We start from the raw sequence: 57,671 nt of genomic DNA, 5'->3' as shown, positions 1-57,671 counted from the left end.
CATCCGGGCCTGGTTGTAGAAGATCCGGCCGAAGTGCTCCCGGTCCGGGAAGACCTCGTCCTGCATCGGCAGGAAGGCGCCGCCCGAGTCGACCAGGTAGAGGCAGGGGAGACGATTCTCCAGTGCCACCTCCTGGGCGCGCAGGTGCTTCTTCACGGTCATCGGGTAGTACGTGCCGCCCTTGACCGTCGCGTCGTTGGCGACGATCACGCACTCGCGCCCGCTGACCCGGCCGATGCCCGCGATGACGCCGGCCGCCGGGGCCTGGTCGCCGTACATGCCGTTCGCCGCGAGCGGGGCCAGCTCCAGGAACGGCGAGCCCGGGTCGAGGAGCGTGTCCACCCGGTCCCGCGGCAGCAGCTTGCCGCGCGCGGTGTGCCGGGCCCTGGACTTCTCACCGCCGCCCAGGGCGGCCGCCGCGAGCTTGGCGCGCAGGGTCGCCGCCAGCTCGTGATGGGCCGCCTCGTTGGCCTGCCAGGCCGCGGACGCGGGATCCGCCGCGCTCGTCAGCACAGGTGCCTGCTGCATCCCTCGAGCTCCCTTGCTCGGTTAATGAGCGTTAACGTATGTCGCCCAGGTTAACGACCGCTAACCGGGTTGTCCATCGTCGAAGTCACGCCTGAGGCGGCATGGGCGCGGCTGTGTGAGCTGTGGCTGTGTCGCCCGAACGTGGGATCGCTCCGGTGTGCGTGTGACGCGTCTCGGTCGCGATGTCCGACGGTGTGAAGGGTGCTCTGGTTCGCGGTCGTCCATGCGTGGCCAATATGTACATACGTACGAGATTGTCACGAGTATTGGTGAATGTGTACGTAATTCGGCTGTGCGGGCGAGGTGCTGTCTAGGTTGATCTGAAGCCGGGGTGATGCGGAGGGGGAGGGTTGTGCGGGCACGTCGGGCGGGCGCGTTCCGGGGGAGGAACAAAGCCCCGAAGTGGACCAAGCCCGACGGCGGGGCGGTGTCCGTGATGGTCCTGCCGCTGGCCGTCACCGACCAGGGCGACCTGGCCCGGCTGGGCAAGCTGTTCGGCGCGATGGGGAGCATCAAGCGGGCCGTCCAGCGGGACGCCCGCGCCGGGGTGGATGCCTACTGGGCCGCGCGTCACGAGCGGAGCGAGCAGGGCGCGAAGGCCGTACGGCAGCGCCTGGGCCTGTCCCGCGAAGGGCTGGAGCGCTGCGCCTACCGGCATCTTGAGGCCTCGGGACACCTCAAGCACCACGCTTCGAAGGCCCTGGCCATGCACATGGCCGACGAGGTGTGGAACGGAGTGCGGCGACACCTGTTCCCCGATGTGACCGGCACGTGCTCCGGGCGACCGAAGACCGGCCGCCGGTATGACGTCACTCGTATCCCCGGCCGTGCCCGCTCCCACACCATCGCGAACAAGTGGGAGACCTTCCGTCTCGTCGGCACCCTTCACGGCCACGCCATGACCTACACCGCCGGCGGTCGGTACCCGTTGACACAGCCCAGACGGATGCCGAAGCCCGTCGTGCCCGAGGGGCGGGTACCGACGGGGACGGTGGCGCCCTCGGGCGCGGTCGGCATGCGCAAGGCGACATGGTGGGACCACACCGGCCCGCTCGCCGTGATGTTCCCCGGAGGCCCGGACAGCAAGCGCGGTGAGCTCGTCCTCCCCGTCCGTATCCCCCAAGGCGCGGGCCAGTGGGAACGCGTACGGCATTTCCTCGGCGACCCCTGCCGTTGGCACAAGGTGGACCTGGTGCGGCGCCGCAAGGTGTCCGCTCCGGGTGGCTGGGTGTACGAGGCCTATCTGATGGTCCTCGGTTCCGGATACACCGCACCTGCCGTACGGGTCATGCGCGACCAAGCAGCCGCCCTGAACCGGATCGGCGGTGTGGACGGCAACGTCTCCAACCTTTCCGTCGTCTCCTTCCCCGCCGATCTCACCACCGGCACGCCGGTCTCCACCGAGATCACGCTGACCGACGCCGAACGCTCCAGGCTGGAAACGGAGGCGAAGAAGTGGCGGGGCCGCGCGCGTGCTCTGGAGCGCTCCCGCAGGGCAACGAACGCCGCACAGTACGCGCTCTCGAAGAGTCAGTCCGAGCGAGCCGCCCGCCGGGCGGACAAGGGGCTCAGGTCCAAGAAGGTGACCGTTCCCGGTGGCGCCCGTGTTGCTCGCCCGGACGGGGTGCCGAAGCAGTCGTTCCGCCGCGACCGGCTCTCCGCCAAGCACCGGACCCAGCGCTCCCGCCAGGTCGAACACGCTGCCGGCATCGCCGAACACCGCCGCCACCGTGCACGCCGTGTGGCGCGCGAGATCGTCGCCGCGCACGGCCCGGTGCTGGTCGTGGAGGACTGCGACATCCGCACCTGGTACCGGCTGTGGGGGAAGCGCCTGTCCCAGACCACACCCGGCATGCTCATCTCGGCCCTCAAGGCCGAGTGCGAAGCCGTCGGGGGCAGGCTTCTGCGAGCCTCTGCCTGGTCAACGGCCCTGTCCCAGCACTGTCTGTGCGGCGGGCGTGTACGCAAGGCCCTACGCGATCGTGAGCACGAGTGCCCGGCGTGCGGCCTGACCGGCAAGCGCGACCTCGTCTCCGCCGCCCTGGCCGCCTTCGTCCGTTTCGCCGACGCGGACGATCCGAAGACCGCCTACCTGGATACCACCGCTTCCAGGCACGCCCGAACCACCTGTGCGCAAGCGCTGGAAGAAGCGCTGCGGGAGTCAACCGCACCGAGCCCGAAGCCGCCCCGGCGGCCGGGTCACGTGGCAGTCCCACGGCACCGCCGTGAGACCTCTGCTCCCCGAACCGCCGGACCGCGGAACCGAGCGACCCCGGATGAGCCGCGCTCTTGCGGCCACGTCGGAAAGCCCGGTCACTGCGCCGGCCGCAGCCCGCAGCTCGCCCTCCGGGCGGCAGATGGGTCGAGTCTTAGAATCGAATCCATGACCACGACCCCCACGACGCCGACGACCTCGACACGGATCGACGCGCCGACACGACGCGAGCAGATCCTCAAGGAGGCCGCCCGCCTCTTCGCCGAGCGCGGCTTCCACGGCGTCGGCGTGGACGAGATAGGGGCGGCCGTCGGCATCAGCGGCCCCGGTCTCTACCGCCACTTCCCGGGCAAGGACGCGATGCTCGCCGAGCTCCTGGTCGGCATCAGCGAGCGGCTGCTGTCCGGCGGGCGCCTGCGCGTGGCCGAGGCCGACGGGGACCCGGTCGTCCTCCTCGGCGCCCTCATCGACGGGCACATCGACTTCGCCCTCGACGACCGCCCGCTGATCACTCTCCACGACCGCGAGCTCGACCGGCTCAAGGACGAGGACCGCAAGCGGGTCCGGCAGCTCCAGCGGCAGTACGTCGAACTGTGGGTCGCCGTCGTGCGCGAGCTCTACCCGGACGCGGGGGAGTCGGAGTCCCGCACGGCCGTCCACGCCGTCTTCGGCCTCCTCAACTCGACCCCGCACCTGGCCGCGCTCGGCCGCCGCCCCATGGAGGACCTGCTGCGGAAGCTGGCGCACGGGGCGTTCGGGTCGCTGGGGGCATAGTCCAGAGCTCGGAATCAGTTGTCCTCCGACTCCACGGCTCGGACAGAATGAGCCCCATGCCGATACTCAGCCGCCCCGCCCTCGTCGAGCACCTCGTCCGCACCCGGATCGCGGGAGACGTCGCCACCCCGCGCGACAACAACCTCTCCCACTACCGCAAGCTCGCCAACGGCGACCGGCACTACTGGCTCGGCCTCGAGCTCGGCGACCGCTGGACCGACGAGCAGGACGTGCTCGCCGTCATGGCCGAGCGGTGCGGCGTGATCGACGACCCGGCGCACCGGGCCGGCCAGGACACCATCGACCCCGAGCTGACCGTCGACGGCCTCGACCGGATGGCCGCCCGCCTGCGCAAGGCCGCCGCCGGCAAGGAGCGGGTCCTCTTCGCGACCGGGCACCCCGGCGCGCTCATCGACGTCCACAGCCGGATCGCCGCCGCGCTGCGCGCCCAGGGCTGCGACATCGTGAAGATCCCCGGAGGTCTCGTCGCCGACGAGGGGTACGTCGTGCAGTTCGCCGACGTCGCCGTCTTCGAGCGCGGCGCGAGCCTGTGGCACACCCACTCCCCGGAGCCGATGAACGCGATCCTCGACGCGCTCGGTGAGGACGGCCGGCCGGACCTGGTGATCGCGGACCACGGCTGGGCCGGACGCGCGGGCCAGCGGGGCGTCGACTCCGTGGGCTACGCCGACTGCAACGACCCCGCGCTGTTCATCGGCGAGGCGGAGGGCACGATGCAGGTCACGATCCCCCTGGACGACCACGTCCTGGACCCGCGCTTCTACGAGCCGATGACGGCGTACACGCTGAACGCGGCGGGCCTGCCGGCCTGATCAGGACGGCCTCGGTGGCCCGGCCTGGCGCTGGGTCACCCCCGGTGTCGGGTCCAGGTAGACGCGGCGGATCGACGGGTAGCGTTCGCGGAGTTGGGACTCCGCGTCCTCGCACGCCCATTCCACCTGCTCCGCCGACGACACGTCCCGGAAGTCGACCTTCGCCGCGACCAGGACCTCCCCGGGGCCCTGGATCAGCGTGATCAGGTCGAGGACGCCGATGATGTGCGGGACCGAGAGGAGCTCCTCGCGGATGCCGTCCCGCATGCGGCGCGGCGCCGGGCGGCCGATGAGGAGTTCGGCGTTGGAGCGGCCCAGGACCCAGGCCACGTACACGAGCAGGAGGCCGATCAGGATCGAGGCGACGCCGTCCCAGACGTCGGAGCCGGTGATCTGGACGCCGAGCAGGCCGCCCGCCGCGAGGAGGAGGCCGGCGATGGCGGCCGAGTCCTCCATGACGACCGCCTTGACGGTGGTGTCGGCGGTGAGCCGCAGGTAGCGGGCGAAGGGGGTCCTCATCCGCTCGGCCTCGGCCCTGACCTGCCGGATGCCCGTGCGCAGCGAGTAGCCCTCCAGGACGAAGGCGACGCCGAGGACGATGTACGAGATCGTCGGGTCGCCGGGTTCCTCGCCGTGGGTGAGGGTGTGGATGCCGTCGTAGACGGAGAAGACCGCGCCGCCGACGAACGTGGCGACCGCGGCCAGCAGTGCCCAGACGTAGCGCTCGCCCGCGTAGCCGACGGGGTGGTCCTCGTCGGCCGGCTTCTCGCTCCGCTTGAGCGCGGTGAGCAGCATGACCTCGGTGACGGTGTCGGCGACCGAGTGGGCGGCCTCCGAGAGCATCGCGCTGGAGCCGCTGATGACGCCCGCGACGGCCTTGGCGACGGCGATCCCGAGGTTCGCCGCCGCCGCCACGATCACCGTGGAGGTGCTTTCGCCGTTCTGCTCCATGCGTCGGACGTTATGTCCGATTATCCGCGCGGGACGCGAACGACACCCTCCTGGATGACGGAGATCGCGAGCCGTCCGTCCTGCGTGAAGATCCGGGCCTGGCCGAGGCCACGCCCGCCGGACGCGGTCGGGGACTCCTGGTCGTACAGGAGCCACTCGTCGGCCCGGAAGGGGCGGTGGAACCACATGGCGTGGTCCAGGGACGCCCCGACGACATCGCCCACGGCCCAGCCGCCCCGGCCGTGGGCCAGGAGGATCGAGTCGAGGAGCGTCATGTCGGAGACGTACGTCGCCAGGGCGATGTGGAGGAGCGGGTCGTCCGCGAGCTTGCCGTTGGTGCGGAACCAGACCTGGGAGCGGGGCTCGCGGGGCTGTCCGACCGAGCCCCAGGGCGGGACGTCGGCGTAGCGGAGGTCGACCGCGGCGCGGGCCTCGACGAGCCGGTCCGCGACCTCGCGGGGGAGGTGGCGGGGGAGCATCTCGGCCGGTGGGGCGAGCGACTCCGGGTCCGGGGCGGCCGGCATGTCGACCTGGTGGTCGAGCCCCTCCTCGTACACCTGGAAGGAGGCGGAGAGGTGGAAGATCGGCTGCCCGTGCTGGACGGCGACGACCCGGCGGGTGGTGAAGGAGCGGCCGTCGCGGATGCGGTCGACCGTGTACACGATCGGCGCGCCCGGGTCGCCGGCGCGCAGGAAGTACGCGTGCAGGGAGTGCGCGAGACGGTCGCCCGGCACGGTCCGCCCCGCCGCCACCAGCGCCTGGGCGGCCACCTGGCCGCCGAAGACGCGGGGGACGATCGAGGGGCGGGACTCGCCCCGGAAGATGTCCTGCTCGATCCGCTCCAGGTCGAGGAGATCGAGCAGGTCATCCAGGGCCGTGTGTGCGTCGGGCACTTACAGGCCCATCGACTTGGCGATGATCGACTTCATGATCTCGCTGGTGCCGCCGTAGATGCGGTTGACGCGGTTGTCGGCGTACAGGCGGGCGATCGGGTACTCGTTCATGTAGCCGTAGCCGCCGTGCAGCTGGAGGCAGCGGTCGATGACGCGGTGCGCGACCTCGGTGCAGAACAGCTTGGCGCTCGCGGCCTCGGCCGGGGAGAGCTCGCCCGCGTCCAGGGCCTCCAGGGCGCGGTCGGCGACGGCCTCGGCGGCGTCGACCTCGGCCTGGCAGGCGGCCAGCTCGAACTTGGTGTTCTGGAAGGAGGCGACCGGCTTGCCGAAGACCGTGCGGTCCGTGACGTACTGCTGGGCGAAGCGGACGGCGGCCTTGGCCTGGGCGTAGGCGCCGAAGGCGATGCCCCAGCGCTCGGAGGCCAGGTTGTGGCCGAGGTAGTAGAAGCCCTTGCCCTCCTCGCCGAGCAGGTCCTCGACGGGCACCTTGACGTCGACGAAGGCCAGCTCGGCCGTGTCGGAGGTGCGCAGGCCGAGCTTGTCCAGCTTGCGGCCGATGGAGTAGCCCTCGGACTTGGTGTCGACGGCGAAGAGGGAGATGCCGAAGCGGCGGTCCTCGGCCGACGGGGCGGAGGTGCGGGCGCAGACGATCACGCGGTCGGCGTGGACGCCACCGGTGATGAAGGTCTTGGAGCCGTTGAGGACGTAGTGGGTGCCGTCCTCGGAGAGCTTGGCGGTGGTCTTCATGCCCGCGACGTCGGAGCCGGTGCCCGGCTCGGTCATGGCGAGCGCCCACATCTCCTCGCCGGTGACGAACTTCGGCAGGTAGCGCTTCTTCTGCTCGTCGGTGGAGAGCATCTTGATGTACGGCAGGGCGAGCAGCACGTGGACGCCGGAGCCGCCGAACTGGACGCCGGCGCGCGAGGTCTCCTCGTACAGGACGGCCTCGAACTTGTGGGTGTCCAGGCCCGCGCCGCCGAACTCCTCGGGGACGTTGATGCCGAAGATGCCCAGCTCGCCGAGCTTGTCGTAGAACTCGCGGGGCGCCTGGCCCGCGGCGAACCACTCGTCGTAGACGGGGACGACCTCGGCCTCGATGAAGGCCCGGATGGTCTCCCGGAACGCCTCGTGGTCCTCGTCGAATACGGTACGGCGCACGAGCCGCCTCCTTGTCGCTGCCGGTTGTCTAAGCGCTTGCTCAGGGTGTCTTGTCCGAAGTTACCCAGCGGTCACCCGCCCTGTCCAGACTCCGGGCCTGTGATCCAGAGCCCCTTCGCCGCGTCGTACGTGTGCACCGGGCTCCCCTTCGCCCGCCCGCTCGTACGGAAGGCTTCCCCGCCCGGGCCCCCGATCCTCACCACACCTCTGCGGCCCTGCGAGCTCCACTCCAGCTCCAGGTACCAGCGGCAGTCGCAGCCGGCCGTGCGGGCGGAGACCAGCAGCTCCTCGGGCTCGGCCGCGGTGACGGAGTAGGGGAACGAGACGGCCGGGATCGTCCGCCCCTCCTCCCCGGAGGCGTCGTACCCGTCGACCGGCCGGGCGAGCGGGCGCGGCGCGTCGAGGTCCACGGCGAACTGCCGGGGGGTGACGGCCCCGCCGCACCCCTCGTCCATGCGGTACGCCCCCCAGGGCAGCGGCTCCGCCCGTCCCACCACGCGCACGTGCAGCCCCTGGAGGACGACGGCGGAGGTCCCCTTCCCCTGCACCGAGAGCCGTACGACCGTCTGCCCGCCGTCCACGGCGCCGAGCGCCCCGGCCCACCGGGCGGCGTCGACGGGCAGAGGGGGTTCGCCGACCCGCGTCGGGGGCCGGTCGACGAGATAGGTGTGCCCGCAGCCGTTCTCCCAGAGGGAGGCGACGGTGTACGTGAACGGGGGCGGTGCCGTCTCCGCGTCCGGCGTCGACGGGGGTGCCGTCCGCGCCCCGGCGGTCGCGGGTCCCCGCGGCTCCCGGCCGGGCCCGGGCGGCAGGGCGGTCCCGAGCACGAGCGCGAGCCCGACGACGCCGGCCACGGTGCCGGCGACGAACCATGCCTTCGGCCGGGGCCGCGCGGGAGCCGGGCCGGACGGCGGAGCCGGGGCGGTCGCGGGGGCGCGGTCGTGTACGGCCGCGGGCGCGGGCGAGGGACCCGGTGCGGGGGCGGCCGGCGCGGGGGCCGGTTCCACCGGCGGTCTGCGGACCAGGTCCGCGCGCCGCCAGTGCTCCTCCAGCTCCCGCACCTCGTCCTCGGCGGCCCCGCACAGCCGGGCCAGGCGCCCGACGACCGCGAAGGACTCCGGGACGGCCGCGCCGGAGCCGTAGCGGTGCAGGGTGGAGGCGCTGACGCCGAGGCGCCGCCCCAGCGCCTCGTAACTCCGCCCGTCACGCGTCTTCAGCGCGCGCACCCGCGCCGCGAACTCCTCGACCTCGCCCATCGGACCGCCCCACGCTCGTTCCACCCCTGTTGCGTTCTCCCACGTCAGAGGGGGTGGAATGGTTCCGGGACGGGTGGAGGGCGCGTCGCCGTTGCCCTGGGCGGGCGGGGACCCGAGGCTGGTGGAGCACTGACCGAACGACCCGACGGGGGATCCACCAGCATGAACAGGCTCCGTACCGCACTCGCCACCGCCGCCGCCGCGCTGGGCCTCGCCGCCCTCGCCGCCGCCCCGGCGCAGGCCGCCGCCCAGCCCGCCTTCCTCGCCGCCTCCCAGATGCCGCCGTCGTCGACGCCGTGGACCGCCACCCGGGTCTTCACCGGCGTCCCGGAGAACGGCGGCGCCCTCTGCGTCCCGTACAAGATCCCGGCGCAGAACACCCGCTACCGCGAGTTCAGCACCGAACTCGACACCAACGGCGTCCAGATCACCACCGTCGCCCGCACCGAGGCCGACGCGGTGAAGCTGGTCGACACCCTCCGCAAGGCCCTCGCCGGCTGCGGGCCCCTGCTGGAGCGCCAGAACCCGGGCCTGCACGCCGTCAGCGCCTCCCACGGCAAGCTCGCCGTGGAGGAGGGCGCCTGGGTCTACAGCCTGGACACCGCCGACCCGCAGATCGGCAACACCGACATCCACCTGTTCTCCGTCGGCCGCGACGGCCGCACCGTCACCTTCGTCCGCTGGGGCCAGATGGGCGACTTCAAGGACGCCCCGCTGACCGCCTTCAAGACGACGACGAAGACGGCCGTGAACAAGCTCTGGTGACGGGGACCGCCCGGGTCACCGGGCGCGCAGCGCGAACCACAGCTCCATCCGTACGTCCGGATCGTCCAGGTCCCGGTCGAGCACGGCCGCGCAGCGGGTGATCCGCTGCCGGACCGTGTTGCGGTGGATCTCCAGGGCCACCGCCGTCCGGTCCCAGCTGCCGTGCAGCGAGAGCCAGACCCGGAGCGTCTCGGCGAGGGGTTCGGTGAGCGGGGTCAGCGCCCCACGGGCATACGCGGCGGCCTCGTCGGGGTCCACGAGCGCGGCGAAGCCGCCGGCCCGGTGCCGGACCAGGGCCGCCCGGTTGCCCTCCGCCCTGCGCAGCGCCCGCGCCGCCTGCGCGTCCCCGGCCGCGAGCTCCGCGGGCGGCACGGGCGCGCTCGCCCCGAGCGTCCACCCCTCCTGCGCGGTGACGGACGCGGAGGAGGGGAGGAGGAGCCGTACGGTTCCCCCTTCCTGGGCCGCCAGCGGGGTCCCCAGCGCCGCCGCCAGGCTCACCGCCGCGAACGGGGTGCCGTCGCCGCCCCGCCCGTGGACCACCGTCCACGGGCCCGGGCCCAGCGCGCCCGCGACCTCCGCCGGGGCCGCGCCGAGCAGCAGCCGGACCAGGGCCCCGTCCCGTACGGTCACGTCCGCGCCCCGGTGCGGGGCCGTGAGCAGCGAGAGCAGGACCACCGCCACGCCCGCGATCGTGTGGTCGCCCGGGCCGCGCCGCTCCGCCGCCACCCCGAGCGTCAGGCCGTCCCCGCCGCCGAGCGCGTACGCCGCGAGCCGCAGCCCCCCGCCGTCCCCGCTCGCCGAGGCCGGCCCGCCCGGGCGCGGCCCGAGCACCCCCGCGAGGTCCCGCAGCGCCCGCGCCGCTTCCGCCGGGACCTCCCGGCCCGCCGCCGCCGACTCCGTGCCGTCCGTGCCGAACAGCACCGCCCGTCCCCCGAGCCGTGAGGCGAGCGCGCCGAGCACCGCCGGGACCGGGGCCGGCCGGGCCGCGGCCGCCGCGAGGGACTGCTGGGCCTCCGTCACCCGGCGCAGCTCGTGCAGCCGGGCCTCCGCCATCAGCCGCCACAGCGCCCGCGCCACCGCCGTGAACGGGGTCCTCGGCGGCACCTCGACCAGCGGCAGCCCGTGCCGGGCGCAGGCCTCGACGAGTTCCGCCGGGACCGTGTCGTACACCGGGGTCACGCCGAAGGCGAGCGCCGCCGCCCCCGCCTCCACCACCCGCGCCACGTAGTGCGCCGGGTCGGCGAGCAGCACCCCCGCCGTCATGAGGAGCTCACCGCCGAGGAGGTACGGGTACGGGTCGGCCATCTCCGAGGTGTGCACCCAGTGGATCGGGACGTCCTCCGGCCCGGCGAGCAGCCGCAGCCCGAGGTCCCGCCGGGCGAGCAGCGCGGTCAGCGGGACGGGCGGCGCGGGAGGGGTGGGGGCGGGCTCTGCGGAAGTCATGGCCATGGATCCTTCGTACATCCCCCCGCCCGGACAGTGGAGGAAACGTACACTTCAACGTCGCTTTCCGGCCACCTACTGTCGTGGCATCCCAGGGCCGCGGGTACGGGCGGATGTCCCCGCGATCAGCACCTGGGCACTCCCCCCGCACGACACGCCACCGAGGTGAGAAGGAGGGCCCCATGGCCGTCGACTACACAGTGATCGTCCTGTACCTGGCCGGCATGCTCGCGATGGGCTGGTGGGGCATGCGCCGCGCCAGGTCCAAGAGCGAGTTCCTGGTGGCCGGCCGCCGCCTCGGGCCCTGGATGTACTCCGGGACGATGGCCGCCATCGTCCTCGGCGGCGCCTCCACCATCGGCGGCGTCGGCCTGGGCTACAAGTACGGCCTCTCCGGCGCCTGGATGGTCTTCGCGATCGGCCTCGGCCTGCTCGCCCTCTCGGTCTTCTTCTCCGCCCGCATCGCCCGGCTGAAGGTCTACACCGTCTCCGAGATGCTCGACCTGCGCTACGGCGGCAGGGCCGGCGTCATCTCCGGCGTCGTGATGTGGGCGTACACGCTGATGCTCGCGGTCACCTCGACCATCGCGTACGCAACGATCTTCGACGTCCTCTTCGACCTGCCCCGGACCCTCGCGATCGTCCTCGGCGGCACCATCGTCGTCGCCTACTCGACGCTCGGCGGCATGTGGTCCATCACCATCACCGACATGGTGCAGTTCGTCGTGAAGACCATCGGCGTGCTGCTCCTGCTGCTGCCGATCGCCGTGATCAAGGCCGGCGGCTTCGAGGGGATGCGGGACGCGCTGCCCACCTCGTACTTCGAGCCGCTCGGCATCGGCGGCGAGACGATCTTCACCTACGTGCTGATCTACACCTTCGGCATGCTCATCGGCCAGGACATCTGGCAGCGGGTCTTCACCGCCCGCACCGACAAGGTCGCCAAGTGGGGCGGCACCGTCGCCGGCACCTACTGTCTGGCGTACGCGCTCGCCGGAGCCGTCATCGGCACCGCCGCCAAGGTCATGTACCCGACGCTGCCCAGCGCCGACGACGCCTTCGCGACCATCGTCAAGGACGAGCTGCCGATGGGCGTCCGGGGCCTCGTCCTCGCCGCCGCGCTCGCCGCCGTCATGTCCACCTCCTCCGGCGCCCTCATCGCCTGCGCCACCGTCGCCAACAACGACATCTGGTCACGCCTGCGCGGCTCCGTCGCGAGGAAGGACGAGAACGACCACGACGAGGTGAAGGGCAACCGCCTCTTCATCCTCGTCATGGGCGTCGCCGTCATCCTCATCGCCATCGCCCTCAACGACGTCGTCCAGGCGCTCACCGTCGCCTACAACCTGCTGGTCGGCGGGCTCCTCGTGCCCATCCTCGGCGGCCTGCTCTGGCGCCGCGGCACCGTCCAGGGCGCGCTCGCCGCGGTCGCCGTCGGCGGCCTGACCGTCATTGGCCTGATGTGGACTTACGGAATCTTGGCAAATGAGCCTGTTTACTATGGTTTGTTGGCCTCGCTCGCCGCATATGTGATCGTTTCCCTGGCGACCCGTCCGACGGACGCCGCCGTGCTCGCGAACTGGCGCGCCCGGCTCGCGGGCCAGGACACCCACCTGGCCCCGGCCGAAGGCACCGCACCCGAGGGCACCGGGGCCACCCCGGCGACCCTGACCGGCTGACCCCCGCACCACCGGACGAGACCCGTCCGGACGACACCCCGACCATCAGGAGGACCCGACCATGAGCAGCAGCGACCAGAACGCCTTCCGCGGCCCGATCGACTCGTCCCGCATCCCGCGGTACGCCGGTCCCGCGACGTTCGCCCGTCTGCCGCGCCTCGACGAGGTCGGCACCGCCGACGTCGCCGTGGTCGGCGTCCCCTTCGACACCGGCGTCTCCTACCGCCCCGGCGCCCGCTTCGGCGGCAACGCCATCCGCGAGGCCTCCCGCCTGCTCCGCCCGTACAACCCCGCGCAGGACGCCTCCCCGTTCGCCCTCGCGCAGGTCGCGGACGCCGGTGACATCGCCGCCAACCCGTTCAACATCAACGAGGCCGTCGAGACCATCGAGGCCGCCGCCGACGACCTCCTCGGCACCGGCGCCCGCATGATGACCCTCGGCGGCGACCACACCATCGCCCTGCCGCTGCTGCGCTCCGTCGCCAAGAAGCACGGCCCCGTCGCCCTGCTCCACTTCGACGCGCACCTCGACACCTGGGACACCTACTTCGGCGCCGAGTACACCCACGGCACGCCGTTCCGCCGCGCCGTCGAGGAAGGCATCCTCGACACCTCCGCCCTCTCCCACGTCGGCACCCGCGGCCCGCTCTACGGCAAGCAGGACCTCACCGACGACGAGAAGCTCGGCTTCGGCATCGTCACCTCCGCCGACGTCTACCGCCGCGGCGCCGACGAGATCGCCGACCAGCTGCGCCAGCGCATCGGCGACCGCCCGCTGTACATCTCCATCGACATCGACTGCCTCGACCCGGCCCACGCCCCCGGCACCGGCACCCCCGAGGCCGGCGGCATGACCTCCCGCGAGCTCCTGGAGATCCTCCGCGGCCTCTCCTCCTGCAACCTGGTCTCCGCCGACGTCGTCGAGGTCGCCCCGGCCTACGACCACGCCGAGATCACCGCGGTCGCCGCCTCGCACACGGCGTACGAGCTGACGACGATCATGTCCCGCCAGATCGCCGCGGCGCGCGACGCGAAGTAGGACCCTGTCGGGTGGCGGGCACGCCCGCCCGCCACCCGACACCGGCCCGCACCCGACCACCGAGCCACGCCAAGGGACGACCATGACCCACGACCACGACCTCGTGCTGCGGCCCACGGTCGCCCAGACCGACGCGGCCCTCAACCCGCCCCCGGGGCGCAACGGCGGCGACCTCGTCGTCGAGACCCTCACCGGCCTCGGCGCCACCACCGTCTTCGGCCTCCCCGGCCAGCACGCCCTCGGCATGTTCGACGCCCTGCGCCGCTCGGCGCTGACGTACGTCGGCCTGCGCGTCGAGAACAACGCGGGCTTCGCCGCCGACGCGTACGGCCGGATCACCGGCGAGGCCGCCCCGCTGCTGCTCTCCACCGGCCCCGGCGCGCTCATGTCGCTCGCCGCGCTCCAGGAGGCGGCCGCCGCCTCCGCCCCCGTCCTCGCGATCGGCAGCCAGATTCCGGTCGCCGGGCTCGGCGGCGGACGCCACGGCTACCTCCACGAGCTCCGCGACCAGCAGGCCTCGTTCCGCGACGTCGTGAAGTCCGTCCACACGGTCCGTACGCAGTCCCAGATCCCCTCCGCGATCGCCGCGGCCTGGGAGTCGGCGCTCACCGCCCCGCACGGGCCGGTCTGGGTGGAGATCCCGCAGGACGTGCTCCTCGCCGAGACCACCCTGCCCGTGGTCACCGCCATGGACGCGACGCCCGAGGAGGTCGTCCCGCGCCCCGAGCTGACGGCGGTCGCCGCGCACCTCCTGGCGAACGCCGAGCGGCCCGCGATCATCGCCGGCGGCGGTGTCGTCCGCTCCGACGCCTCCGGCAAGCTCCTCGCGCTCGCGGAGCGCCTGGACATCCCCGTCGTCACCACCTTCGGCGGCAAGGGCGCCTTCCCCTGGGAGCACCCGCTGTCGCTCCAGTCGTGGCTGGAGGACCGGCACACCACGGACTTCCTGGAGGACGCCGACGTCCTCCTCGTCATCGGCTCGGGCCTCGGCGAGCTGTCCTCGAACTACCACACGTTCGCCCCGCGCGGCCGGGTGATCCAGATCGAGGCCGACGCGGGCAAGCTGGAGTCCAACCACCCGGCGCTCGGCATCCACGCGGACGCCCGCCTCGCGCTCCAGGCGCTCCTGGAGACGGTCGAGGAGCGCACGGACCCGACGGCCCCGGAGCGGGTCTCCGCCGTCCTCACCAAGGTCCGGGACCGGATCGCCGCGCAGGACCTCGGCCTGGAGCAGCGGATCGTCGCGGCGGTGCGGGAGGCGCTCCCGGACCGGGCGCCGAGCTTCTGGGACATGACGATCCTGGCGTACTGGGCGTGGTCGGCCTTCGACGCGCGGCACCCGAACACGATGCACTCGGCCCAGGGCGCCGGCGGCCTCGGCTACGGCTTCCCCGCCGCCCTCGGCGCGGCCGCCGCCGACCGGTCGCAGCCGGTCCTCGCCGTGTCCGGGGACGGCGGCGCGATGTACTCGATCGCGGAGCTGGCGACGGCGAAGCAGTACGGCCTCGACGTGACGTGGCTGATCGTCGACGACGGTGGCTACGGGATCCTGCGGGAGTACATGACGGGCGCGTTCGGCGAGGCCACCGCCACCGAGCTCACCCGCCCGGACTTCGTCGCCCTGTCCGAGTCCTTCGGCGTCCCGGCCGCCCTGACGACCCCGGAGAACCTGACGGCCGACCTGGCGAAGGCCCTCGCCACCCCGGGCCCGTCGGTGGTGGTCCTCCCGGCCCTCCTGAGGATGTTCGAGCCGACGCACCTGTGACGGGCACGGCGCCCCGCCCGGCCGTGTGGGCCGGCCGGGGCCGCCGCCCCGACCGGACAGGCCCTTCCCGGGCGGGGCCGGACAGGCCCTTCCCGGGCCGCCCGCTCAGTCGAGGGGGCCTTCCCGGGCCGCCCGCTCGGTCGGCGGGGCGTTCCCCGGTCGCCCGCTCAGTCGACGAGCCCCTCCCAGGCCTTCCGGTACTCGGCGAGCTGGGCCTCGTACCCCTGGCGGAAGTGCTGCGCCTGCGGGGTGATCTGGTCGGTGTCCATGCGCCGCGGGGGTATCAGCCGCGCCACGTCGGCGAACGCCACCGCCGCCGCCTCGGCGACGGGCCCGCCCCGCTGCCGGGCGGCGAGGACGTCGAGGCCCGCGCTCCTCAGGAAGCCCTCGAAGACCGACCTCGGCCTGCTCGCCGTGTCCGTCAGCTCCCGGTCCGTCACCGGGACCACCCGGCCGGCCGACGCCAGCCCCCGCACCGCCCGCAGCGCCGCGTACAGCCGCCCCCACTGGTACGGCTTCCCGTCCTCGACCTTCCCCACGGACCTCCCCTTCCGCTCGACTCCACCACGGGCCTCCTACCCAGAACCGGTCCTAGGACCACGGGCCCGTATTTGTTGCGGCGGGATGAAATCGCACGTCGGCCGTGTTGGGCCTTCCGGTAGAGCAGGACGGATGGGAGGCCCTCGTGGCGGTCGGGGAGAAACAGCAGGGCTGGGCGCGCAGGCTGGCCGGGTACGCGTGGCGGTACAAGGCGAACACACTGCTCGCGCTCGGGTCCTCGCTGGCCGGCATGGCCGTGCTCGCCCTCGTGCCGCTCGTCACCAAGGTGATCATCGACGACGTCATCGGGACGAAGACCCGGGACCTCGGCGTCTGGACGGGCCTGCTCGTCGGCGCCGCCGTCCTCGTCTACGCCCTCACCTACGTCCGCCGCTACTACGGCGGCCGGCTCGCCCTCGACGTCCAGCACGACCTGCGCGTCGACATGTTCGGCACCATCACCCGGCTCGACGGGCGGCGGCAGGACGAGCTGTCCACCGGGCAGGTCGTCGGGCGGGCCACCAGCGACCTCCAGCTGATCCAGGGCCTGCTGTTCATGCTTCCGATGACCATCGGGAACGTCCTGCTGTTCCTCATCTCGCTGGCCGTCATGGCCTGGCTGTCGATCCCGCTCACGCTCGTCGCGCTCGCCGTCGCCCCCGCCCTCTGGTGGATCGCCAAGCGCAGCCGCACCCGCCTCCACCCCGCCACCTGGCACGCCCAGCAGCAGGCCGCCGTCGTCGCCGGTGTCGTCGACGGGGCCGTGACCGGCGTCCGGGTCGTCAAGGGCTTCGGCCAGGAGGACCAGGAGACCGGCAAGATCCGCGAGGCCGGCCGGAAGCTCTTCGCGGGCCGCCTGCGCACGATCCGGCTCAATTCCCGGTACACCCCGGCCCTCCAGGCCGTACCGGCCCTCGGCCAGGTCGCGGTCCTCGCGCTCGGCGGCTGGCTGGCCTACCGGGGCCAGATCACCCTCGGCACCTTCGTCGCCTTCTCCTCCTACCTGGCCTCCCTCGTCGGCCCGGTCCGCATGCTCGCCATGGTCCTCACCGTCGGCCAGCAGGCCCGCGCCGGCGTCGAGCGGGTCTTCGACCTCGTCGACACCGAGCCGGTCATCGAGGACGGCACCAAGGAGCTGCCCGCCGACGCTCCCGCCACCGTCGAGTTCGACGACGTGTCCTTCGCGTACGAGGACGGGCGCCCGGTGCTCGACGGGTTCTCCCTGGAGATCCGGCCCGGCGAGACCGTCGCCGTCGTCGGCGCCTCCGGCTCCGGCAAGTCCACCGTCTCCCTCCTCCTGCCCCGCTTCTACGACGTCACCCACGGCGCCGTCCTCGTCGGCGGCCACGACGTCCGCGAGCTCACCCTCGACTCCCTGCGCGCCGCTGTCGGCCTCGTCCCCGAGGACTCCTTCCTCTTCTCCGACACGATCGCCGCCAACATCGCGTACGGCGTCCCCGACGCCACCCGCGAGCAGATCGAGAACGCCGCCCGCGCCGCCCAGGCGGACCGTTTCATCGCCGAGCTCCCGGACGGGTACGACACCACGGTCGGCGAGCACGGCCTCACCCTCTCCGGCGGCCAGCGCCAGCGCGTCGCCCTCGCCCGCGCGATCCTCACCGACCCCCGGCTCCTCCTCCTCGACGACGCCACCTCCGCCGTCGACGCCAAGGTCGAGCACGAGATCCACGAGGCCCTGAAGTCGGTGATGGCGGGCCGTACGACCCTGCTCATCGCGCACCGCCGCTCCACCCTCGGCCTCGCCGACCGCATCGCCGTCCTGGAGGACGGCCGCCTCGCCGACATCGGCACCCACGCGGAGCTGGAGCAGCGCTCCCCGCTCTTCCGCCGCCTCCTCACCGACCCCGAGGAGCTCGGCGCCGTCTCGCCCGGCCACGTCACCCCGCCGGAGCTCCCCGAGGACCGCACGCTGCGGGCCGAACTGGACGCCGAGTTCGACGCCGAGCGGGGCATCACCCCCACCCTGTGGGTACGGGACGAGACCACCGGTCGCGAGGCCCCCGCGCCCGGAGCGACCCCCGAACTGCTCGCCGCCGTCGAGGCCCTGCCCCCGGCCACCGACACGCCCGACATCGACGAGGCCCGGGCCGTGTCGCCCGAGGACGCGTACGGCCTGCGCCGGCTGCTCCGCGGCTTCGGCGCCCCGCTGCTCATCAGCCTCGGCCTGGTCGCCCTCGACGCGGGCGCCGGCCTGCTGCTCCCGGTCCTGATCCGGCACGGCATCGACGAGGGCGTGAACCGCCTCGCGATCGGCGCCGTCTGGGCGGCCTCCGCGCTCGCCCTGGTCACCGTCCTCGTGCAGTGGGTCGCGCAGACCGCCGAGACCCGCATGACCGGCCGCACCGGCGAGCGGGTCCTGTACGCGCTGCGGCTGAAGATCTTCTCCCAGCTCCAGCGGCTCGGCCTCGACTACTACGAGCGCGAGCTCACCGGCCGGATCATGACCCGGATGACCACGGACGTGGACGCCCTGTCGACGTTCCTCCAGACGGGCCTGGTCACCGCCTTCGTCTCGGTCGTCACCTTCTTCGGGATCATGGTCGCGCTGCTCGTGCTCGACCTCCAGCTCGCCCTGGTCGTCTTCGCGACCCTGCCGGTCCTCGCCGTCGCCACGTACTACTTCCGCCGCGCGAGCGTGAAGGCGTACGAGCTGGCGCGCGAGCGGATCAGCGTCGTCAACGCCGACCTCCAGGAGTCGGTCTCCGGCCTCCGGATCGTGCAGGCCTTCCGCCGCGAGACCGCGGGCGCGGCCCGGTTCGCGGAGCGCAGCGACTCGTACCGCGAGGCGCGCGTCCGCGGCCAGTGGCTGATCTCGGTCTACTTCCCGTTCGTGACCCTGCTGTCCTCGGCCGCGGCCGCCGCCGTCATGATCGTCGGCGCGAACCGCATCGAGGGCGGCACCCTCACCACCGGCGCGCTCGTCGCCTACCTCCTGTACATCGACCTCTTCTTCGCCCCGGTGCAGCAGCTCTCGCAGGTCTTCGACGGCTACCAGCAGGCCGCCGTCTCGCTCAAGCGCATGCAGGAGCTCCTCCAGGAGCCGACGTCGACGGCCACCGCCGACGCGCCCCTGGACGTCCTCTCGCTGCGCGGCGAGATCGCCTTCGAGGACGTGTCCTTCTCGTACGGGGACGAGGAAGCGGCCCTCACCGGGATCGACCTGCGGATCCCCGCCGGGCAGACCGTCGCCTTCGTCGGCGAGACCGGCGCGGGCAAGTCGACCCTGGTCAAGCTGGTCGCCCGGTTCTACGACCCGACGGGCGGCCGGGTCACCGCCGACGGCACCGACCTGCGGGACCTCGACCTCACCGCGTACCGCCACCGGCTCGGCGTCGTCCCCCAGGAGGCGTACCTCTTCGCCGGGACGATCCGCGACGCCATCGCGTACGGCCGCCCGGCGGCGACCGACGCCCAGGTCGAGGCGGCGGCCCGCGCGGTCGGCGCGCACGACATGATCGCCACGCTCGACGGCGGCTACCTCCACGAGGTCGCCGAGCGAGGCCGGAACCTCTCCGCCGGGCAGCGCCAGCTGATCGCCCTGGCCCGCGCCGAGCTCGTCGACCCGGACGTGCTGCTGCTCGACGAGGCCACGGCCGCCCTCGACCTGGCCACCGAGGCCCAGGTCAACGCGGCCACCGACCGGCTCGCGGGCCGCCGCACGACCCTCGTCGTCGCCCACCGGCTGACGACGGCCGCGCGCGCCGACCGCGTGGTCGTCATGGACCACGGGCGGGTCGCGGAGGACGGCACCCACGACGAACTCCTCGCGCTGGGCGGCCGGTACGCGATGCTGTGGAACACGTTCATCGGGGAGGCGGAGCCGGAGCGGGTGTGAGCGACCTGAGTACGGGGGTCCGCCGGGGTGAGTATCCCGGCGGATCCCCGCTCCTCGTCCGGCGGGCTTGAATCGGGTCATGAGCCACGACCTCCACGCCGCCGCCGCTGCCGCCCCGTCCGCCGCCGAGGGCCGGCGCCTGCGGACGATGTCGCTGATCCTGGCCGGTCTGTTCGTGCCGGCGGCCGTGCTCGCCGGCATCGTCACCCTCGCCTCGGAGAACGCGGGTCGCTGCCTCGCGTACGGGGAGCACTGCGGCTCCACCCCCGGCGCCGCCTACCTCGTGAGCCTGGCCGTGGCGGCCGTGGCCTTCGCGATCGCCCTGGGCTCGGATCGCGCCATCGTCCGCCGGGCCGCGTTCTGGACCCAGCTCGGCGCCGAGTTCGTCTTCCTGACGCTGGTCATGACCGCCTTCGCGTGACAGGAGACTTCCGGAGGCAACCATTCCGGACTGTCGTGCGTCGTACGGCCGTACGACGACTCACCCGGGAGGGGAACGCATGACCACAGACACCGGCAGGGTCCGGACCCTCGCCCGCGTCCTCGTCCCGCTGCTCGCCGCCCTCGCGCTGCTCCTCCTCCCCGGCCCCGGACCCGGCGGGGCGACCGCCGACGCCGCCTCCGTCTGTCACGGCCGGCCCACCCGCACCCTCACCTTCGCGACCGGGGAGCTGCGCCTCTACCGGACCCGCCAGTACGTCTGCGCCGTCACCGTCGCCACACGCCCGGGCCCCCGCCGCCCCATGGCCGTCTCGCTCCAGCCGCGCGGCGCCCGTCCCGTCGTCCGGTCGGGCCGGTTCGACCGGCAGGCCGGTCCCGTGACCGTCCACGCGCTCAACCGGTGTGTCCGGGCGGGCGGTTCGGTGGCGGGCCGGGGGACGGCGACAGGCTGGATCCTGTGCTGATGCGCAGGAAAGTCCAAGGGTAAGGATCAACAGGGTCTGGCGGTCCCCACGTTGTCCCCGCTAGGTTCGCGACACCGTTGTGAACCAAGGGGAGGGTGAATGCGCAAGTCGCTGAGATGGGCGCTGTCGCTTTCGGTGCTCATAGGCACCGTCGGGTCGACCGGTGTGGCTACCGCCGCGGACACGGAGACCGGCAGTGCGGCCGTCGTCGACTCGCAGAGCACGAGCACCGACATCAAGGACCGCATCCTGGCGATCCCCGGGATGAGCCTGATCGAGGAGAAGCCGTACGCCGGCTACCGCTACTTCGTCCTGGAGTACGTGCAGCCGATCGACCACCACCGCCCGTGGGCGGGCACGTTCAAGCAGCGGATCTCGATCCTCCACAAGGACACGAGCCGCCCCACCGTCTTCCGCACCAGCGGCTACGGCCTGTCCACGACGCCGAGCCGGACCGAGCCGACCCGGATCATCGACGGCAACCAGGTCTCCATGGAGTACCGCTTCTTCACGCCGTCCCGCCCGCAGCCCGCCGACTGGTCGAAGCTGAACATCTGGCAGGCGGCCAGCGACCAGCACCGCATCTACGCGGCGCTCAAGGGCATCTACGGCCAGAAGTGGCTGTCCACCGGAGCCTCGAAGGGCGGCATGACCGCCACGTACTACGAGCGCTTCTACCCGCGCGACATGGACGGCGTCGTCGCGTACGTGGCCCCGAACGACGTGGTCAACAAGGAGGACTCGGCCTACGACCGGTTCTTCGAGACGGTCGGCACGAAGGACTGCCGCGACCGCCTGAACAACCTGCAGCGCGAGGCGCTCGTCCGCCGCGAGCCGCTGGAGAAGAAGTACAAGGCCTGGGCCGAGTCCGAGGGCGCCACCTTCAACACGGTCGGCTCGCTCGACAAGGCGTACGAGGCCGTCGTCCTCGACTTCGTGTGGGGCTTCTGGCAGTACTACGGCCAGGACGTCTGCGACCAGATCCCGGTCGCGGCGACCGCGAGCGACGACGCCGTCTACGAGACCATCGACGCGTACTCCGGCTGGTCCGCCTACACCGACCAGGGCCTGGAGTACTACACGCCGTACTACTACCAGGCGGCGACCGAGCTCGGCTCGCCCACCATCAAGCAGCCGCACCTCAACGGCCTGAGCCGCTACGGCTACCAGCCGGCCAGCAGCTTCGTGCCGCGCGAGATCCCCATGAAGTTCAAGCCGCAGGCGATGCGGGACGTCGACGACTGGGTCCGCAAGAACGCGAACCACATGCTCTTCGTCTACGGCGGCAACGACCCGTGGGGCTCGGAGAAGTTCCGCCTCGGCAAGGGCGCGCGCGACAGCTTCGTGTACGTGGCGCCGGGCGCCAACCACGGCGCGAACGTCGCGGGGCTCGTCGACGCGGAGCGCGAGAACGCCACGGCGCGCATCCTGGCCTGGGCGGGAGTCCCCGCACCGGCGACGGAGGCGGCGAAGCCGCTGGCCCGGTTCGACGCGCGGATCGACCGCCCGGTCGACGAGGACGCGACCCGCGAGCACGGCCTGAGGCCGTAACACCCGCCCCGTCGTGCCCACCCGTCCCGCCCCGGCGGAACGGGTGGGCACCACGCCGTCAGTGGCCGTACGACAGGCCGTGCCCCACCGGGTACAGCACCTTCGTCGGGTCCGTCGCGTCCTGGACCGGCACCGGCAGGCGGCCACGCGGCCGCGCCCGCCCGGCCAGCACCCGTACCGCGGCGCGGAGTTCGACGTCCGTCCAGGAGTACGCCGCGAGCGCGGCGCGCTGACCGCCGAGGCGGGCGACGTCGTACGGGTTGCGGATCGCGACCGTCACGACGGGCACCCCGGTCGCGACGAGCCGCGCGACGAGCGTGCGCTGCGGGCTGGTCGCGGACACGTTGTACGTGCCGACGAGCACCACGTCCTTGCCGGCCGCCGCCGCCACCGCCTCCTCGATCTTCGCGGCCGTCGGGGTGATCCCGGTGGACAGCGCGGTCGCGGTGAAGCCCAGTTCCGTCAGGGCGGTCGCGAGCGTCGTCGTCGGCGGCCCGGTCGTACCGGACGGCGAGGCCGGGTCGGCGCCGACGACGAGGACCGAGCCGTGGGAGGCCGGGCTCAGCGGAAGGAAGCCGTCCTCGTTGATCAGCAGCGTCGTGGTCGCCTCGGCGATGCGGTCGGCGTGGGCGAGGTGCGCCTCGGTGCCGACGATCCGGTCGACGCCCGCCCGGGTCGCGTACGCCTGCCGGAAGAGACCCAGCTTCGCCTTGAGCCGCAGGATCCGCAGGATCGATTCGTCGAGCCGGGCCTCCGTCAGTTCGCCGCCCTCGACGGCCTTCAGGACCGCGTTCCAGGCCACGTCGAGCTTCGGCGGGTTGAGGAGCTGGTCCACTCCGGCCTTCAGGGCGAGGACCGGGACGCGCTCGTCCCCGTACTTGGTGCGGACGCCCTCCATGCCGAGCGAGTCCGTGACCACCACGCCGTCGTAGCCGAGCTGTTCGCGGAGGATGCCGGTGAGGATGGGCCGGGAGAGCGTCGCCGGGTCCTCGGTGGGGTCGAGCGCGGGGACCACGATGTGCGCGGTCATGATCGAGTCGATCCCGGCGGCGATCGCCGACCGGAACGGCGGCGCGTCGAGCCGCGCCCACTGCTCCCGGGTGTGGGTGATCGTCGGCAGGCCGTAGTGGCTGTCGACGGCGGTGTCGCCGTGCCCCGGGAAGTGCTTGGAGGTGGCCGCGACCCCGGCCCGCTGGTACCCCTTCACCTGGGCGGCGACGAGTCCGGCGACGGCCTGCGGGTCGGAGCCGAAGGAGCGGACCCCGATGACCGGGTTGGCGGGGTTGACGTTGACGTCGGCGACCGGCGCGTAGTTCTGCCGGATGCCGACGGCGGCGAGCTCCTCGCCCGCGATCTGCGCGGCCTTGCGGGCGTCCGCGTGCGAGCCGCCGGCGCCGAGGGCCATCGCCCCGGGCAGCAGGGTGGCGGGCTTGCCGACGCGGCAGACGATGCCGTGCTCCTGGTCGGTGGAGATGAGCACGGGGACCGGGGTGGGCTGCTTGAGCGCGGCCTGCTGGATGCCGTTGGAGAGCGCGGCGATCTGCTGCGGGTCGCGGGTGTTGTGGGCCCAGGAGAAGTAGATGATCCCGCCGACGTGGTAGCGCTCGACGAGCTCGGCGGCGGTGCGGACGCCGATCTCCGCGAGGTTGGCGTCGATGTCGGTCTGGTCGGGGGCGGTGGCGGAGTGGCCGTAGACCCGCATCACGAAGAGCTGGCCGACCTTCTCCTCCAGCGACATCCGGTCGATGATCCGCTGGAGCTTCCGGTCGTTCGTCTCGGCGTGGGCGACGGGGGAGGTGACGCCGGTGACGGCCGCCGCGGCGGCTGCGGCGGTCACCGTGAGGAGGGTGCGTCGGGAGGGGGCGGGGGCGCGGTGGTGCACTGATGCTCCTTCCGGCCGTGCAGGATTGAAGGAAACTTCCAAGGAGTCACGGATAGCCCGAAAGTAACTGCCAGGTCAAGGATCCGCGCAGGAATCGTTCCCGCGCGGACCCTCAGCCGGCCGAGGCGATCGAGGGCCAGAGCTCCTGGAGCGTACGGACCGTCTCGCGGATCGCCGGGCGCCGCGCCGCACCGGTCCGCCACATGGCGTGCAGCCGGCGCGTCGGCACCGGGTCCAGCCGCACCGGCACCACCTCCGGCGGCAGCGCCCCGCGCCCCAGGCGCGGCACCAGGGCGATCCCCAGACCGGCCGCCACCAGGGCCACCTGCGTGTGGTTCTCCTCCGCCTGATGGACGATCAGCGGCTCGTACCCCGTCGCCCGCAGCGTCCGCGTGAGCCAGTCGTGGCAGACCGTCCCCGGCGGCTGCGAGATCCACCGCTCCGCCGCCAGCTCCTCCCGTCGCACCGACTCCCGCGCCGCCAGCGGATGCCCGCGGTGGACGAGGATGTCGCACAGGTCGTCGCCGATGGCCACCTGCTCGACCCCCGGCGGAGTCGGCAGCGGCGCGATGTCCCAGTCGTGCGCCACCGCCAGGTCGATCACGCCCCGTGCCACCAGGTCGATCGAGAGGTGCGGGTCCAGCTCCGAGAGGCGGGCGTCGAGCTCCGGGTGGAGCCGGGCCAGCTCGGCGAGCACCCGGGGCATCAGACCGCGCGCCGCGCTGGCGAAGCAGCCGATCGCGAGCCGCCCCGCCGGCCGGCCGCGCCGCTCCTCGAGCCGCACCTCCGCCTCCTCGACGAGCGCCAGCAACTGGCGTGCGGTGGCGGCGAGCTGGTGGGCGTCGTCGGTGAGCCGGATGCCACGCCCGCTGCGTTCGAGCAGGGTCGTACGGGTCTCCCGCTCCAGCTTCGCGATCTGCTGCGAGACCGCGGACGGGGTGTAGCCGAGGGCGGTGGCGGCGGCGCCGACACTGCCGTGGACGGCGACGGCGTGCAGGGCGCGCAGACGGCCGAGGTCCAGCACGGGCACCTCCTGGGGGAATCGTGGATGTAGGGATGCTTCATCCCACCATGAAGGGATCCGTGCTGGTGCTACACGGTCGGCCGCGGCCATGCTCGATCCCATGCACCCCGCCCGCCTCGCTCCGGCCGGTCCCGGCCCGGGCCGCCTCGCCCCCGCCCATGTCGCCCTCGCCGCCCTGGTCGCCGCGGTCTGGGGCGTCAACTTCGTCGTCATCGAGATCGGCCTCGGCCACTTCCCGCCGCTGCTGTTCTCCGCCCTCCGCTTCCTCGTCGCCGCCCTGCCGGCGGTGTTCCTCGTCGGCCGCCCGAAGGTCGCCTGGAAGGCGATCGTGGGCGTCGGACTCGTCCTCGGCGTGGCCAAGTTCGGCCTGCTCTTCACCGGCATGGACCTCGGCGCCCCGGCCGGGCTCTCCTCGCTCGTCCTCCAGGTCCAGGCCGTCTTCACCGCGCTCTTCGCCTTCGCCGCCCTCGGCGAACGCCCCGGCCGGCTCAAGGTGCTCGGGATGGCCGTGGCCCTCGCCGGCATCGGCGTCGCCGCCGTCGACGAGGGCGGCTCGGGCCCGCTCGCGGGCTTCCTCCTGGTGATCGCGGCGGCGGCCTGCTGGGGCGTCTCCAACGTCCTGACCCGCAAGGCCGCCCCGCCCGACGCGCTCAACTTCATGGTGTGGGTCAGTACGGTCCCGGTCCTGCCGCTCCTGGCCCTCTCCCTCCTCCTGGAGGGCCCCGAACGCGACCTCGCGGCCCTGCGCGGGCTCGACTGGACGGGCGTCGGCGTCATCGTCTACGTCGCCTGGATCACGACCGTCTTCGGCTTCGGCGCCTGGGGCCTGCTGCTGCGCCGCTATCCCGCCTCCTCCGTCGCCCCCTTCTCCCTCCTCGTCCCCGTCTTCGGCATGTCCTCGGCCGCCCTGTTCCTCGGCGAGCCGGTGACCCCGCTCCGCTGGTGCGCGGCGGCGCTGCTGGTCGGGGGAGTGGCCCTGACATCGCTGGCGCCGGGCCGGACCGGGGCCGGCGGCCGGGGACGGAATCCCGTGGCGCCCGCCGGGCCCGCGGCCGTATCGTTCGCTCGCCCCACCAGCGAGGAAAGGCCCGCATGACCTTCGAGCACATCACCGTCGACACGCCCGAACCCGCCCCCGGAACCGTCCTGTTGGCGGGCATCCCCGGCAGCGGCAAGTCCACGGTCGCGGCGGCCCTCGCGGCGCGCTTCACCCGCGCCGCGCACATCGAGGTCGACCACCTCCAGGAGCTGATCGTCCGGGGCTGCCACTGGCCGACCCCGGACGGCGACCCGGAGGCGGACCGGCAGATCCTGCTGCGCGCCCGCAACGGCTGCCTGCTGGCGGACAGTTTCGCCGCGGCGGGCTTCCTGCCGGTCCTCGACGACGTGGTCGTACGCCGCTCCCACCTGGACTTCTACCGCGCCCACGTGAAGGCGGGCCTGCTCCACGTGGTGATCCTGGCGCCGGGCCCGGACAAGGCCTGGGAACGCAACAACGCCCGCCACAAGAAGCTCACGACGAACTGGGCCTTCCTCGACGAGGCCATGCGCGAGGAACTCGCGGGCGAGGGGGTCTGGATCGACAACGCCGACCAGACCGTCGAGGAGACGGTCGAAGCGGTCCTGACGGCGACGGGCCTGACGCCGGAGAAGTGACTCAGCCCTCGGAGCGGGGGAAGCCGCCGGTCTTCACGGTGATCTCCCGCCCTTCGAGGGACAGGACCAGGTCCTCGCCGAAGGGGATCTGCTCCTGGTCGGCGTAGGCGCCGGTGCGGGTCGGGTGGCTGTGGACGGTGCAGACGTTCTCGGACGGGTCGATGATCACGTAGAGCGGGATCCCGCACTCGGCGTACATCCGGAACTTCTTCTCGAAATCGTTGTCCCGCGTGCTGAGCGAGACGATCTCCAGCACGGCTTCCAGGCTGTGCCACTCGAAGCGCCCGCGCTTGTTCCGCTCGGATCCGGGGGCGACGACGGCCAGGTCGGGGGCGTAGCCGTAGAGGCTCGACGGGAAGTCGATCATGACGTCCGAGAGGATCTCGCCGCGTCCGGCGAGCTGCTGCTCGATCTGGGGGGCGGCCCGCAGGATCACCTTCCACTGCTGCTCACCCTGCGGGGTCATGATGATCTTTCCGTCCGTGATCTCGACGCGGTAGCCGTTGGGCAGGGAGACGCCGTCCAGGACGTCCCAGGCGCTGGAAAGGTCCATCAGTATGGTCGTCATCCGATCCTCCGTGTGGCGCTCGTCACCACGATAGCGGGCAGCTACCCCCGCGGACGCCCCGTCGACCCCCGTACCACCAGCTCCCCCGGCACCGTCTCGACGCCGCCCGCCGGAGGCTCCTCCGCGCCCATGGCCAGCCGGCCCGCCCGTACGCCCGCCTCGTGGAGCGGGAGCCGGACCGTCGTGAGGGCCGGGACCGCGTCCACCGAGAACGGCAGGTCGTCGAAGCCCGCGACCGACATGTCGTCCGGGAGGGAGAGCCCCCGTTCCCGCAGGGCCGCGCAGACGCCGAGCGCCACCGTGTCGTTGGCCGCGACGACCGCCGTGAGGTGCGGGTCGCGGGCCAGGAGCTCGGCCGTCGCCGCGTGGCCGGAGGCACGGTCGTACGGCCCGTGGACCGTCGGCCCCTCGGCCACCCCCACCGCCGCGAGCGCGTCCCGGTGGCCCTCCAGGCGGTGCCGGGTGGTGGTGCGGTCGGCCGGCCCCGCCACGTACCCGATGCGCCGGTGCCCGAGGCCCAGCAGGTGCTCGGTGAGGAGCCGTCCGCCGGCCCGGTTGTCGAAGACCAGGGCCGCCGTGCTCGCGTCGCCCGCGACCGGCGGCCGTCCGCACAGCACGACGCGGGTCCCCGCCTCCGCCAGCCTGGTCAGCTTGCCGGCCGTGGCCGCGAGGTGCTCCGGGTCCTCCAGGGAGCCGCCCATGAGGATCACGGCCGCGGCCCGCTGCCGCTGGAGCAGGGTGAGGTAGGTCAGCTCGCGTTCGGGGGAGCCTCCGGTGTTGCAGACGACGGCCAGCTTCTCGCCCCCGCCGCGCCCGGTGGCACGCTCCCCGATCGCGCTCTGCGCCGCGCTCGCCATGATCCCGAAGAAGGGGTCGGCGATGTCGTTGACGAGGACGCCGACCAGGTCGGAGGTGGCGGCGGCGAGGGAGCTCGCCGGGCCGTTGAGGACGTAGTCCAGCTCGTCCACGGCCCGCAGCACCCGCTCCCGGGTCGACGCGGCGACCGGGTAGTTGCCGTTCAGGACGCGGGAGACGGTGGCGGGGGAGACCCGTGCGCGGGCGGCCACGTCCGCCAGGGTGACGGTCATCGCGTGCGTACCTCCAGGGCCCTTGTCGGCGGCGATGTCGGCAGGCTAGCGTCCTCCCCGATAGAAAGCGCTTTCTCCCGAGGGGGCGCGGAGCATCGCGGAGAGGAACCTTTCGTGACACGTAGGACAGTCCGCATCGCCATGAACGGCGTCACCGGGCGCATGGGCCACCGCCAGCACCTCGTCCGCTCGATCCTCGCCCTGCGCGAACAGGGCGGCCTCGACCTCGGCAACGGCGAGGTCCTCTGGCCCGAGCCCGTCCTCGTCGGCCGCCGCGAGCACGCCCTGCGCGCCCTCGCCGAGCGCCACGGCCTCACCGAGTGGTCCACCGACCTCGACGCCGTCCTCGCCGACGACAGCATCGACGTCTACTTCGACGCCCAGGTCACCTCGGCCCGCGTCGAGGCCCTCACCAAGGCCGTCGCGGCGGGCAAGCACGTCTACACCGAGAAGCCCACCGCGGCCGACCTCGCCGGCGCCCTCGAACTCGCCCGCCTCGCCCGCGAGAAGGGCGTCAAGCACGGCGTCGTCCAGGACAAGCTCTTCCTCCCCGGCCTGCTCAAGCTCAAGCGCCTCATCGACGGCGGCTTCTTCGGCAAGATCCTGTCCGTGCGCGGCGAGTTCGGCTACTGGGTCTTCGAGGGCGACTGGCAGGACGCCCAGCGCCCCAGCTGGAACTACCGCTCGGAGGACGGCGGCGGCATCGTCGTCGACATGTTCCCGCACTGGGAGTACGTGCTCCACGAGCTCTTCGGCCGGGTCACGAGCGTCACCGCGCACGTCGCCACGCACGTGCCGCAGCGCTGGGACGAGCAGGGCAAGCCGTACGCCGCCACCGCCGACGACGCCGCGTACGGCATCTTCCAGCTGGAGGGCGGCGCCGTCGCCCAGATCAACTCCTCCTGGACCGTCCGCGTCAACCGCGACGAGCTCGTCGAGTTCCAGGTCGACGGCACCCACGGCTCCGCCGTCGCCGGCCTGCGCAACTGCCGCGTCCAGCACCGCTCGGCCACCCCCAAGCCGGTCTGGAACCCGGACATCCCGGCGACCGAACCCTTCCGCGACCAGTGGCAGGAGGTCCCCGACAACGCCGAGTTCGACAACGGCTTCAAGGCCCAGTGGGAGCTGTTCCTCCGGCACGTGGTGCTCGACGAGCCGTACCACTGGGACCTCCTCGCCGGCGCCCGCGGCGTCCAGCTCGCCGAGCTGGGCCTGAGGTCCGCCGCCGAGGGCCGCCGCCTCGACGTCCCGGAGGTGACGCTGTGATCCGGCTCCCCGTCCCGGACGGGACCACGCGCGCGTACACCCCGCGCGCCGAACCGCTCGCGCTCTCCGCGGCGGGCCCGCCGTCCTCCCGTACGGTCTTCTCCGCCGCGCACGTCGTCGCCGACCCGTACGCCGACGTCACCCCCGACTCCCCGGCCGCCGTCGACTGGGACGCCACGCTCGCCTTCCGCCGGCACCTGTGGTCCCACGGCCTCGGGGTCGCCGAGGCCATGGACACCGCCCAGCGCGGGATGGGCCTCGACTGGGCGGGGGCGGCCGAACTGATCCGCCGCTCCTCCGCCGAGGCCAAGGCGGTGGGCGGCCGCATCGCCTGCGGCGTCGGCACCGACCAGCTGACGGGCCCGGCCGGGCTCCCGGCGATCCGCGCGGCGTACGAGGAACAGCTGGCGGTCGTCGAGGAGTCGGGCGCGCAGGCGATCCTCATGGCCTCCCGCGCCCTCGCGGCCGCCGCGCGCGGCCCCGAGGACTACCTCGACCTCTACGGCCACCTGCTGCGCCAGGCGGGCGAGCCGGTGATCCTGCACTGGCTGGGCCCGATGTTCGACCCGGCGCTCGACGGCTACTGGGGCTCGGCGGACCTCGACGCGGCCACCGAGACCTTCCTCGACGTGATCGCGGCCCACCCCGACAAGGTCGACGGCATCAAGGTCTCGCTCCTCGACGCCCGGCGCGAGGTCGACCTGCGCCGCCGCCTCCCGGAGGGCGTCCGCTGCTACACGGGCGACGACTTCCACTACCCGGAGCTGATCGCGGGCGACGAACAGGGCTTCAGCCACGCCCTGCTGGGCATCTTCGACCCGCTGGGACCGCTGGCCGCGGAGGCGGTACGGATCCTGGACACGGGCGACGCGGACGGCTTCCGCGGGATCCTCGACCCCACGGTCGCGCTCTCCCGGCACCTGTTCCAGCCCCCCACCCGCTTCTACAAGACGGGCGTGGTCCTCCTCGCCTGGCTGGCCGGGCACCAGGACCACTTCACGATGGTCGGCGGCCTGCAGTCCGCCCGCTCGCTCCCGCACCTGGCCCGCGCCTACGAACTCGCCGACGGACTCGGGCTGTTCCCGGACCCGGCACGGGCGGAGTCACGCATGCGTGCCCTTCTCGCCGTCCAAGGAGTCCCGCAGTGAACGTGGACCGCTTCAGCATCAACCACGCGACGGTGAAGCAGCTGTCGCTGCCGGTGCTGGTGGAGCACTGCCTCCGGCTCGGCGTCCCAGGCGTGGGCCTGTGGCGCGAACCCGTCCAGGAGTACGGGGTGGAGGCCGCCGCCGGCCTCGTACGGGACGCGGGGCTCACCGTCACCACCCTCTGCCGGGGCGGATTCTTCACCTCGGACGGCTGGGAGGCAGAGAACCGCGCGGCGATCGACGAGGCGGTGACGCTCGGCACCGACACCCTCGTCCTGGTCTCGGGCGGCCTCACCCCGGCGTGCCCGGACCTGCCGTCCGCGAGGGCCCGCATCACGGAGGCGATCGGCACCCTGGCGCCGTACGCGGGCGAACGCGGAGTCCGGCTGGCCATCGAGCCCTTCCACCCGATGTACGCCTCCGACCGGTGCGCGGTCTCGACCCTGGACCAGGCCCTGGAGATCGCGGAACGCTTCCCCGCCTCCCAGGTCGGCGTCACGGTCGACACGTACCACCTGTGGTGGGACGACCGGGCCCCGGCGGCGGTGGAACGCGCGGGCGCGGCGGGCCGCATCCACTCCTTCCAGCTCGCCGACTGGACGACCCCGCTCCCGGCGGGCGTCCTCAACGGCCGGGGCCAGCTGGGCACGGGAGCGATCGACCTCCGCGCCTGGTCGGAGCTGGTGGAGAAGGCCGGCTACGCGGGCCCGGTCGAGGTGGAGCTCTTCAACGACGACCTGTGGGCGAGGGACGGCGTCGAGGTCCTGGAGGAGACGCTGGAGGCGTTCCTGACCGTCTGACGACGGTCATTTGTCCGGGTGCCGCACGTCCTGTTGCTCGACCTCCTTGAGGACGCGGGCGCCGGTCTCGATCTCGGCGTCCCAGCGCCGCTCTGCCGCGGGATCGGTGCCGAGGTGGACGTACGCGCTGGTGTCGATGAGGTACGTGATCACCCGGCGTCGCCGCCGTGGTGCGCGGCCTTGCGGGCTTCCCGGGCCCGGCGCGTGGGCTCCAGCTCACCCCGCGCTCCGCGAGCCGCTGGAAGGCCGCCCGGCGGCGGTGACGCCTTATGACCTCTTCCAGCGCCGTTTTGATCGTGTCCTTCTTCGTGGTCGTACCGAGAAGTCTCGCGGCCTCGGCGAGTACGTCGTCGTCCACATCCACGTTGGTCACACCCATGATCACCCTCCAAGCGCACCATGTGGGAAAGATGCCCACGTCTTATACATGGCGGTACCGGACCGGGATCTTTCCCCAGGGGCCCGTCCCACTGTCCGAGCCCTTCGCTACGGTCGGTCCATGTCCAACGAGGGTCGCGGTCCCGCAGTGCTCGAAGGGGTTCTGGAGCGGATCACCTACGCCAACGAAGAGAGCGGGTACACGGTCGCCCGGGTCGACACCGGGCGGGGCGCCGGGGACCTGCTCACCGTGGTCGGGGCGCTGCTCGGCGCGCAGCCGGGGGAGTCGCTGCGGATGGAGGGCCGCTGGGGCTCTCACCCGCAGTACGGGAAGCAGTTCACGGTCGACAACTACACGACCGTCCTTCCTGCCACCATCCAGGGCATCCGGCGCTACCTCGGCTCCGGGCTCGTCAAGGGCATCGGGCCCGTCTTCGCCGACCGCATCACCCAGCACTTCGGGCTCGACACCCTCGACATCCTCGAAGAGGCCCCCGCGCGGCTGATCGAGGTCCCCGGGCTCGGGCCGAAGCGCACGAAGAACATCACCGCCGCCTGGGAGGAGCAGAAGGCGATCAAGGAGGTGATGGTCTTCCTCCAGGGGGTGGGGGTCTCGACCTCCATCGCCGTGCGCATCTACAAGAAGTACGGGGACGCGTCGATCTCCGTCGTGCGGAACCAGCCGTACCGGCTCGCCGCCGACGTGTGGGGCATCGGCTTCCTCACCGCGGACCGGATCGCCCAGGCCGTCGGCATCCCGCACGACAGCCCCGACCGGGTGAAGGCCGGCCTGCAGTACGCGCTGTCGCAGTCCAGCGACCAGGGGCACTGCTTCCTGCCGGAGGAGCGGCTCATCGCGGACGGCGTGAAGCTGCTCCAGGTCGACACGGGGCTCGTCATCGAGTGCCTCGCCGAGCTCGCCGGCGATCCCGAGGGGGTCGTGCGGGAGGTCGTGCCCGGGCCCGAGGGGACGCCCGTCACCGCCGTCTACCTGATCCCCTTCCACCGGGCCGAGCTGTCCCTCGCCGGGCAGCTCCGGAGGCTCCTGCGGACCGAGGAGGACCGGATGCCGGCCTTCCGGGACGTGGCCTGGGACAAGGCGCTGGCCTGGCTCGCGGACCGTACGGGAGCCTCGCTGGCGCCCGAGCAGGAGGAGGCCGTCCGGCTCGCCCTCACCCGCAAGGTCGCCGTGCTCACCGGCGGCCCCGGCTGCGGCAAGTCCTTCACGGTCCGCTCGATCGTGGAGCTGGCCCGCGCCAAGAAGGCCAGGGTCGTGCTCGCCGCCCCCACCGGGCGGGCCGCCAAGCGGCTCGCCGAGCTGACCGGCGCCGAGGCGTCCACGGTGCACCGGCTCCTGGAGCTGAAGCCCGGCGGGGACGCGGCCTACGACCGGGACCGGCCGCTCGACGCCGACCTGATCGTCGTCGACGAGGCCTCCATGCTCGACCTGCTCCTCGCGAACAAGCTGGTCAAGGCGGTGGCACCGGGTGCCCATCTGCTGCTCGTGGGGGACGTCGACCAGCTTCCGTCGGTCGGCGCCGGTGAGGTCCTCGGCGATCTGCTGGCCCCCGGCAGCCCCGTGCCGTCCGTGCGGTTGACCCGGATCTTCCGGCAGGCCGAGGAGTCCGGGGTGATCGTCAACGCGCACCGGATCAACGCCGGCACCCCGCCGCAGACGCAGGGCCTGCCGGACTTCTTCCTCTTCGCCGAGGAGGAGACGGAGGACGCCGCCCGGGTCGCCGTGGAGGTCGCGGCCCGGCGGATTCCGGCCAAGTTCGGCCTCGACCCGCGCCGGGACGTCCAGGTCCTCGCCCCGATGCACCGGGGCCCGGCGGGCGCGGGCTCGCTCAACGGTCTGCTCCAGCAGGCGATCACCCCGGCCCGCCCGGACCTGCCGGAGAAGCGGTTCGGAGGCCGGGTCTTCCGGGTCGGCGACAAGGTGACCCAGATTCGGAACAACTATGAGAAGGGGGCCAACGGGGTCTTCAACGGTACGGTCGGCGTCGTCACGGCGCTGGACACCGTCGAGCAGCGGCTGACCGTGCGGACGGACGAGGACGAGGAGGTGGCGTACGACTTCGACGAGCTGGACGAACTCGCCCACGCGTACGCGGTCACCATCCACCGCTCGCAGGGCAGCGAATATCCGGCGGTGGTGATTCCGGTCACCACGAGCGCCTGGATGATGCTTCAGCGGAACCTGCTCTACACCGCCGTGACCCGCGCCCGGAAGCTGGTCGTCCTGGTCGGCTCCCGGCGGGCGATCGCCCAGGCGGTCCGTACGGTCTCGGCGGGCAGGCGCTTTACCGCACTCGCCCATCGCCTCACAGGGGAGGCCCTCGTGTGAAAGATCACGAGGGACTACCGGAACCGGGGCGAAGGGGGCAGGATATGAAGGTTGGCGGCACTGAGTGCCGCCGAATGGCCCAATGAGCGACCCCGAGTGCACTCTCCTGAGCCAAATGGGGGATGGTAGAGACAGTCAGGGCACCTCGAAGAAGAGGCACTACGTCGGTGAGGGATGACGTGAGCGACAACTCTGTAGTACTGCGGTACGCGGACGGTGAATACACCTACCCGGTGGTCGAGAGCACCGTCGGCGACCAGGGCTTCGACATCGGCAAACTCCGAGCCCAGACCGGTCTGGTCACCCTGGACAGCGGATACGGCAACACCGCCGCCTATAAATCCGCCATCACCTACCTCGACGGTGAGCAGGGAATTCTGCGGTACCGCGGCTACCCCATCGAGCAGCTGGCCGAGCGCTCCACCTTCCTTGAGGTGGCGTACCTGCTGATCAACGGTGAGCTGCCCAAGGTCGACGAGCTGTCGACCTTCAAGAACGAGATCACGCAGCACACGCTGGTCCACGAGGACGTCAAGAACTTCTTCCGCGGCTTCCCGCGGGACGCCCACCCGATGGCGATGCTGTCCTCGGTGGTCTCCGCGCTGTCCACCTTCTACCAGGACAGCCACAACCCGTTCGACGAGGAGCAGCGTCACCTCTCCACGATCCGGCTGCTCGCCAAGCTGCCGACGATCGCGGCGTACGCGTACAAGAAGTCGATCGGTCACCCGTTCGTCTACCCGCGCAACGACCTCGGGTACGTCGAGAACTTCCTGCGCATGACCTTCTCGGTCCCGGCGCAGGAGTACGACCTGGACCCGGTCGTCGTCAACGCGCTCGACAAGCTGCTGATCCTGCACGCGGACCACGAGCAGAACTGCTCGACCTCCACCGTGCGTCTGGTCGGCTCCTCGCAGGCGAACATGTTCGCCTCGATCTCCGCCGGCATCTCGGCCCTGTGGGGCCCCCTGCACGGTGGCGCCAACCAGTCGGTCCTGGAGATGCTCGAGGGCATCAAGGCCAACGGCGGCGACGTCGACTCCTTCATCCGCAAGGTGAAGAACAAGGAGGACGGCGTCCGCCTGATGGGCTTCGGCCACCGGGTGTACAAGTCCTTCGACCCGCGCGCCAAGATCATCAAGGCGGCGGCGCACGATGTCCTCTCGGCCCTCGGCAAGTCCGACGAGCTGCTCGACATCGCGCTCAAGCTGGAGGAGCACGCGCTCTCCGACGAGTACTTCGTCTCGCGCAACCTCTACCCGAACGTGGACTTCTACACCGGTCTGATCTACCGCGCCATGGGCTTCCCGACCGAGATGTTCACGGTCCTCTTCGCCCTCGGCCGCCTCCCGGGCTGGATCGCCCAGTGGCACGAGATGATCAAGGAGCCGGGTTCCCGCATCGGCCGCCCGCGCCAGATCTACACGGGTGAGGTCCTCCGCGACTTCGTCCCGGTCGAGGCCCGCTAGCCGCAGGCTCCCCGACGGAAGCGAAAAGCGCCCCGCCACCGATCCCCCCACGGGTCGGCGAGCGGGGCGCTTTCCATATCCCGGTGCGGATTCCCCCCACGGGATCCGGGCCGGGCGTCTGGCGCGCGGTCTGCCGGGGGCACGTACGGGAGGGCCGCTCAAAGCTCCCCGGTGCACGTGCCCCGGCCGCGCTTGCCTGGGACGTCCCCCAAGACATCCCATGAACGTCCCCCAAGACGTTCTTGGCATCGCCCACTTAGACTCGCGAACAGCCCAGATGGTTACCCCCCAATATCTGTGATCTAGATCTCCTTGTGAAGGTCCTGTGCGTCACACGTAAGTGAATTCACGTGAACCGCCGCAGACGAAGGCTGTTGGATACGACGAAGACGGACGAAAAGGCCATGGCCAGGCCCGCGATCATCGGGTTGAGGAGTCCGGCCGCCGCGAGGGGCAGGGCGGCGACGTTGTAGCCGAAGGCCCAGCCGAGGTTTCCCCGGATCGTCGCCAGGGTCCGCCGGGCCAGCCGGATGGCGTCCGCCGCCACCCGCAGATCGCCCCGGACCAGCGTCAGGTCGCTCGCCTCGATGGCCGCGTCGGTGCCCGTGCCCATCGCGAGCCCGAGGTCGGCGCCGGCGAGCGCCGCGGCGTCGTTCACCCCGTCGCCCACCATCGCGACCGTGCGGCCCTCGGCGCGGAGCCGCCGGACCACCTCGGCCTTCTCCTCGGGTAGCACCTCCGCGATCACCTCGTCGATGCCCACCTCGGCCGCCACGGCCTCCGCCACCGCCCGGTGGTCCCCGGTGAGCAGCACCGGCCGCAGGCCCAGGGCGCGCAGCCGGGCGACCGCCTCGGCGCTGGTGTCCTTGACGGTGTCGGCGACGGTCAGGGTGCCCCGGGCCACCCCGTCCCAGGCGACGTGGACGGCACCGGGCTCGGTCGTCGCGGGCGCCTCGACGCCCTCGGACTCCAGCAGGGCGGCGCGTCCGACGAGGACGAGCCGGCCGTCGACGGAGCCGCGCACGCCGAGCCCGGGCACGTTCTCGAAGGTCTTCGGGGTGGGCAGCTCCCCGCAGCGCTCGGTGGCGCCGGCCGCGATCGCGCGGGCGACCGGGTGCTCGGAGGAGTGCTCCAGGGCGCCCGCGAGCCGCAGCAGCTCGGTCTCGTCGGCGGAGTCGGTGCCGTACCGGCCGCCGTGCACGTGGACGCCGGTCAGTCGCATGCGGCCGGTGGTGACCGTGCCCGTCTTGTCGAGGACGACCGTGTCGACGCGACGGGTGGACTCCAGGACCTCGGGGCCCTTGATGAGGATGCCGAGCTGGGCGCCGCGGCCGGTGCCGACCATGAGGGCGGTCGGGGTGGCCAGACCGAGGGCGCAGGGGCAGGCGATGATCAGGACGGCGACGGCCGCGGTGAAGGAGGCGGTGACGTCGTCGGTCACCAGGAGCCAGGTGACGAGGGTGCCGAGGGCGATGAGGAGCACCACGGGGACGAAGACGGCGGAGATCCGGTCGGCGAGCCGCTGCACCTCGGCCTTGCTGTTCTGGGCGTCCTCGACGAGCTTCGCGATCCGGGCGAGCTGGGTGTCCGCGCCGACCCGGGTGGCCTCGACGACGAGTCGGCCGGAGACGTTGACGCAGCCACCGGTGACGGCGGTGCCGGGGGTGACGTCCAGGGGCATCGACTCGCCGGTGAGCAGGGAGGCGTCGACGGCGGAGGCGCCCTCGGCGACGGTGCCGTCGGTGGCGATCTTCTCCCCGGGGCGTACGACGAAGAGGTCGCCGGTCCGCAGGTCGGTGACCGGGATCCGTACCTCTCGGCCCTGGTTCAGGACGGCGACGTCCTTGGCGCCGAGCTCCATCAGGGACCGCAGCGCGGCGCCCGCCTTCCGCTTGGCGCGGGCCTCCAGGTAGCGGCCGAGGAGGATGAAGGTGATGACGCCGGCGGCGACCTCCAGGTAGATCGAGGAGGAGGCGTGGGCGCGGTCGGCGGTGAGGTCGAAGCCGTGGCGCATGCCGGGCGTTCCGGCGTCGCCGAGGAAGAGGGCCCAGAGGGACCAGCCGTACGCGGCGAGGGTGCCGACCGAGACGAGGGTGTCCATGGTGGCGGCGCCGTGCCGGAGGTTGGTCCAGGCGGCCCGGTGGAAGGGCAGTCCGCCCCAGACGACGACGGGGGAGGCGAGGGTGAGCGAGAGCCACTGCCAGTTGTCGAACTGGAGCGAGGGGACCATCGCGAGCAGGACCACGGGTGCCGAGAGGAGCGCGGAGACGGTGAGCCGCTGCCGGAGGGAGGCGAGTTCGGGGTCCGCCGCCTCCTCCTGCTCCTCCACCGGTGGGAGGGGTACGTCCGCGGTGTAGCCGGTCTTCACGACGGTGGCGATCAGCGCGTCGACGTCGACGTCCGGCGCGTGTTCGACATGCGCCTTCTCCGTGGCGTAGTTGACGGTGGCGGTGACGCCGTCCATCCGGTTGAGCTTCTTCTCGATGCGGGCGGCGCAGGAGGCGCAGGTCATCCCGCCGATCGTCAGCTCGGTGACGGTGGTGCTTGGCATGCGCGATTCCCAACAGGAGCAGGGCCGTACCAGACAACGGTACGGCCCTGCGAAGCGTGTCCGGGAGGTGGTCAGACCAGCTCGTAGCCGGCCTCGTCCACGGCGGCGGCGACGGCCTCGCGGTCGAGGGGGGCGTCGGAGACGACGGTGACCTCGCCGGTCTTGGCGACGGCCGTGACCGTGGAGACGCCGGGGATCTCGGAGATCTCGCCGGAGACGGCACCCTCGCAGTGGCCGCAGGTCATGCCCTTGACCTGGTAGACGGTGGTGAGTTCGGTCTTCGTCTCTGCGGACATGGCGCTCTCCTCCTGGGGATTCAGGGTCTTACGCGAGCCAGACTATACCCCTAGGGGGTATAAATTCCAGTCGGGCCGGGCCCCGGCGCGCGAGGGTGAGGGAAGGCCCCCGAACTCCTCCGCCGACGGGCCGTCCGGTGGAGGTGTCCGGCCGGAGCCTATGGTAAACACCCGATATGTCGCATTCGGGGAGCACGCTCATCCTGATCATGGCGATCGCCGTCCTGGCGCCGCTGCTCGCCTACGCGGTGGGGCGCAGGCTCCCCGTCCCCCTGGTCATCTTCGAGATCCTGCTCGGCATCCTCATCGGCCCCGACGTCCTGGACTGGGCCCGCCCCGACGCGCTGATCGACGGGCTCTCGCAGCTCGGCCTGGCCATGCTGATCTTCCTCGCCGGGTACGAGATCGAGTTCGGCAAGGTCCGCGGCGACACCCTCCGGCGCTCCGTGTGGGCCTGGCTGACCGCCCTCGGTCTCGGGCTCGCCACCGGCGTCCTGCTCGGCGGCGGCTACACCAAGGGCGTCTTCATCGGCGTCGCCCTGACCAGCACCGCGCTCGGCACGGTCCTGCCGGTGCTGCGCGACGCCGGCGACCTCCACGGGCGGTTCGGCTCGGTCGTCATGGCCTTCGGCGCGGTCGGCGAGTTCGGTCCGATCATCGCGATGGCGCTGCTGCTCAGCGGGAGGGGCGCCGCCGAGTCCACCGCCCTCCTCGCCGTCTTCGCCGCGCTCACCGCCGGAGCCGTCCTCTGGGCGCTGCGGCCCCGGCCGCCGTGGTTCTCCACGGTCATCGCCAAGACCCTGCACAGCAGCGGCCAGTTCGCGGTCCGCTTCGTCTTCCTGCTGCTCGCGCTCATGCTCGGGGCGTCGACCGCGCTCGGGCTCGACGTACTGCTCGGCGCGTTCGCGGCCGGACTCATCACCCGGCTGGTGCTGACCGGGGCCGCGCCCGAGGCGGGGCCGCAGATCCTGGAGAAGGTCGAGGGCGTCGGCTTCGGCTTCCTCGTCCCGGTGTTCTTCGTCGTCACCGGGATCGAGTTCGACCTGGACTCGCTCCTCGACGGGGGCAGGACCCTGCTCCTGCTGCCGGTCTTCCTGCTGCTCTTCCTGGTCGTGCGCGGCGGGCCGATCTGGTTCCTCGCGCCGCGCGACCTCGGCCGCCGGGACCGGGGCGGCCTCGTCCTGTACGGCTCCACGGCGCTGCCGCTCGTCGTCGCGATCACCACCATCGGCGTGGACGACAAGGAGATGACGGCCGGCGAGGCGGCGGCACTCGTCGGGGCGGGCATGCTCTCCGTGCTGGTCTTCCCGCTGCTGGCCCTGAAGCTGCGGGCGCGGGCGGGCGAGAAGGCGCTGCCCGCGGAGTCGGTCGGCGGCTCGGAGTCGTGGTGAGTGACGAGCTTTAGCGGGGAGAGTCGACCAGCGGGGAGAGGTAGCGCAGGAGGACGGTCTTCAGTTCGGTGATCGTCGCGTCCCGCTCCGCCCCCTCGGGCGAGGCCAGGACGAGCCCCAGGCCGCCCTTGAAGATCGCGAAGGTCATGTCGGCGATCCTGGCGCGCTCCTCCGGGGTCAGCTCGGGGGCGAAGTGCGCGATCACGTCCCGCACCGAGTTCAGCAGGCCGGCGTGCAGGGCGTCGTGCTCCTCGGCGATCCGGCCGGGCACCTCGGAGCCGTGCATGAGCGCGAGGAAGACCGGGTTCTCGCAGTTGAACGCGATCATCGGGTCGACCACCACGTCCAGCATCTCGGGTAGCGGCAGGGCCAGGTTCGCCGGGGTGAACGCCTGGCCGTGGGCCGCCCTCATCTCGCTCAGGAGGCGCTCGCCGAGCTCTATCGCGATGGCCTCCTTGTTCGGGAAGTACTGGTAGAGCGTGCCGGGCGAGACGCTCGCCTCGCGGGCGATCGCGTTGGTGCTGGTCGCCGTGTACCCGTACGCGCAGAAGACGTTCGCGGCGGCCTGGAGCAGCTGTGCGATACGGCGCTCGCCGCGTGCCTGGCGGCGGCGTGGCTTCGGTTCTTCGGACATGACTGTCCCCAGGTCTCCTCGACACGTTTGACAAACGCGAGAGGTCGCTCGCATTCTTAGGAAACGCGAGCGATCACTCGTGTTTGCCAGTCTATGGCAATGGGCGGCCCCTGCGACCTGCCGGGAAGCGCGTGCAGGGGCCACGGTGAAGGGGACACCGCGTCATGTCCGAAGTCAAGAAAACGGCCCCCGGTGGCGGGCGCGGCGGGGGATGGACGCGGTTCGTGACCGCGAGGCCGCGCCTCACCCTCCTGGTGGCCCTCGTGCTGACGGCCCTCGCCGTCCTCGCGGGCGGCGGCGTCGCCGACCGCATGGGCAGCGGCGGCTGGGAGGACCCGGCCGCCGAGTCCACGTACGCCACGAAGGCCCTGGAGCGGCAGTTCCCCGGCTCCCAGCCGAACGTGCTGCTGCTCGTCGACGCCGGAGCCCCCGGGGTCGACGCCCCGGCCGTCGCCGCCGAGGCCCGGCGGCTCGCCGAGCGGCTCGACGCCGAACCGGGCGTCGACGGCGTCGGCTCCTACTGGTCCACCGGCTCGCCCGCCCTCCGCTCCGAGGACGGCCGCCAGGCCGTGATCGCCGCGAGGATCGCCGGCGAGGAGAAGGACGCCGCCGCCGTCCTCGACCGGATCGCCCCCGCGTACCGGGGCACCCACGGCCCCGTCGAGGTCTCCCTCGGCGGCGGGCTCGCCGTCCGGCACGAGATGCAGACGGTCATCCAGGAGGACCTGCTGCGGGCCGAGCTCATCGCCCTGCCCCTCACGCTCGTCCTGCTCGTCATGGTCTTCGGCAGCGCCGTCGCCGCCCTGCTGCCGCTCGGCGTCGGCATCGTCGCCATCCTCGGCACCAACGCCGTCCTGCGCGGCATCACCGAGTTCACCGACGTCTCCGTCTTCGCGCAGAACCTGACGACCGCCCTCGGGCTCGGACTCGCCATCGACTACGCCCTGTTCGTCGTCCGCCGCTACCGCGAGGAGCTCGTGGCCGGCGCCGACACGTACGCGGCCGTCCGCACGACGCTGCGCACCGCCGGGCGGACCGTGCTCTTCTCCGCCCTGACCGTCGCCGTCTCGCTCGCCGCGATGCTGGTCTTCCCGCAGTACTTCCTGCGCTCCTTCGCGTACGCCGGGATCGCCGTCGTCCTGCTCGCCGCCACCGCCGCGCTCACCCTGCTCCCCGCCGCCCTCGTGCTGCTCGGCGACCGGGTCAACGCCCTCGACCTGCGACGCCTCCTGCGACGCGGCCGGGCAACCGGGAAGGACACGGCCGGGACGGGCCGGGACGACTCCGCCGGGGCGGGCGCGGACGCCGCCGGAGCCGGTGGCCGGGACGACTCCGCCGGGGCCGGCTGGGGGCGGGCCGCCGCCCTCGTGATGCGCCGGGCGCCCGTCTTCGCCGTCGTCACCACCGCCGGGCTCGTCCTCCTCGGGCTGCCCTTCCTCGGCGTGAGGTTCGGCACCGCCGACGACCGCCAGCTCCCCGTCACCGCCTCCTCCCGGGTCGTCCAGGACCAGCTGCGGGACGGCTTCCCCGGCAACCCGGGCGGCGGCCTCACCGTCCTCGCCGAGGGGACGGCCATGCCCGCGCAGTACGCCGGCTACCGCGAGCGCATCGCCGCCCTCGACGGTGTCGCCCGGGCCGAGGGTCCCGTCACCGACGGCGGCGGATCCGCCTACTTCACCGTGGTGCCCGACGGGGAGACCGTCGGCGCCGGCGCCCAGCGGGTCGTCGGGGAACTGCGCGCGGCCGAGGCCCCGTTCACGACCACCGTCACCGGACCGGCCGCCGTCCTCGTCGACTCCAAGGACGCCATCGGCGACCGCCTGCCCTGGGCGGCCGGGATCATCGTCCTCGTCACCCTGCTCCTCGTCTTCCTGCTCACCGGCAGCGTCGTCGTCCCCGTCCAGGCCGTCCTCCTCAACGCCCTGAGCCTCACGGCGATGTTCGGCGCCGTCGTCTGGGTCTTCCAGGAGGGGCACCTCGCCGGGTTCCTCGGCTTCACCTCCACCGGCGACATCGAGACCACCCTGCCCGTGCTGATGTTCTGCGTGGCCTTCGGACTCTCCATGGACTACGGGGTGTTCCTGCTCTCCCGCATCAAGGAGGAGTACGACGCCACCGGCGACCACGAGCACTCCGTCCGCTTCGGGCTGCGCCACACGGGCGGCCTGATCACCGCCGCCGCCGTGATCCTCGCCGTCGTCATGGTCGCCATCGGCACCTCCCGCGTCACCAACACCAAGATGCTCGGACTCGGCGTCGCGCTCGCCGTCCTCATGGACGCGATGGTGGTCCGCAGCCTCCTCGTCCCCTCCGTGATGAAGCTGACCGGCCGCCTCACCTGGTGGGCACCGGCCCCGCTGCGCCGCTTCCACGACCGCTTCGGCATCAGCGAGACGGACGCCCCTGCGGACACCGGGGACGGATCAGGCACCGACACCGCCACCGACGCGGCCACCGACGCCGACGGGAGGACGTACAGCGCCGTCCGCTGACCCGCGCGGCGCGACGCCGGGCTCCGGAGGGGGAACCGGAGCCCGGCGCGCGTCACCGGGCGGGTCAGTCGCGGCGGGCCCGGTTGCCGGGGCGGCTGGCGACCCAGGCGCGGATCGTGTCCGCGTACCAGTAGGGCCTGCCCGACTCCACGTGGTCGGGTGCCGGAAGAAGCCCGTGCTTCCGATAGGAGCGGACCGTGTCGGGCTGCACCTTGATGTGTGCGGCGATGTCCTTGTACGACCAGAGCCTTGTGTCCGTCATGCCCGGTACCTCCCTGCGCGCCACGCAGCGGCGGCAGGGGCTGCCGTTCGGGGGCGCTGCGGGCGGGCGTCGGTGATCAAGCGATCAATCAGCCTCTGCCCGGTGCAACGCCCCTTCCGGCAGGAGGAGAGCGGCTGTCGACCGCCTGTGACGCACAGCCCGCGTAACGGAGACAAGCGTGACGAAAGGGGGATCCGCGTGACGGAACCGGCACACACGCTCCTCGGTGTGTCCGCGTGCGTCACCCCTGGTCAGAGCGGTATGCGCCGGTCACACGCCGCACGAGCGGAGGAAGCGCCGGGTCCGCAGGGCGATCGGGTACGGGACGTCCGGCCCGCACGGGTACATGTCCTGCTCGACGATCGCGAACAGGTCCACGTCCAGGGCCGACGCGGCGGCGAGCACCGGTTCGAGCGCGGGCACCCCGGACGGCGGCTCGCACATCACCCCCCGCGCCACGGCCGGACCGAACGGCACCCCCTCGGCCACCACGCCGGCCAGCACCTCCGGGTCGACCTGCTTGAGGTGGAGGTAGCCGATCCGCTCCCCGTACGTCTCGATCAGCTTGACGCTGTCCCCGCCGGCGTACGCGTAGTGGCCGGTGTCCAGGCAGAGCGCGACCGCGGCCGGGTCGGTGGCGTCGAGGAAGCGCGTCACGCTCTCCTCGCCGTCGAGGTGGGTGTCGGCGTGCGGATGGACCACGATCCGCAGCCCGTACCGCTCGCGCACCTCCCGGCCCAGGCGCTCCGTCAGCCGGGTCAGGTCCCGCCACTGCCCGGCCGTGAGCACGGGCTCCTCCAGGACCTCGCCCGTCCGGTCGTCCCGCCAGAACGACGGGATGACGACCAGGTGCCCGGCGCCCACGGCCTGCGCGAGGGCGGCGTTCTCGGCGACGTGCGCCCAGGTCCGGTCCCAGACGTCCGGGCCGTGGTGCAGCCCGGTGAAGACGGTGCCCGCCGAGACCCGGAGCCCGCGCCGGGCGGTCTCCTCCGCCAGGACGGCCGGATCGGTCGGGAGATAGCCGTACGGTCCCAGCTCGATCCACCCGTAGCCGGCGCCCGACACCTCGTCGAGGAAGCGCTGCCACGGCACCTGCCGGGGATCGTCGGCGAACCACACCCCCCACGAGTCGGGGGCCGATCCGATGCGGATCCGGGACGGTGGCGACGGCTGCGGCGGACGGGGCGAGGGCGGTGCTGACGGCTGCGGCGACGGCTTCGTCATGACTGCCACCTTGGCCGCGGCCCGAGAGCACCGTCAAGCCGATCGGGCCGCCCGACGGCGTCCGAATGTCCGGACATATCGTTGACACGCCTCCGGGCGGACGGCTAGACCTGGGTGCGGAGCCGAGGGCGACCGAGCCGAGAGGTGGCGCGTGGAGACGGAGCCGTACGACCTGATCGCCATGGGCCGCCTCGGTGTGGACCTGTACCCGCTCCAGTCCGGTGTCGGACTCGACCGGGTCGAGACCTTCAGCAGGTTCCTCGGCGGCTCCGCGGCCAACGTTGCCGTCGCCGCCGCCCGCCTCGGCCGCCGCACCGCGCTCGTCTCCCGCACCGGCGCCGACCCCTTCGGCACCTATCTGCGCCGCGAGCTCAAGGGCTTCGGCGTGGACGGCCACTGGGTGACCGAGGTCGACGCGCACCCCACCCCCGTCACCTTCTGCGCGCTCTTCCCGCCCGACGACTTCCCGCTCTACTTCTACCGCCGCCCCCGGGCCCCCGACCTGGAGATCCGGCCCGAGGAACTGGACCTCGACGCGATCCGCGCCGCCCGGGTCTTCTGGGCGACCGGCACCGGCCTGTGCGCCGAACCCAGCCGCACCGCGACCCTGGAGGCGCTGCGGGCCCGGTCCGGCCGGGAGACGACGGTCCTCGACCTGGACTGGCGGCCGATGTTCTGGACGGACCCGGCGGCCGCCCGCCCGTACTACACCGAGGCCCTGCGGCACGCGACCGTCGCCGTCGGCAACCTCGACGAGTGCGAGGTCGCCACCGGGGAGCGGGAGCCCGAGGCCGCCGCCCGCGCCCTCCTCGCGGCCGGCGCGGTCCGGCTCGCCGTCGTCAAACAGGGCCCCGCGGGCGTCCTGGCGCTCGCCGCCGACGGGACCCGGGCCGAGGTGCCTCCGCTCCCGGTCGAGGTCGTCAACGGGCTCGGCGCGGGCGACGCGTTCGGCGGGGCCCTCGTCCACGGACTGCTCGCCGGAAACGACCTCGGCACGGTCCTGCGCCACGCCAACGCCGCCGGCGCGATCGTCGCGGGCCGCCTCGCGTGCTCCTCCGCCATGCCGGACGCCGCGGAGATCGCCGAAGCCCTCGCCACGGGCACGGGATCGATCCGGGAACCGGGGTAGGGATCCGCCATGGACACGAGCCTCCACCTCCCCGCCGGGACCGCCGCCCACGGCCCGTACGCCGTCGACATCGACCCCGGGCGGGCCGGATGGACGTACTCCGCGCTCCGCGTCCTCACCCTCGGACCGGGGGAGAACCACTCCTTCGGGAGCGGGGATTTCGAATGGGCCGTGCTTCCCCTCTCCGGTGCCTGTAGCGTGCGCGTCGACGGCGAGATCATCGAACTCCTGGGCCGCGCGAGCGTGTTCGAAGGAGTGACCGACTTCGCGTACGTACCGCGCGACGCCCATGCCCAGATCGCCTCCGGCGCGGGAGGCCGCTTCGCTTTGGCAGGAGCGAAGTGCGAGCGAAGACTCCCCGCCCGCTACGGCCCCGCGCCGGAGGTTCCCGTCGAGACCCGGGGCAGCGGAAACCGCGCGCGCCTCGTACGGAACTTCGCCTCGGCGGACGCCTTCGCGTGCGACCGGCTCATCGCCGTCGAGGTCGTCACGCCCGGCGGGAACTGGTCCTCCTACCCGCCCCACAAGCACGACGAGCACCGCCCGGGCGCCGAGTCCGCCCTGGAGGAGATCTACTACTACGAGATCGCCGGCCCGCGCGGCCTCGCCTACCAGCGGATCTCGCCCTCCCGGCCCGGCGGCGCCGACCTCCTCGCCGAGGTCCGGGACGGCGACGCGGTCCTCGTGCCCGACGGCTGGCACGGGCCCTCGATCGCCCAGCCGGGGCACGACCTCTACTACCTCAACGTCATGGCGGGCCCCGGAGCCGAGAGGGAGTGGAAGATCTGCTTCCACCCGGACCACACGGAGGGATACGCATGAGGCTCACCGTCGCGCAGGCCCTCGTCCGCTTCCTCGCCGCCCAGCACACCGAACGCGACGGCGAACGGCACCGGCTGATCGCCGCCACCTGGGGCATCTTCGGCCACGGGAACGTCGCCGGGATCGGGCAGGCGCTGGTCGAGGAGAAGGGCATGCCCTTCCACCAGGGCCGCAACGAGCAGGCCATGGTGCACGCCGCCGTCGGCTACGCCCGCCAGCGGAACCGGCTCTCCGCGCACGCCGTCACCACCTCCATCGGCCCCGGCGCCACCAACCTCGTCACCGGCGCCGCCCTCGCCACGGTCAACCACCTCCCGGTGCTGCTCCTGCCCGGCGACACCTTCGCGACCCGCCCCGCCGACCCCGTCCTCCAGCAGCTCCAGGTCCCCTACGCGGGCGAGGTGTCCGTCAACGACTGCCTCCGCCCGGTGTCCCGGTACTTCGACCGGGTCACCCGGCCCGAGGCCCTCGTCCCGGCCGCCCTCGCCGCCGTCCGGGTCCTCACCGACCCCGCCGAGACCGGCGCCGTGACCCTCGCCCTGCCCCAGGACGTCCAGGCGGAGGCGTACGACTGGCCGGAGGAGTTCTTCGCCGAGCGGATCTGGCGGATCCGCCGCCCCCGCCCCGACACCGCCGAACTCGACGCCGCCGTCCGCGCCGTGAAGGCCGCGGAACGGCCCCTGATCATCGCCGGCGGCGGCGTGCGGCACAGCCGCGCCGAGGACGCGCTGCGCGAGCTGGCCGAGCGCACCGGCCTGCCCGTCGCCACCACCCAGGCCGGCAAGGGCGTCCTCCCGTACGACCACCCCTGCGACGTCGGCGGCATCGGCCACACCGGCACCGCCACCGCCGACGCCCTCGCCCGCACCAGCGACCTGATCATCGGCGTCGGCACCCGGTACACCGACTTCACCACCGCGTCCGGAACCCTCTTCCGCCCCGACACGCCCGTCCTCAACCTCAACATCACCGGCTTCGACGCCCACAAGCAGGCCGCGCTGCCCCTCGTCGCCGACGCCCGCGAGGGCCTCACCGCCCTCACCGGGGCGCTCGGCGGCCACCGGCGGACCACGGCCGACTGGTCCCGCTCGAAGGCCGAGTGGCAGGAGCGGACCGACGCGGCCTACGCCGTCCCCGACGAGGACGCCCGCCCCACCCAGACCCAGGTGCTCGGCGCACTCGACACTCTGGTCGACGCCCGCGACATCCTGATCAACGCCGCGGGCTCGCTCCCCGGCGACCTCCACAAGCTGTGGCGGACCCGCTCGCGGGACCAGTACCACGTCGAGTACGGCTACTCCTGCATGGGATACGAGATCCCCGCAGCGATCGGCGTCCTCCTCGCCGCGCCCGGCCGACCCGTCTGGGCGCTCGTCGGCGACGGTACATACTTGATGAATCCCACCGAGATCGTCACAGCCGTCCAGGAACGACTGCCCCTGAAGCTGGTGATCCTGCAGAACCACGGGTACGCCTCCATCGGCGGCCTCTCCGAGGCCGTCGGAGCCGAGCGGTACGGCACCGACTACCGGCACCGGGCGGACGACGGGAGCTTCACCGGACCGCCGCTCCCCGTCGACCTCGGAGCCAACGCCGCCTCCCTCGGCATGCGGGTACTGCGCCCCCGCACCGTGCGTGACCTGCGAGAAGCCCTCGCGGACGCCCGGGCGGCCACGGAACCCACATGTGTCTACGTCGAGACCGAAACGGCAGACAGTGTGTCGGGCCCGCCCCCGGCCCAGGCGTGGTGGGATGTGCCCGTGGCCGAGACGTCGACCCGCCCGTCGGCGGCGAAGGCCCGCGAGGAGTACGACCGGCACGTCACCGCCCGACGCCGCCATCTCTGAAGGAGTAACTCGTCATGACGAAGAGCGTCCACCACTGGATCGGTGGCAAGACCGTCGAGGGCACGTCGGGCAACTGGGGCCCGGTCACCGACCCGGCCACCGGCGCCGTGACCACCCAGGTCGCCCTCGCCTCCGTGGAGGAGGTCGACGCGGCCGTCGCCGCCGCGAAGGAGGCCTTCGCCACCTGGGGCACCTCCTCGCTGGCCCAGCGCACCACGATCCTCTTCAAGTTCCGCGCGCTGCTCGACGCCAACCGCGACGCGATCGCCGAGCTGATCGTCGCCGAGCACGGCAAGGTCCACTCGGACGCGCTCGGCGAGGTCGCCCGCGGCCTGGAGATCGTCGACCTGGCCTGCGGCATCACCACCCAGCTCAAGGGCGAGCTCTCCACCCAGGTCTCGAACCGCGTGGACGTGGCGTCGATCCGCCAGCCCGTCGGCGTCGTCGCCGGCATCACGCCCTTCAACTTCCCGGCCATGGTGCCGATGTGGATGTTCCCGATCGCCATCGCGACCGGCAACACCTTCATCCTCAAGCCGAGCGAGAAGGACCCGTCGCCGTCCCTGAAGATCGCCGAACTTCTCGCCGAGGCGGGCCTCCCGGACGGCGTCTTCAACGTCCTGCACGGTGACAAGGTGGCCGTCGACCGCCTCCTGGAGCACCCGGACGTCTCCGCGATCTCCTTCGTCGGCTCGACCCCGATCGCCCGGTACATCCACACCACCGCCTCCGCCAACGGCAAGCGCGTCCAGGCGCTCGGCGGCGCGAAGAACCACATGCTGGTCCTCCCGGACGCCGACCTCGACGCGGCGGCCGACGCGGCCGTCTCGGCGGCGTACGGCTCCGCCGGCGAGCGCTGCATGGCGATCTCGGCGGTCGTGGCCGTCGGCTCCATCGGCGACGAGCTCGTCCAGAAGATCCGCGAGCGCGCCGAGAAGATCAAGATCGGCCCCGGCACCGACCCCACCTCCGAGATGGGCCCGCTCATCACGGCCGTCCACCGCGACAAGGTCGCCTCCTACGTCCACGGCGCGGCGGACGAGGGCTGCGAGGTCGTCCTCGACGGCACGGGCTACACGGTCGACGGCCACGAGAACGGCCACTGGATCGGCCTGTCCCTCCTGGACCACGTGCCGACCTCCGCCAAGGCCTACCAGGACGAGATCTTCGGCCCGGTCCTCTGCGTGCTGCGCACCGAGACGTACGAGGAGGGCCTCGCCCTCATCAACGCCTCGCCGTTCGGCAACGGCACCGCGATCTTCACCCGCGACGGCGGCGCCGCCCGCCGCTTCCAGCTGGAGGTCGAGGCCGGCATGGTCGGCGTGAACGTGCCGATCCCGGTGCCGGTGGGCTACCACTCCTTCGGTGGCTGGAAGGACTCGCTCTTCGGCGACCACCACATCTACGGCAACGACGGCGTGCACTTCTACACCCGCGGCAAGGTCGTCACCACCCGCTGGCCGGACCCGTCCGACGCCCCCGCGGGCGTGGACCTGGGCTTCCCGCGCAACCACTGATCCACCTGATCCGCCGCAAGCACTGATCCACCTGATCCACCTGATCCGCGCCTGATCCAGGCCTGATCCACGTCCGATGTCCCCGGGGCGCGCTCCCCGGGGACATCGGACGTCCAGGCGTCCGCCGGGTCAGCCGCCGGGGCAGCCGTCGGGTCAGGCGTCCGCCGGGTCAGCCGTCCGCGTCCTCGCCCAGCGGCCAGCCGCGCATCGCGAACACGCCCTCGTCCACCGAGCCCGCCGAGCGGTACGTGGCCAGGGCGGGGGCGTTGTCCGTGTCGAGGCCGACCCAGGCGCCGTAGCAGCCGCGCTCCCGCGCCTCCGCCACCAGCGCCTCCGTCAGCGCGCGCCCGATCCCGCGCCGCCGGTGTCCCTCGTCCACGGACAGCTCGTACAGGCACATCTCCGTGCCCTTGTCGGGGTGCAGCATCTCGATCCCGGAGACGAAACCGGCCGGGAAGCCGTCCTCCGCGTACGCGATCAGCATCAGGTGTCCCGGCGCCGCCAGGAAGCGCGCCGCCCACGCCTCCCGGGGCGGCCCGTCGTACAGGTGCCCCACCGCGAGGAGCTCCGCCACCGTCGTCGCCCGCCGGATCTCCACGCCGCCTCCCCGTGTCCGCGTACCGCGCCCGCTGTACGCGGACCATACTGCGTACGACCTGAGGAGGCCGCCGATTTCCGTCCGTGGGCAGCCGTGCCGTGCGGCGGCGCCGCTTAGGCTCGACGCCATGCGACTCCGACTTCCCCGGTGGGCCGCGGTCACCGCAGCGCTCGCCGTCCTCGCGGGTGCCGGCACCTGGACCGCCGTCGCCCAGGACGATCCACCGCCCGTGCACCGCGCGGACCGGATGCTCGACGTCGACGGGGTACGGCTCGACACCTCGTACTTCACCGGCGCGGGCGACGGACGGCGCCCCGCCGTCCTCCTCGGCCACGGCTTCGGCGGCTCCAAGGGCGACGTCCGCGCCCAGGCCGAGGGCCTCGCCCGCGAGGGCTACGCCGTCCTCACCTGGTCCGCCCGCGGCTTCGGCGCCTCCACCGGCGAGATCGGGCTCAACGACCCGGACCACGAGGTCAAGGACGTCTCGAAGCTGATCGACTGGCTCGCCGCCCGCCCCGAGGTCCTCCTCGACAGGCCCGGCGACCCGCGCGTCGGCGTCACCGGCGCCTCCTACGGGGGCGCGATCTCCCTGCTCGCCGCCGGGTACGACCCGCGCGTCGACGCGATCGCCCCTCAGATCACGTACTGGAACCTCGCCGACGCCCTCTTCCCGCAGGGCGTCTTCAAGAAGCTCTGGGCCGGGATCTTCTTCTCGACGGGCTCCCCGGCCCGGGGCGGCTCCCCGGCCACGGGCGACACCTGCGGCCGGTTCACCGCCGAGCTCTGCTCCCTCTACCAGCGCGTCGCCGTCGCCGGGAAGCCCGACGCCGACGCCCGCGCCCTGCTCGAAGCCCGCAGCCCCTCCGCCGTCGGCGCGCGCGTCAAGGTGCCCGCCCTCCTCGTCCAGGGCCAGTCCGACTCGCTGTTCACCCTCGCCCAGTCCGACGCCATGGCCCGCACCCTCACGGCCAACGGCGCCCCCGTCGCCGTCGACTGGATCGCCGGCGGCCACGACGGCGGCGACCGCGAGACCGACCGCGTCGAGCGCCGCGTCACCACCTGGTTCGACCGCTGGCTGAAGCGCGACACCTCCGTCGACACCGGCCCCGCCTTCCGCGTCAGCCGCACCGGCGGCGTCGACTCCACCGACGGGCGGGCCACCCTGCGCGCCGCGACCGCCGGCCGCTACCCGGGCCTCACCTCCGGCACCACGGACCTCGCCCTCGGCGGCGCCCCGCAGACCTTCACGAACCCGCCCGGCGCCGCACCCCCCGCCGTCTCGGCCGTCCCCGGCCTCGGCGGCGGACTGTCCGGCCTGTCCTCCCTCGGCGTCGGACTCTCCCTCGACTTCCCCGGCCAGCACGCCCGGTTCGAAGCGAAGCCGCAGGCCGGAGCCCTGCGCGTCACCGGCACGCCGACCGTCCGCGTCAAGGTCACCTCCACCGCCGCCGACGGCTCCGCCGTCCTCTTCGCCAAGGTGTACGACGTCGGGCCGGACGGACGGCAGCAGGTGCTGCCCGCCCAGCTCGTCGCCCCCGTCCGCGTCGAGGGCGCCAAGGCCGGGAAGAGCGTCACGCTGACCCTGCCCGCGATCGACCACGAGGTGGAGGCCGGGCACCGGCTGCGGCTGGTCGTCGCCGCCACCGACCTCGGCTACGCCTCCCCGGTGGTCCCCGCCCGCTACACCGTCGCCGTCGCGGGCCCGCTCACCGTCCCCACCGCGCCCGGCCTCGCCACCCAGGCCGCCGCCCTCCCCTGGTGGGTGTGGGGCCTGCCGCTCCTCGGCCTCGCCGGCGCCGCCGCGCTGCTGCTGACCGCCCGCCGCCGGACGGCCGCCCCCGCGCCCGACCCGGAACTCGCCGCCGTACCCCTCCAGATCACCGGCCTGTCGAAGAAGTACAAGGGCGGCGACCGGTACAGCGTCCGCGAGGTGTCCTTCCGCGTCGAGCAGGGCCAGGTCCTCGGTCTCCTCGGTCCTAACGGCGCGGGCAAGACCACCACCCTGCGCATGCTGATGGGCCTCATCACCCCCGACGAGGGCGAGATCCGGGTCTTCGGCCAGGCCATCAGGCCCGGCGCCCCGGTCCTCTCCCGCGTCGGCGCCTTCGTCGAGGGCGCCGGATTCCTGCCGCACCTGTCCGGCCGGGAGAACCTGGACCTGTACTGGAAGGCCACCGGCCGTCCCGCCGAGGACGCCCACGTCGACGAGGCCCTGCGGATCGCGAACCTGGGCGGCGCCCTCGAACGCGCCGTCCGCACCTACTCGCAGGGCATGCGGCAGCGCCTCGCCCTCGCCCAGGCCATGCTCGGCCTGCCCGACCTGCTGATCCTCGACGAGCCGACCAACGGGCTCGACCCGCCGCAGATCCGCGAGATGCGCGAGGTGATGATCCGGTACGCGGCCGGGGGCCGGACCGTCATCGTCTCCAGCCACCTCCTCGCCGAGGTCGAGCAGTCCTGCACGCATCTGGTCGTCATGGACCGGGGCCGACTCGTGCAGGCCGGACCGGTCGCCGAGATCACCGGCTCCGGCTCCACCCTCCTGGTGAGCCTGGGCGGGGAGATCGACGACGCCCTCGTCGAGAAGATCGACGCCCTGCCGGGCATCGGCGCGGCGACCCGCACCGAGGGAGGGATCCTGGTCCGCCTCGACGGCACCGACCCGACCGCCCTCATCGGCGAACTCGTCCGCCTGGACGTGCCCCTGACCGGCGTCGGCCCCCACCGGCGTCTGGAGGACGCGTTCCTGACCCTGATCGGAGGAGCCGCGTGACCACCACGACCACCCCGGCCACCACCTCGACGAGCGCCCCCGGCTACCGGCCCGGACGCACCCTGCCCCTGCGCGTCGAGGCCCTCCGCCAGTGGAAGCGCCGGCGCACCCTGGTCATGGGCGGCATCCTCGTCGCCCTGCCGTTCGTCCTGATCGCGGCCTTCGCGATCGGCGGCTCCGGCGACGGCGACCGCAACGGCCGCATCACCCTCATGGACACGGCGACGGCCTCCGGCGCCAACTTCGCGGCGACCTGCCTCTTCGTCTCGGCCGGCTTCCTCCTCGTCATCCCCGTCGCGCTGTTCTGCGGGGACACCATCGCCTCCGAGGCGAGCTGGTCCTCCCTCCGGTACCTGCTCGCCGCGCCCGTCCCGCGCTCCCGGCTCCTCGCCTCCAAGCTGACGGTCGCCCTCGGCTACAGCGCGGCCGCGATGGTCCTCCTGCCGCTCGTGGCCCTGGCGGCGGGCACGGTCGCCTACGGCTGGGGACCGCTCCGGCTGCCGACGGGCGGCTCGGTGCCCGCCGGGGACGCCCTGCTCAGGATCGGGATCGCCGTCGCCTTCGTCTTCGCCTCCCAACTGGTCACCGCCGGGCTCGCCTTCTGGCTGTCCACCCGCACCGACGCCCCGCTCGGCGCGGTGGGCGGCGCCGTCGGCCTCACGATCGTCGGCAACGTCCTCGACGCCGTCACCGCCCTCGGCGACTGGCGCGACTACCTGCCCGCGCACTGGCAGTTCGCCTGGATCGACGCGCTCCAGCCCCAGCTGGAGTGGGGCGGCATGGTGAAGGGCACGGCGATCTCCCTGACGTACGCCCTGGTGCTCTTCGCACTCGCCTTCCGCGGCTTCGCCCGCAAGGACATCGTGTCGTAGCGGGTCCTGCAACCAGGAGCGGGTCCTGCAACCAGGAGCAGGTCCTACAACCACCCCCTCCGAGCCGCTTCCGCGCCCGCGCGGAAGCGGCTCGTCGTGCCCAGGGCGGCCATCAGGTCGCCCACCCTGCGGCTGTACGTCCGCGCGGACATGCCGAGCCGGGCGGCCGCCGTCTCGTCCGTGACCCCCGACAGGAGGGCGTCGAGCACCGGGCGCAGCTGCGCCGGCAGATCGCGGGGCGGCGGCGGGGTCGGCTGCGCGTACGTCAGCTCCTCGGCCGCCGCCCAGCAGGCGTGATGGGCGCGGACGAGGGCCTGCACCACGACCGGGTCCCGGATCAGCAGCAGCCCGTTGTACAGCAGCTCCAGATCGAGCGGGATCGCGGCGACCGTCCGGTCGACGAGGATCATCTTGAACGGGATGGCCTCCGCGAGGCGGGCCCGGCCGGGGATCCGGAGCCCTCCCTCGAGCCGGGGCAGCGCATGCCGCGGGACGATCCGTCTGACCTCCTCGGCCCGCTCCACCGCGGCCCGCATGCACGCTCCCGCCAGCTCCAGGAACGGCTCGGGGATCGCGAAGCCCGCGGAGGCGACCGGGTCGTCGAAGGTCAGCAGCTCGTGCCGGGTGGAGGCGGCCAGCCCGGCGAGTGCGGCGCTGATGCGCCGCGCACCCCGGACCGGCCGTCCGGCGGGCCGCTGTCCCTCGGTCGCGGCCCGGTTCATCGCCGAACGGGCGAGCATCACGGAGCCCGCGCTCTCTGCCACCGCTGACCACCCCCGCGCGATCGATGTCCACTCCATGTACGCATGTGACTGCACACGGTGACAACCCCTGTTGAGAAGGATGGCGAATCCATGCCACCCCGCTTCACCCCTGTCGCCGTTGCCGCATCGAGATCCATCCGCAACTCCTTCGACGGCTCCCCGCGGGCCTCTCGTTCGTCACATTCACAAGTGCCCTACGAAGAGGGGGAGATGAGATGGAACGACACGACAGGCCGGCGGTCCGGCGCCGCGGAGCCCGGTTCCCGGCCGTGATCGCGGCGCTGCTCGCGGCCGGCCTCGCCGTCGGCGGCTGCGCGGGCGGCGGCACGGGCGGCGGCGTGAGCGGCTCGGACGAGAGCCGCGCCCGGGCGCCCAAGGGCGGCGCGGCCCCCGACGGCGGGCGCACCGGCACCGCCCCACCCCAGGAGGACGAGCGGCGTTCCGACGCGCCCGCCCCCGACTATCTGTCCACCTTCGCCCTCGACGTGGACACCGCCTCGTACGGCTACGCCCGCCGCACCCTCGCCGAGGGCCGGCTGCCCGATCCCGCGACCGTGCGCCCCGAGGAGTTCGTCAACAGCTTCCGCCCCGACTACCCCCGGCCGGAGGACAACGGATTCAGCGTGACCGTCGACGGAGCCCGCGCCGGCCGCGACGGCTGGTCCCTGGTCCGGGTCGGGCTCGCCACCCGGGGCGCGGAGCGGAACGCCGAACGCCCGCCCGCCGCCCTCACCTTCGTCGTCGACGTCTCCGGCTCGATGGACGAGCCGGGCCGGCTCGACCTGGTCAAGGAGTCCCTCGGGCTGCTCGCCGACCAGCTCCGCGACGACGACTCGGTCGCGCTCGTCACCTTCAGCGACGAGGCCAGGACCGAACTGCCCATGACCCGCGTCGGGGACGCCCGCGGGCGGATCCGCGAGGTCGTCGGCGCGCTCGCCACGCGCGCGTCGACCGATGTGGGGGCGGGTGTCCGCGCCGGGTACGACGTCGCCGTCGCCGGCCACCGGAAGGGCGCCACGAACCGGGTGGTGCTCCTCTCCGACGCGCTCGCCAACACCGGTGACACCGAGGCCGATCCGATCCTCGCGCGCATCGACGAGGAGCGCAGGGAGTACGGGATCACGCTCTTCGGCGTCGGGGTCGGCAGCGAGTACGGCGACGCGTTCATGGAGCGGCTCGCCGACAAGGGCGACGGGCAGACGACGTACGTCTCCACCCCGGCGCAGGCCCGGAAGGTGTTCGTCGACCAGCTGCCCGCCCAGGTGGAGCTGCGCGCCCGTGACGCCAAGGCGCAGGTCGCCTTCGACCGCGGGACCGTCGAGAGGTTCCGGCTCGTCGGGTACGAGAACCGGGCGGTCGCCGACGAGGACTTCCGGGACGACCGGGTGGACGGCGGTGAGGTCGGGGCCGGTCACACCGTCACCGCGCTCTACGCGGTCAAGACGCGTCCCGGGGCGGCCGGCCCGCTCGCCACCGCGACGGTCCGCTGGCTCGACCCGGCCACCCGGGCCCCGCACGAGCGCTCCGGCACGGTCGGGACGGCGGCACTGACCGGCGACATCTGGGGCGACGGTCACGACAGCCTCCAGCTGACGGCGATCGCCGCCTACTTCGCGGACGCCCTGCGCGGCGGCGACCTGCCGGGCGCGCCCGGCCTCGGCGCGCTCACGGAGCGGGCCGGGGCGATCGCCGACCGGTCGGGTTCCGCGGTGGTCCGCGAGCTGGCCGACGCGATCCGCAGGGCCTCCGGTCTGCTCGGCCCCCGGGAAGGTGAGAGTCCTTCCCGGGAGGGCGAGTTGAGGTCGGGTGATCCGTACAGCTGACGTCCGGGGCGGGTGGCGGGTCAGAATGGCCGCATGGCCACCCTGCTGCTCGCCCTCGCCGTCGGATGCACCGGGCTCTACGCCGGATTCATGCTGATCTTCCAGACCGGGATCATGCCCGCGCTCGCCCGCCTGACGGACCCGGAGTTCGTCACGGCGATGCGCCGGATCAACGAGTACGTGCCGAAGCCCGTGTTCCTCGTGGTCTTCCTCGGCGTCGTCGCCTTCCCCGCCGCCGCGTTCCTCGTCCCCGAGGACGGGCGCACGGACACGCAGAAGTGGCTGGTCCTCGCGGGGCTCGTCTGCGCGGTCCTCAACCACCTGGTGACCATCGGTGGGAACGTCCCGCTCAACAACGCCCTCGCGTCCTCGGAGCGGGCCCCGGCGGACGACCCGGCGGGCGGCGCCTCCGCGGTCCGGGCCGCCTTCGAGCAGCGCTGGAACGCGCTCCACCGCGTCCGCACGGCCCTGATCACCGTCGCGTTCGGGCTGCTCACCGCCGCCGCCGTGCTCTAGCGGGCGGGGGAACCGTACCGCGGTGCCGGTTTCTGGCGTGATCTCGCGGGTGTGGACCCCCTTCGCATCCGCATGGACCCTTCGAAAGCGTACCCCCGAGTCCGGAAACAGCTTGCGGCATACACAAGATCTCCGCCACTGACGGAAACACGACGCTCAGATTTACGGACAAACGGGGTGAATCACCACGATATCCGGGACCGTCATTCCGTACCCTCCGGTTTCTTATTGACATGCCTACGGGGGTCTTTTCTAATCATCGAGAGTCATCCCGCGCGCAGACACCGCACAGGCATGAGGGGGCAAGGTGGACGTCCGGATTCTGGGGGGACTGTCGGTACGTGAGAACGGGGTGTCGATCACTCCGACGGCGGCCGCACCCC

Annotated in this window: 47 protein-coding genes and 2 pseudogenes (2 of these 49 only partly in view); 29 read left to right on the top strand and 20 right to left on the bottom strand. The window is 72.7% G+C overall.

Annotated elements, in window-relative coordinates:
- Nucleotides 1–528 carry the 5' end (the start) of a carboxyl transferase domain-containing protein gene (locus tag ACN9MM_RS14400; protein WP_426363992.1) on the bottom strand. It extends 1,080 nt beyond the left edge of the window, so the window shows 528 of its 1,608 coding nt (coding positions 1–528); the start codon lies at nt 526–528; the stop codon falls past the left edge of the window.
- Nucleotides 529–862: 334 nt separating this feature from the next.
- Between ACN9MM_RS14400 and ACN9MM_RS14395 the strand changes: the two are divergent.
- The 3 genes and pseudogenes from ACN9MM_RS14395 to ACN9MM_RS14385 all read left to right on the top strand — a co-directional run.
- Nucleotides 863–2,506 (top strand): annotated as a pseudogene (locus ACN9MM_RS14395) (transposase); the annotation flags it as partial.
- 405 nt (nt 2,507–2,911) lie between these two features.
- Nucleotides 2,912–3,517, top strand: coding sequence for a TetR/AcrR family transcriptional regulator (locus ACN9MM_RS14390; protein WP_426368741.1), 606 nt, complete (start codon nt 2,912–2,914; stop codon nt 3,515–3,517).
- A gap of 56 nt (nt 3,518–3,573) precedes the next feature.
- A complete protein-coding gene (locus ACN9MM_RS14385; RefSeq protein WP_352017463.1) occupies nt 3,574–4,350 on the top strand; it encodes a phosphatase in 777 nt (258 codons plus the stop codon).
- Here the strand turns inward: ACN9MM_RS14385 and ACN9MM_RS14380 are convergent, their stop codons facing one another.
- The 4 genes from ACN9MM_RS14380 to ACN9MM_RS14365 form a co-directional block, all read right to left on the bottom strand.
- Nucleotides 4,351–5,301 (bottom strand): cation diffusion facilitator family transporter, encoded by a 951-nt coding sequence (locus ACN9MM_RS14380; RefSeq protein ID WP_426363991.1) that lies wholly within the window; start codon nt 5,299–5,301, stop codon nt 4,351–4,353.
- Nucleotides 5,302–5,321: 20 nt separating this feature from the next.
- On the bottom strand, nt 5,322–6,194 hold the full coding sequence (locus ACN9MM_RS14375; RefSeq protein ID WP_426363990.1) for an acyl-CoA thioesterase: 873 nt from the start codon (nt 6,192–6,194) through the stop codon (nt 5,322–5,324).
- Nucleotides 6,195–7,352: an acyl-CoA dehydrogenase family protein gene (locus tag ACN9MM_RS14370; protein WP_382855599.1), complete on the bottom strand. Its 1,158-nt coding sequence runs from the start codon at nt 7,350–7,352 to the stop codon at nt 6,195–6,197.
- A 71-nt stretch (nt 7,353–7,423) separates the two neighbouring features.
- Nucleotides 7,424–8,632: a helix-turn-helix domain-containing protein gene (locus ACN9MM_RS14365; protein WP_426363989.1), complete on the bottom strand. Its 1,209-nt coding sequence runs from the start codon at nt 8,630–8,632 to the stop codon at nt 7,424–7,426.
- 138 nt (nt 8,633–8,770) lie between these two features.
- Here ACN9MM_RS14365 and ACN9MM_RS14360 point away from each other — a divergent pair, with 138 nt between their 5' ends.
- Nucleotides 8,771–9,373 (top strand): hypothetical protein, encoded by a 603-nt coding sequence (locus tag ACN9MM_RS14360; RefSeq protein WP_426363988.1) that lies wholly within the window; start codon nt 8,771–8,773, stop codon nt 9,371–9,373.
- Between the two features lie 15 nt (nt 9,374–9,388).
- On the opposite strand, the gene ACN9MM_RS14355 is transcribed toward ACN9MM_RS14360, so the two are convergent.
- A complete protein-coding gene (locus tag ACN9MM_RS14355) occupies nt 9,389–10,837 on the bottom strand; it encodes a PucR family transcriptional regulator (protein ID WP_426363987.1) in 1,449 nt (482 codons plus the stop codon).
- Nucleotides 10,838–10,998: 161 nt separating this feature from the next.
- On the opposite strand from ACN9MM_RS14355, the gene ACN9MM_RS14350 reads away from it, so the two are divergent.
- The 3 genes from ACN9MM_RS14350 to ACN9MM_RS14340 all read left to right on the top strand — a co-directional run bounded on the left by ACN9MM_RS14350 (nt 10,999) and on the right by ACN9MM_RS14340 (nt 15,299).
- The gene (locus ACN9MM_RS14350) at nt 10,999–12,495 is read left to right on the top strand and encodes a sodium:solute symporter (RefSeq protein WP_426363986.1); all 1,497 of its coding nucleotides are present in this window, start codon (nt 10,999–11,001) and stop codon (nt 12,493–12,495) included.
- Nucleotides 12,496–12,556: 61 nt separating this feature from the next.
- Nucleotides 12,557–13,534: an agmatinase gene (speB, locus tag ACN9MM_RS14345; RefSeq protein ID WP_116160868.1), complete on the top strand. Its 978-nt coding sequence runs from the start codon at nt 12,557–12,559 to the stop codon at nt 13,532–13,534.
- Between the two features lie 82 nt (nt 13,535–13,616).
- Nucleotides 13,617–15,299 (top strand): thiamine pyrophosphate-binding protein, encoded by a 1,683-nt coding sequence (locus tag ACN9MM_RS14340; protein ID WP_426363985.1) that lies wholly within the window; start codon nt 13,617–13,619, stop codon nt 15,297–15,299.
- A gap of 167 nt (nt 15,300–15,466) precedes the next feature.
- Here ACN9MM_RS14340 and ACN9MM_RS14335 read toward each other — a convergent pair whose 3' ends face one another.
- Entirely contained in the window at nt 15,467–15,838 is a 372-nt protein-coding gene (locus ACN9MM_RS14335; RefSeq protein WP_426363984.1) for a hypothetical protein, read from the bottom strand.
- 146 nt (nt 15,839–15,984) lie between these two features.
- Between ACN9MM_RS14335 and ACN9MM_RS14330 the strand changes: the two genes are divergently transcribed.
- The 4 genes from ACN9MM_RS14330 (at nt 15,985) to ACN9MM_RS14315 (ending at nt 22,151) form a co-directional block, all read left to right on the top strand.
- On the top strand, nt 15,985–19,695 hold the full coding sequence (locus ACN9MM_RS14330) for an ABC transporter ATP-binding protein (RefSeq protein WP_426363983.1): 3,711 nt from the start codon (nt 15,985–15,987) through the stop codon (nt 19,693–19,695).
- A 79-nt stretch (nt 19,696–19,774) separates the two neighbouring features.
- Complete coding sequence (locus ACN9MM_RS14325; protein ID WP_426363982.1) at nt 19,775–20,116, top strand: hypothetical protein; 342 nt, start codon at nt 19,775–19,777, stop codon at nt 20,114–20,116.
- Nucleotides 20,117–20,195: 79 nt separating this feature from the next.
- Nucleotides 20,196–20,600, top strand: coding sequence for a hypothetical protein (locus tag ACN9MM_RS14320; protein WP_382855623.1), 405 nt, complete (start codon nt 20,196–20,198; stop codon nt 20,598–20,600).
- Nucleotides 20,601–20,699: 99 nt separating this feature from the next.
- Complete coding sequence (locus ACN9MM_RS14315) at nt 20,700–22,151, top strand: aminopeptidase (protein WP_426363981.1); 1,452 nt, start codon at nt 20,700–20,702, stop codon at nt 22,149–22,151.
- Nucleotides 22,152–22,209: 58 nt separating this feature from the next.
- On the opposite strand, the gene ACN9MM_RS14310 is transcribed toward ACN9MM_RS14315, so the two are convergent.
- Nucleotides 22,210–24,033 carry a glycoside hydrolase family 3 protein gene (locus tag ACN9MM_RS14310; RefSeq protein WP_426363980.1) on the bottom strand — a complete coding sequence of 608 codons (1,824 nt, stop codon included), beginning with the start codon at nt 24,031–24,033 and terminating at the stop codon, nt 22,210–22,212.
- A gap of 112 nt (nt 24,034–24,145) precedes the next feature.
- On the bottom strand, nt 24,146–25,057 hold the full coding sequence (locus ACN9MM_RS14305) for a LysR family transcriptional regulator (RefSeq protein WP_426363979.1): 912 nt from the start codon (nt 25,055–25,057) through the stop codon (nt 24,146–24,148).
- Nucleotides 25,058–25,157: 100 nt separating this feature from the next.
- On the opposite strand from ACN9MM_RS14305, the gene ACN9MM_RS14300 reads away from it, so the two are divergent.
- Entirely contained in the window at nt 25,158–26,153 is a 996-nt protein-coding gene (locus tag ACN9MM_RS14300; RefSeq protein WP_426363978.1) for an EamA family transporter, read from the top strand.
- Nucleotides 26,150–26,713: an AAA family ATPase gene (locus ACN9MM_RS14295; RefSeq protein WP_426363977.1), complete on the top strand. Its 564-nt coding sequence runs from the start codon at nt 26,150–26,152 to the stop codon at nt 26,711–26,713. The genes ACN9MM_RS14300 and ACN9MM_RS14295 overlap by 4 nt, the downstream gene beginning before the upstream one ends.
- 1 nt (nt 26,714) lies before the next feature.
- Here ACN9MM_RS14295 and ACN9MM_RS14290 read toward each other — a convergent pair whose 3' ends face one another.
- Nucleotides 26,715–27,281 carry a Uma2 family endonuclease gene (locus tag ACN9MM_RS14290; RefSeq protein WP_426363976.1) on the bottom strand — a complete coding sequence of 189 codons (567 nt, stop codon included), beginning with the start codon at nt 27,279–27,281 and terminating at the stop codon, nt 26,715–26,717.
- A 41-nt stretch (nt 27,282–27,322) separates the two neighbouring features.
- Entirely contained in the window at nt 27,323–28,369 is a 1,047-nt protein-coding gene (locus ACN9MM_RS14285; protein ID WP_426363975.1) for a LacI family DNA-binding transcriptional regulator, read from the bottom strand.
- 114 nt (nt 28,370–28,483) lie between these two features.
- Between ACN9MM_RS14285 and ACN9MM_RS14280 the strand changes: the two genes are divergently transcribed.
- Genes ACN9MM_RS14280 through ACN9MM_RS14270 form a run of 3 tightly spaced genes read left to right on the top strand, consistent with a single transcriptional unit; the run spans nt 28,484 to nt 31,583 of the window.
- A complete protein-coding gene (locus tag ACN9MM_RS14280) occupies nt 28,484–29,635 on the top strand; it encodes a Gfo/Idh/MocA family protein (RefSeq protein ID WP_426363974.1) in 1,152 nt (383 codons plus the stop codon).
- On the top strand, nt 29,632–30,783 hold the full coding sequence (locus ACN9MM_RS14275; protein WP_426363973.1) for a dihydrodipicolinate synthase family protein: 1,152 nt from the start codon (nt 29,632–29,634) through the stop codon (nt 30,781–30,783). The genes ACN9MM_RS14280 and ACN9MM_RS14275 overlap by 4 nt, the downstream gene beginning before the upstream one ends.
- The gene (locus ACN9MM_RS14270; protein WP_426363972.1) at nt 30,780–31,583 is read left to right on the top strand and encodes a sugar phosphate isomerase/epimerase family protein; all 804 of its coding nucleotides are present in this window, start codon (nt 30,780–30,782) and stop codon (nt 31,581–31,583) included. The genes ACN9MM_RS14275 and ACN9MM_RS14270 overlap by 4 nt, the downstream gene beginning before the upstream one ends.
- 6 nt (nt 31,584–31,589) lie before the next feature.
- Here ACN9MM_RS14270 and ACN9MM_RS14265 read toward each other — a convergent pair whose 3' ends face one another.
- On the bottom strand, nt 31,590–31,736 hold the full coding sequence (locus tag ACN9MM_RS14265; RefSeq protein ID WP_426368966.1) for a hypothetical protein: 147 nt from the start codon (nt 31,734–31,736) through the stop codon (nt 31,590–31,592).
- A gap of 148 nt (nt 31,737–31,884) precedes the next feature.
- Nucleotides 31,885–31,962: pseudogene (locus tag ACN9MM_RS14260) on the bottom strand (type II toxin-antitoxin system VapB family antitoxin); the annotation flags it as partial.
- A gap of 120 nt (nt 31,963–32,082) precedes the next feature.
- Between ACN9MM_RS14260 and recD2 the strand changes: the two are divergent.
- Both recD2 and ACN9MM_RS14250 read left to right on the top strand, forming a co-directional pair.
- On the top strand, nt 32,083–34,308 hold the full coding sequence (gene recD2, locus ACN9MM_RS14255) for an SF1B family DNA helicase RecD2 (RefSeq protein WP_426363971.1): 2,226 nt from the start codon (nt 32,083–32,085) through the stop codon (nt 34,306–34,308).
- A gap of 179 nt (nt 34,309–34,487) precedes the next feature.
- Nucleotides 34,488–35,777, top strand: coding sequence for a citrate synthase (locus ACN9MM_RS14250; RefSeq protein ID WP_382855656.1), 1,290 nt, complete (start codon nt 34,488–34,490; stop codon nt 35,775–35,777).
- A gap of 346 nt (nt 35,778–36,123) precedes the next feature.
- Here ACN9MM_RS14250 and ACN9MM_RS14245 read toward each other — a convergent pair whose 3' ends face one another.
- Complete coding sequence (locus ACN9MM_RS14245) at nt 36,124–38,328, bottom strand: heavy metal translocating P-type ATPase (RefSeq protein WP_426363970.1); 2,205 nt, start codon at nt 38,326–38,328, stop codon at nt 36,124–36,126.
- 71 nt (nt 38,329–38,399) lie between these two features.
- Nucleotides 38,400–38,624 (bottom strand): heavy-metal-associated domain-containing protein, encoded by a 225-nt coding sequence (locus ACN9MM_RS14240; protein ID WP_426363969.1) that lies wholly within the window; start codon nt 38,622–38,624, stop codon nt 38,400–38,402.
- 176 nt (nt 38,625–38,800) lie between these two features.
- Here ACN9MM_RS14240 and ACN9MM_RS14235 point away from each other — a divergent pair, with 176 nt between their 5' ends.
- Nucleotides 38,801–40,015, top strand: coding sequence for a cation:proton antiporter (locus tag ACN9MM_RS14235; RefSeq protein ID WP_426363968.1), 1,215 nt, complete (start codon nt 38,801–38,803; stop codon nt 40,013–40,015).
- A 10-nt stretch (nt 40,016–40,025) separates the two neighbouring features.
- On the opposite strand, the gene ACN9MM_RS14230 is transcribed toward ACN9MM_RS14235, so the two are convergent.
- Complete coding sequence (locus ACN9MM_RS14230; RefSeq protein WP_426363967.1) at nt 40,026–40,649, bottom strand: TetR/AcrR family transcriptional regulator; 624 nt, start codon at nt 40,647–40,649, stop codon at nt 40,026–40,028.
- Nucleotides 40,650–40,813: 164 nt separating this feature from the next.
- Between ACN9MM_RS14230 and ACN9MM_RS14225 the strand changes: the two genes are divergently transcribed.
- Nucleotides 40,814–43,141 (top strand): MMPL family transporter, encoded by a 2,328-nt coding sequence (locus ACN9MM_RS14225; protein WP_426363966.1) that lies wholly within the window; start codon nt 40,814–40,816, stop codon nt 43,139–43,141.
- Nucleotides 43,142–43,205: 64 nt separating this feature from the next.
- Here the strand turns inward: ACN9MM_RS14225 and ACN9MM_RS14220 are convergent, their stop codons facing one another.
- Nucleotides 43,206–43,403, bottom strand: coding sequence for a helix-turn-helix transcriptional regulator (locus ACN9MM_RS14220; protein ID WP_426363965.1), 198 nt, complete (start codon nt 43,401–43,403; stop codon nt 43,206–43,208).
- A 270-nt stretch (nt 43,404–43,673) separates the two neighbouring features.
- The gene (locus ACN9MM_RS14215; RefSeq protein WP_426363964.1) at nt 43,674–44,627 is read right to left on the bottom strand and encodes a sugar phosphate isomerase/epimerase family protein; all 954 of its coding nucleotides are present in this window, start codon (nt 44,625–44,627) and stop codon (nt 43,674–43,676) included.
- Nucleotides 44,628–44,808: 181 nt separating this feature from the next.
- Between ACN9MM_RS14215 and iolC the strand changes: the two genes are divergently transcribed.
- The 4 genes from iolC to mmsA are packed head-to-tail and all read left to right on the top strand — an operon-like array spanning nt 44,809 to nt 49,942.
- Nucleotides 44,809–45,756 carry a 5-dehydro-2-deoxygluconokinase gene (iolC, locus tag ACN9MM_RS14210; RefSeq protein ID WP_426368740.1) on the top strand — a complete coding sequence of 316 codons (948 nt, stop codon included), beginning with the start codon at nt 44,809–44,811 and terminating at the stop codon, nt 45,754–45,756.
- Between the two features lie 9 nt (nt 45,757–45,765).
- Nucleotides 45,766–46,578, top strand: coding sequence for a 5-deoxy-glucuronate isomerase (gene iolB / locus ACN9MM_RS14205; RefSeq protein WP_426363963.1), 813 nt, complete (start codon nt 45,766–45,768; stop codon nt 46,576–46,578).
- Nucleotides 46,575–48,425 (top strand): 3D-(3,5/4)-trihydroxycyclohexane-1,2-dione acylhydrolase (decyclizing), encoded by a 1,851-nt coding sequence (iolD, locus tag ACN9MM_RS14200; protein WP_426363962.1) that lies wholly within the window; start codon nt 46,575–46,577, stop codon nt 48,423–48,425. The genes iolB and iolD overlap by 4 nt, the downstream gene beginning before the upstream one ends.
- A gap of 14 nt (nt 48,426–48,439) precedes the next feature.
- Nucleotides 48,440–49,942 (top strand): CoA-acylating methylmalonate-semialdehyde dehydrogenase, encoded by a 1,503-nt coding sequence (gene mmsA, locus ACN9MM_RS14195; protein ID WP_426363961.1) that lies wholly within the window; start codon nt 48,440–48,442, stop codon nt 49,940–49,942.
- Nucleotides 49,943–50,111: 169 nt separating this feature from the next.
- On the opposite strand, the gene ACN9MM_RS14190 is transcribed toward mmsA, so the two are convergent.
- On the bottom strand, nt 50,112–50,540 hold the full coding sequence (locus tag ACN9MM_RS14190) for a GNAT family N-acetyltransferase (RefSeq protein WP_426363960.1): 429 nt from the start codon (nt 50,538–50,540) through the stop codon (nt 50,112–50,114).
- A gap of 127 nt (nt 50,541–50,667) precedes the next feature.
- Between ACN9MM_RS14190 and ACN9MM_RS14185 the strand changes: the two genes are divergently transcribed.
- Entirely contained in the window at nt 50,668–53,313 is a 2,646-nt protein-coding gene (locus tag ACN9MM_RS14185; RefSeq protein WP_426363959.1) for an alpha/beta fold hydrolase, read from the top strand.
- Complete coding sequence (locus tag ACN9MM_RS14180) at nt 53,310–54,185, top strand: ABC transporter permease (RefSeq protein WP_383662187.1); 876 nt, start codon at nt 53,310–53,312, stop codon at nt 54,183–54,185. The genes ACN9MM_RS14185 and ACN9MM_RS14180 overlap by 4 nt, the downstream gene beginning before the upstream one ends.
- Nucleotides 54,186–54,229: 44 nt before the next feature.
- On the opposite strand, the gene ACN9MM_RS14175 is transcribed toward ACN9MM_RS14180, so the two are convergent.
- Nucleotides 54,230–54,949, bottom strand: a complete 720-nt coding sequence (locus tag ACN9MM_RS14175; protein ID WP_426363958.1) for a DNA-binding response regulator — start codon at nt 54,947–54,949, stop codon at nt 54,230–54,232.
- Nucleotides 54,950–55,164: 215 nt separating this feature from the next.
- Between ACN9MM_RS14175 and ACN9MM_RS14170 the strand changes: the two genes are divergently transcribed.
- The 3 genes from ACN9MM_RS14170 to ACN9MM_RS14160 all read left to right on the top strand — a co-directional run.
- Entirely contained in the window at nt 55,165–56,772 is a 1,608-nt protein-coding gene (locus tag ACN9MM_RS14170; protein ID WP_426363957.1) for a YfbK domain-containing protein, read from the top strand.
- Between the two features lie 33 nt (nt 56,773–56,805).
- On the top strand, nt 56,806–57,288 hold the full coding sequence (locus ACN9MM_RS14165) for a DUF1772 domain-containing protein (RefSeq protein WP_426363956.1): 483 nt from the start codon (nt 56,806–56,808) through the stop codon (nt 57,286–57,288).
- 307 nt (nt 57,289–57,595) lie between these two features.
- Nucleotides 57,596–57,671, top strand: partial view of an AfsR/SARP family transcriptional regulator gene (locus ACN9MM_RS14160; RefSeq protein ID WP_426363955.1) — the start only. 866 nt of this gene lie beyond the right edge of the window; 76 of the gene's 942 nt are visible here — the first part of the coding sequence; it begins with the start codon at nt 57,596–57,598; its stop codon lies beyond the right edge, outside the window.

Origin of the sequence: Streptomyces sp. E-08 (genome assembly GCF_049913095.1) — a bacterium.
Classification (GTDB): domain Bacteria; phylum Actinomycetota; class Actinomycetes; order Streptomycetales; family Streptomycetaceae; genus Streptomyces.
The sequence above is the reverse complement of the archived record's forward strand: the minus strand, read 5'-3'. Positions and strand labels throughout refer to the sequence as shown.

Coding starts and splice junctions, on each gene's coding strand:
- ACN9MM_RS14235 (WP_426363968.1), top strand. CDS start 38,801: ATGTCGCATTCGGGGAGCACGCTCATCCTGATCATGGCGATCGCCGTC.
- ACN9MM_RS14225 (WP_426363966.1), top strand. CDS start 40,814: ATGTCCGAAGTCAAGAAAACGGCCCCCGGTGGCGGGCGCGGCGGGGGA.
- ACN9MM_RS14360 (WP_426363988.1), top strand. CDS start 8,771: ATGAACAGGCTCCGTACCGCACTCGCCACCGCCGCCGCCGCGCTGGGC.
- ACN9MM_RS14285 (WP_426363975.1), bottom strand. CDS start 28,369: ATGACCGTCACCCTGGCGGACGTGGCCGCCCGCGCACGGGTCTCCCCC.
- ACN9MM_RS14350 (WP_426363986.1), top strand. CDS start 10,999: ATGGCCGTCGACTACACAGTGATCGTCCTGTACCTGGCCGGCATGCTC.
- ACN9MM_RS14220 (WP_426363965.1), bottom strand. CDS start 43,403: ATGACGGACACAAGGCTCTGGTCGTACAAGGACATCGCCGCACACATC.
- iolB (WP_426363963.1), top strand. CDS start 45,766: ATGGACACGAGCCTCCACCTCCCCGCCGGGACCGCCGCCCACGGCCCG.
- ACN9MM_RS14245 (WP_426363970.1), bottom strand. CDS start 38,328: ATGCCAAGCACCACCGTCACCGAGCTGACGATCGGCGGGATGACCTGC.
- ACN9MM_RS14215 (WP_426363964.1), bottom strand. CDS start 44,627: ATGACGAAGCCGTCGCCGCAGCCGTCAGCACCGCCCTCGCCCCGTCCG.
- recD2 (WP_426363971.1), top strand. CDS start 32,083: ATGTCCAACGAGGGTCGCGGTCCCGCAGTGCTCGAAGGGGTTCTGGAG.
- iolC (WP_426368740.1), top strand. CDS start 44,809: ATGGGCCGCCTCGGTGTGGACCTGTACCCGCTCCAGTCCGGTGTCGGA.
- ACN9MM_RS14165 (WP_426363956.1), top strand. CDS start 56,806: ATGGCCACCCTGCTGCTCGCCCTCGCCGTCGGATGCACCGGGCTCTAC.
- ACN9MM_RS14320 (WP_382855623.1), top strand. CDS start 20,196: ATGACCACAGACACCGGCAGGGTCCGGACCCTCGCCCGCGTCCTCGTC.
- speB (WP_116160868.1), top strand. CDS start 12,557: ATGAGCAGCAGCGACCAGAACGCCTTCCGCGGCCCGATCGACTCGTCC.
- mmsA (WP_426363961.1), top strand. CDS start 48,440: ATGACGAAGAGCGTCCACCACTGGATCGGTGGCAAGACCGTCGAGGGC.
- ACN9MM_RS14170 (WP_426363957.1), top strand. CDS start 55,165: ATGGAACGACACGACAGGCCGGCGGTCCGGCGCCGCGGAGCCCGGTTC.
- ACN9MM_RS14325 (WP_426363982.1), top strand. CDS start 19,775: ATGAGCCACGACCTCCACGCCGCCGCCGCTGCCGCCCCGTCCGCCGCC.
- ACN9MM_RS14340 (WP_426363985.1), top strand. CDS start 13,617: ATGACCCACGACCACGACCTCGTGCTGCGGCCCACGGTCGCCCAGACC.
- ACN9MM_RS14295 (WP_426363977.1), top strand. CDS start 26,150: ATGACCTTCGAGCACATCACCGTCGACACGCCCGAACCCGCCCCCGGA.
- ACN9MM_RS14390 (WP_426368741.1), top strand. CDS start 2,912: ATGACCACGACCCCCACGACGCCGACGACCTCGACACGGATCGACGCG.
- ACN9MM_RS14300 (WP_426363978.1), top strand. CDS start 25,158: ATGCACCCCGCCCGCCTCGCTCCGGCCGGTCCCGGCCCGGGCCGCCTC.
- ACN9MM_RS14385 (WP_352017463.1), top strand. CDS start 3,574: ATGCCGATACTCAGCCGCCCCGCCCTCGTCGAGCACCTCGTCCGCACC.
- ACN9MM_RS14185 (WP_426363959.1), top strand. CDS start 50,668: ATGCGACTCCGACTTCCCCGGTGGGCCGCGGTCACCGCAGCGCTCGCC.
- ACN9MM_RS14380 (WP_426363991.1), bottom strand. CDS start 5,301: ATGGAGCAGAACGGCGAAAGCACCTCCACGGTGATCGTGGCGGCGGCG.
- ACN9MM_RS14355 (WP_426363987.1), bottom strand. CDS start 10,837: ATGTACGAAGGATCCATGGCCATGACTTCCGCAGAGCCCGCCCCCACC.
- ACN9MM_RS14290 (WP_426363976.1), bottom strand. CDS start 27,281: ATGACGACCATACTGATGGACCTTTCCAGCGCCTGGGACGTCCTGGAC.
- iolD (WP_426363962.1), top strand. CDS start 46,575: ATGAGGCTCACCGTCGCGCAGGCCCTCGTCCGCTTCCTCGCCGCCCAG.
- ACN9MM_RS14240 (WP_426363969.1), bottom strand. CDS start 38,624: ATGTCCGCAGAGACGAAGACCGAACTCACCACCGTCTACCAGGTCAAG.
- ACN9MM_RS14315 (WP_426363981.1), top strand. CDS start 20,700: ATGCGCAAGTCGCTGAGATGGGCGCTGTCGCTTTCGGTGCTCATAGGC.
- ACN9MM_RS14230 (WP_426363967.1), bottom strand. CDS start 40,649: ATGTCCGAAGAACCGAAGCCACGCCGCCGCCAGGCACGCGGCGAGCGC.